Consider the following 56,300-nt stretch of genomic DNA (forward strand, 5'->3'; position numbering starts at 1 on the left):
ACGGAACGGCCCGACGATACTCGCTCTCGCTGTTACAAGGGTGGGCAAAGGCGCGTCGAAGGCGCGTCGTGCCCACGCGGTCGATGGCATCGACATTCGACGGCGTGGGCACGCTTCGCTTTGCCCACCCTACGATTTCCGCCACATCGAAAAAATCTTCCACACCCGCCCGTCGATCGCGGCAAGACCGGCCGCGATGCCGAGCATGCCGGCGATCTGGTGCGCGGCGAGGCGCTCGTCCATCAGCACGGTGCCGAGGAGCATGGCGCTGACCGGGATCAGGAAGGTGACGAGCAGCGTGTTGGTCGCCCCGGCCCGCGCCAAGACCCGAAAATACAGCACATAGGCGAGCGCGGTCGAGAAGGCGCCGAGCGCGAGGAGCGCCGCGACGGCCGGCCACGAGGGCAGGGACAGCGTCCACGGCCGGTCGAACACCAGCACGGGCGGCAGCATCAGGGCGATCGCCGCGACCGCCTGGCCACCGCCCATCTGGTTCGGCGACAGGTGCTTGTAGCGGCGCGCATAGATGGCGCCGACCGCGTACAGGAACGCGGCCGTCAGGCAGGCGATCTCGCCGGCGATGTGGCCGCCGATCCCGCCGAGCGCCGCCGGCCCGATCATCACGGCGACCCCGGCGAGCCCGAGCAGCAGGCCGACCGTGCGGGCCGGGGTGATGCGGTCGTCCCGGGTCGTGAGATGGGCGAGCACGATGGCGAACAGTGGTGTCGTCGCGTTGAGGATCGCCGCGAGGCCGCTGCCGATGTGCCGCTGGCTCCACGAGATCAGCGCGAAGGCGGCGGCGTTGCTGAGGAACCCCATCACCAGGAACGGCAGCCAGTGGCGCGTCATGCCGGCGAGCTCGCCGGCCCGCCAGCACAGCGCCAGCATGATCGGCGCCGCGACCGCGACGCGCACCAGCGAGATGGTCATCGGCGGCACCTCGGCCACCGCCACCTTGGCGAAGTAATAGGACGCCCCCCACAGGGTGGAGAGGGCGACGAGCAACAGCCAGTCGCCGGGCGACATGGTCAGAACGGAGCCTTGGCGCATGCGTCCCTTTTACGGGCGAAGGCCGGCCGGTGCGACAGCGAAACGCACCCTTTCCGCACTTGGTGAGAGCGCGGCAAGGACGGATGCCGACCGGCAACGTTTCGTTAACCGGGGCGGCCGGGAGAGCGTCGCGTCGGACCCGGACGTTCAGGACTCGTCAACCGATCGCGCGCCGCAATGGCACGGAGGGGTTGTGCCGCCCGGGAGAGTCCCATGGAGCTCACCACCGGACTGACCGCCGCCTGGCTCGACGCGGTGCGCCGCGCCCAGTCGGACATGACGCAGCGCTTCGCCAGGCAGGTGCCGCAGAGCCAGCCGTCCTACCAGGAGCGGACGCTCGGCGACGTGATCGAGCGCGCCATCAAGGCAGGCGGCGCCGCCCCGCCGGCGGAGAGCCGGGCGCCGCAGATCGCGGCGCAGACGCAGCAGGCGACGGGCGCGCAGCGGTCCGCGCCGACCGCCACCGTGCCGAAGGGCATCGTGGGCCGCATCCTCGACATCGAGGTGTGAGCGGCGCGCGTCGGTCGCGCCGCGTGAGTCTCACCCGCCCGTGCCGCCGACCGTGATGCGGTCCATGCGCAGCGTCGGCTGGCCGACGCCGACCGGCACGCCCTGGCCGTTCTTGCCGCAGGTGCCGATGCCGTGGTCGAGGGCGAGGTCGTTGCCCACCATGGTGACGCGGTGGAGGTCGGTCGGGCCGTTGCCGATCAGCATGGCGCCCTTCACGGGCGCGCCGACCTTGCCGTCCTCGATCCGGTACGCCTCGGTGCACTGGAACACGTACTTGCCCGAGGTGATGTCGACCTGGCCGCCGCCGAACGACACGGCGTAGATGCCGTTCTTCACCGAGGCGAGGATCTCGGCCGGGTCGTGATTGCCCGTCGTCATCACGGTGTTGGTCATGCGGGGCATCGGCACATGGGCGAAGCTCTCGCGGCGGCCGTTGCCGGTCGGCGCCATGCCCATCAGCCGGGCGTTCTGGCGGTCCTGCATGTAGCCGACCAGGATGCCGTCCTCGATCAGCACGGTGCGGTTGGTCGGCGTGCCCTCGTCGTCGATCGACAGCGAGCCGCGGCGTGACGCCATGGTGCCGTCGTCGATCACGGTGACGCCCTTGGCCGCCACCTGCTGGCCCAGGAGCCCGGCGAAAGCCGAGGTCTTCTTGCGGTTGAAGTCGCCTTCCAGCCCGTGGCCGACCGCCTCGTGCAGCATCACGCCGGGCCAACCGGGGCCGAGCACCACGTCCATCTCGCCGGCCGGGGCGGGAACCGATTCCAGGTTCACCAGCGCTTGGCGCACCGCGTCGTCGGCCGCGCCCTGCCAGGCCGCGTCGGTCACGAACTGGTCCATGGTGGCGCGCCCACCATAGCCGTGGCTGCCGGTTTCCTGGCGATCGCCGTCGCCGACGACGACCGAGACATTGACCCGCACCATCGGCCGCACGTCGCGGAAACTCTCGCCGTCCGGCCGCACGATCTCGACCACCTGCCAGGTCGCGGCGATCGATGCCGTCACCTGCCGCACCCGCGGATCCTTGGCGCGGGTGTAGGCGTCGATGGTCTCGAGCAGCCGCACCTTGTCGGCGAAGGCGATGCCGGCGAGCGGATTGGCGTCGGTGTAGAGCTTCGCGTTCGTGCGCGGCGGGGCCGCCGCCAGCGTACCCGAGTAGCCGCCCTTGACCGCCTTGACGGCGTCGGCGGCGCGGCCGATCGCCTCCTCCGAGAGGTCGGAGGCGTGGGCGTAGCCGACCGCCTCGTCCTTGACGGCGCGCAGCCCGAACCCTTGCGTGGTGTCGTAGGTCGCCTGCTTGAGGCGGCCGTTGTCGAACATCAGCATCTCGGACTGGCGGTATTCGAGGAAGAGCTCGCCGTCGTCGGCCCCGTCGAGCCCGCGTGCGATCAGGCGCGACACGTTGGTCCGGTCGAGCCCGGCGCGGTCGATCAGCGAGGTCGTGGCGGTCATGGCGGGTCTTTCGTTGCGGAAACGGCTGCCGGGAAGATAGGGGTTCGCGGGCTGCGGCGCGAGGGGGCGTCACTCCCCCAGCACATGCAACCGGTCGGTCGCGATGTCGATCGCGACCGCCGTGCCGGGCGCGAGCCCTTCCGGGGCGGTGCCGTGGCCGAGATCGACCGAGACCTCGGTCTCCCCCGCGGAGTCACCCGGGACGGCGATGCCGTAACGCTCGGTCGCTCCCAGGAACTCCTTGAACCGGATCGTTCCGGGAATACGCGCGCGGCCCTCCGCGAGGGGGGCGTCGGGGCGCGACAGGATCGCGTGATGCGGGCGGAAGACGAGCTTCGCGCCGGGCGGCGGGTCGCCGGCCCGCAGCGCGCCCGCCGGCAGCGGAATCGTTCCGGCCGCGGTCTCGAACGCCGCCGCGGCGCCGTCGCGCACCACGCGGCCGTCCAGGATGTTGGTGGTGCCGAGGAAGCCGGCGACGAACAGGTTCCTCGGTGCGTCGTAGAGCGCCGTCGGGGCGCCGACCTGCTGCACGGTGCCGTCCTTCATCACGGCGATCCGGTCGCAGATCGTGTTCGCCTCCTCCTGGTCGTGGGTGACGAAGATGGCGGTGAGGCCGAGGCGCTGCTGCAGCTCGCGCAGCTCGCGCCGCACGTCTCCGCGCAATTTCGCATCGAGGTTGGACAGCGGCTCGTCGAGCAGCAGCACCTTGGGCGCGACCACGATGGTGCGGGCGAGGGCGACGCGCTGCTGCTGGCCGCCGGAGAGCTGCCCCGGGCGGCGCTTCTCCAAGCCCCCGAGGCCGACGAGATCGAGCGCGGCGGCGACGCGCTTTTCGATCTCCTGGCGCGGCAGGCGGCGCTCCTCCAGGCCGAAGGCGACGTTCTGCTCGACCGTCATGTGCGGCCACAGCGCATAGGATTGGAACACCATGCCGACGTCGCGCTTCCACGGCGGCAGGCCGGAGACGTCGCGCCCGGCGATCAGGATGCGGCCGCGGTCCACCGGGTTGAAGCCGGCGATCAACCGAAGCAGCGTGGTCTTGCCGCAGCCCGACGGCCCGAGAAAGGCGAAGAACTCGCCCGGCTCGATGCGCAGGCTCACGTCGCGCAGCACGTGATTGGCGCCGTACCAGAGATCGACATGCTCGATCGCGATGTCGACCGAGGGCGTCGCGAGGGTGTCGACGGCGAGCGCGGTCATTGGGCTCCGTGTCGTTCGTGGCCCCTCCGCTTAGCGCTCGGCGGTCGTCTCGGCAAATCCCGCGGGCGGCGCCGGATCGGTCCCGGCGGCACGCGCCAAAACGAACGGGGCGGCCCGTGGGCCGCCCCGTCACATCCCGCCTGGCTCCGCGCCGGCCTAGCAGCAGCGGAACCGGCCGTTCTTGCCGAACCCGTAGCGGGCGTCCTGGCGGTCCCGGAAGAACTCCGCATAGGTCATGACGGGCTCGTCGGGGTGCGTTTCCTTGCGATGGGCCACATAAGTGTCGTAGTCGGGCACCCCGACCATCAGGCGGGCCGTGCGAACGGCCCACCCGGCGAGTCCGAGCGTTTGGGAGCCCTGCTCAGGCATGGGCCGCCCGCGCGCTGCCGTCGACGCCGCCGACCTCCGCGGTGGTGACCCGCGAGGTGGCGAGCGCCTTGCGGATGCTGACGAAGCCGAACACCAGGATGGTGAGGACCACGGCCACGAACGCCACCGAGAGCGCCGTGTTGATGTAGTCGTTGAAGACCACCCGGCTCATCTCCTCGAGATTCTTGGCCGGAGCCAGAACCTTGCCCTGGGCGAGCGCGTCGCCGAACACCTGGGCATGCGCCAGGAAGCCGACGCGGGGGCTCGGGTGGAAGATCTTCTGCAGGCCGGCCGTCAGGGTGCAGGCGAGCAGCCAGGTGGTGGGCAGCAGCGTGACCCAGGCGTACCGCTCCTGCTTCATCTTGAACAGCACGACCGTGCACAGGATCAGGGCCATACCGGCCAGCATCTGGTTGGAGATGCCGAACAGCGGCCACAGCGTGTTGATGCCGCCGAGCGGATCGATGACGCCCTGGTAGAGGAAGTAGCCCCAGCAGGTCACCGAGAGCGCCGAGCCGATCAGGTTGTTGACCCACGACTCGGTGTTCTTGAAGGGCGGGATCACGCTGCCGATCATGTCCTGGATCATGAAGCGAGCGACCCGAGTGCCGGCGTCGACCGTCGTCAGGATGAACAGGGCCTCGAACAGGATGGCGAAGTGATACCACACGCCCATCATGGTCTGGCCGCCGAACATGCCGGACAGGATGTGAGCCATGCCGACCGCCAGCGTCGGGGCGCCGCCGGCGCGCGACAGCACGGTCGATTCGCCGACGTCCTTCGCCATCTGGGTCAGCATCTCGGGCGTCACCACGAAGCCCCAGCCGGAGATGACCTGGGACGCCTGGGTGACCGTGGTGCCGATCAGCCCGGCCGGGCTGTTCATGGCGAAGTAGACGCCGGGCTCGATCACCGTGGCGGAGATCATCGCCATGATGGCCACGAACGATTCCATCAGCATCGCGCCGAAGCCGATCAGCCGGATCTGGCTCTCGTTCTCGATCATCTTGGGCGTGGTTCCGGACGAGATCAGGGCGTGGAAGCCCGAGACCGCGCCGCATGCGATGGTGATGAACAGGAACGGGAACAGGCTGCCCGACCACACCGGCCCGGTGCCGTCGATGAACTTCGTCACGGCCGGCATCTTGAGGTCCGGCTGGACGATCATGATGCCGATCGCCAGCAGGCAGATGGTGCCGATCTTGAGGAAGGTCGACAGATAGTCGCGCGGGGCGAGCAGCAGCCACACCGGCAGCACCGAGGCGACGAAGCCGTAGCCGATGATCGCGAGCGCGAGCGTCTCGCCCTTCCAGTTGAACAGCACGGCGAGCTCGGGTGTCTCCGAGACCGTCTTGCCGTAGATCAGTGCCGACATCAGAAGGACGAAACCGATCGCCGACATCTCGCCGATCCGCCCGGGCCGGATGAAGCGGGCATAGATGCCCATCAACATGGCGATCGGGATGGTCGCGACCACAGCGAAGGTGCCCCACGGGCTGCCGGCCAGCGCCTTGACCACCACCAGGGCCAGCACGGCGAGCAGGATGATCATGATCAGCAGCACGCCGACCAGCGCGATGCCGCCTGCCACCGGACCCATCTCGGCGCGGATCATGTCGCCGAGCGAGCGGCCGTCGCGCCGCGTCGACATGAACATGACGATCATGTCCTGCACGGCGCCGCAGAACACGACGCCGGCGAGGATCCACAACGTGCCGGGCAGGTAGCCCATCTGCGCCGCGAGCACCGGGCCGACCAGCGGCCCGGCGCCGGCGATGGCGGCGAAGTGATGCCCGAACAGCACGTATCTGTTGGTCGGGACGTAGTCGAGCCCGTCGTTGTGACGCTGCGCCGGGGTCGGTCGCGCCGGATCGACCTTCAGCACCTTCTCGGCGATGAACAGCGCGTAGAACCGATAGGCGATCAGGTAGACGCAGACGGCGGCCACCACCAGCCAAGCGGCATTGATGCTCTCGCCCCGGTTGAGAGCGACCATCCCGAGCGAGACGGTGCCTGCCAAGACGATCAAGACCCAGAGGGCCCAATGCCCTCTGGGGTTGCTGCGCACGAGTGCAGTCATTGGATTCTCCTGATCCGGATCCCGCCAGTGCAGTGACAAGTGCAGTGAGGTGCAGTGATCTGCGGCCGCAACGAGAGCTCGCGGCGCGCAATAAGCGTTCACTGCGGCTGGCGTATCAAGAAAGGGGAATGCCCTATAGTCGGACGAGTCCTTATCAGGGCGTGCAACTCTTTCGAAATTCAGGGTTCTCGCGAAATTTTCGGAGCGGCGCAACCGCAGCGTGCCCGCGGAAATCGATCATAACGGCAAGGTATAAGGGGTATTACGGCGCCATCGCCGCGTGCGCGACACGGCCGGCCCGCCGCCGGACCGGCGGCGGGCGAGCAGCGTGAACCGATCAGGACAAGCGGACCGTCACCTCGCCGATCGGCGCGAGCCGGTGCGTCAGTACGCGGTCCTCCATGGTCAGCATCAGGGGCGGCGTGATCGAGCCGGCGATGATCACGTCGCCGGTCCGCAGCGTTTCGCCGAGTGCCGCCAGCGTGTCGGCGACGTGGCGGACGATGCGCACGAGATCGCCCGTGTTGGCCGTCACGTCGGCCGGCGCCGGCACCGCCGTACCGTCGCGCAGGACGGTCGAGACGAGGCCCGTCGTGTCGCCGTGCTTCCGGGCCGACCGCGGGCCGAAGATCACGTGCCGGTGAAAGATGTTGCCGGACAGGATCGGCTCCGGGTCGTCGAGCGGCGAGAAGTCGGCGAGCTCGATGGCCGGACCGAGCGCGGCGATCGCGGCCGCGGCCGCCGCCTCGTCGCCGCCGCCGGGCAGATCGGTGCCGATCTCGACGGCGATCTCCGGCTCGGCGACCGGCATGGCGAAGCCCGAGATCGCCACCGTCCCGCCCGACGCGACGACGTTGCGGTCGAGCAGGAAGCCGACGATCGGTGCCGCGATCTTCAGCTTGGCGAGGCCGGCCGGCGCGCCGAAGCCGACCTTCCAGCCGATCGGCCTGGCGCCCTCGGCGAGTTTGCTGCGGCGCAGGTCCATCTGGGCCGCCATGCCGCGGGCGAGCCGGGGATCGTCGAGCGGACGGCTCATCGCTTGGCCTCCGCGACGCTCTCCGGCGTCTCGTAGCCCGAGTCGGCGATCGAGCCGGCGCCCATCCAGCCCCAGACCAGCACCACGTCCTTGTCGGACGTGTTGTTGAAGCCGTGCCAGCAGCCGCGCGGCGAGTAGACGACGTCGCCCTTCTGGGACGGCTCGAGGCCGTGCTCGGTGATGATGTGGCCCTTGCCCTCCAGCACGATGAAGAACTCGTCGCAGTTACGATGGCGGTGCGCCTCGTGGCTGGCGCCGGGCTTCAGCACGGTCCAGCCGACGACGTGGTCGGCGCCGGCCGATTTCTTGTCGATGAGGAACTGGACCTGCATGTCGATCCAGCCGTCGTCGCGCTTCAAGCCCTCGACCAGCGGCACCGCGTCCATGGTGGTGCGGAACATCTTGCTCATGACTGTCCTCCCAGCCGCCGATAGACCTCGTGGGCGGCGACGAAATCGCGGTGGTCGATGCCCAGCCCTCGGCAGGCGTTCATCATCTCGTTGGCGGCGGCGGCGAGCGGCACCGGGCTGCCGAGCCGGCGGCCGAGATCGAGCGCCAGCATCATGTCCTTCTGCTGCAGCGTCACGTCGGCGAGCGGCTTCGCCGGCATCTTGCCCTCCAGGATGAAGGGGCCGCGATAGCCCAGCACCGGCGAGGCGGCGACGCTCTTGAGGATCGCCTCGACCGCGACGGCGCGATCGACGCCGCCCTTCTCGGCGAGCGCCACCGATTCGCCGAAGCAGATCACCTCGACCATCAGGAGCAGGTTGACGGCGATCTTCATCTGGCAGGCGAGCCCGTTGCCGCCGACCCGCATCACCTTCGGCCCGATGGCGAGCAGCACCGGCGTGATCGTCTCGAACGCCGTCGCGTCGCCGCCGACCATCACCGAGGCCTGGCCGGCCTGGATGGTGACCGGGCTGCCGGAGATCGGTGCGTCGAGCATCACCCGGCCGGCGGCGGCGAACTTCTCCGCGACGGCGCGGCTGACATGCGGCGCGATGGTGCTCATGTCGGCGTAGATGCCGCCCTCGCGCAGGCCGGCGAGAATGCCGTCCGGCCCGAGCGCGACCTGCTCGACGGCGGCGCCGTCCGTCACGATCGAGAAGACGACATCGGCGTTGGTGGCCGCCTGGCGCGGCGTCTCGGCGAACGCCATTCCGGCCGCGATCAGCGGCTCGGCCTTCGATCTGGTGCGGTTCCAGCCGGTGACCCGGTGACCGGCCGCCATCAGGCGCGGCACGATCAGGGATCCCATGTCGCCGAGACCGACGAATCCGATCTCCACCGTTGTTCTCCTCGGGGGTTGGCGCCGTCCGGCGCGGCGGCGACCGCGCCGCCCGCGGGGCGGACCGGCGTCGTGTCGTGCCGCGAAACGGAGAGGCGCGGGGGAAGAAGGCGCCGCATGCTGCCGCGCCGCCGGCGCTCGCGCAAGCGGGACGGCGCGACGGTGAGCGGGACGAAACGTCTCGCGCCGGCATCGGGGTCGCCGTCCCCTGGAGCGATCGTCGCGCGGACATGTTGTGCGGTGCGAAAGGGGCGCCCGCTTGTCATACGAAGTCCGGTGTCGTGAAGTCACGCCGCCAGATACGGCGGAGCGGGCGCGTTCGAGATCCATGGTGTCATCCATGGTGTCGGCATGCGCAACCCGCTTCGCAGTGCCGCGGGTTTCGCAATTGACAAAGCGCCGAGCCCCCGTCGAAGCTCGCCTCAACAGGCGCGGCGACACGACCGCGACCCGACAACAAGAATCGACCAGGGAGAGGACGCATGAGCGAGCAGGTCGCGACGGAACCGCGCGTGAGCGGGTCGCGCGTGAGCGATCCCACCACGAACCAGACGGGCGCGGCGCGGACCCCGGGCGCCAAGCGAGCCGCCCCGGGCGAGTACGTGTTCGAACTCGCCAAGGTCAATCACATCCTCGGCGGCCCCGACTATTCGACCGCCAACGGCGCCTGCGTCGAGGGCGACCGCATGATCGTCGGGCTGATGCGCATGCCGGCCGGCACCGGCGCCGCGCCGCATTCGCATCCCAACGAGCAATGGATCTACATCCTCGAGGGCACGTTCCGGGCGACGATCGGCGGTGCGCCGGTCGAGGCCGGGCCCGGCTCGCTCGTCTACATCCCGGCCGGCACGATCCATTCGGGCGGCGCCACCGAGGCCGGCGACGTGCTGTTCTTCACCGTGAAGGACGCCTCGCACTCGCTGCACGGCATCAAGGCGTGACGGCGCCCGGCTCCGCACGGCGCGCGTGAGACGACGCGCATGCGCCTCGGACGCCCTGTCGATCGCTCCGCGTCAAGGCGTCGCGTGGTCGAGACGTTTCACAAGCGAAGCAACGATCCGTCAGACCCCAGAACAATCGACGGACGCATCCCGAGGAGGAGAGCATGAGGAAGAGCGTGCTGAGCCTGACCGCGGCCGTCTGCCTGGCCGTGACCGGCGGCGTGGCGGCGAGCCTCGTCGTCGCGACGAGCGCGGCCGCGCAGGACAAGTATCCGTCCAAGCCGGTGAAGATCATCGTTCCCTATGCGCCCGGCGGCGCCACCGACATCGTGGCGCGGCTGATCGGCGAGCACATGCGCCAGGATCTCGGCCAGTCCTTCGTGGTGGAGAACAAGCCCGGCGCCTTCGGCATCATCGCCATCGAGGAGATGGCGCGGGCGAAGCCCGACGGCTACACGCTGATGGTCGGCAACGTCTCGACGAACGCCATCACGCCGGTGCTGTTCCCGAAGAAGTTCAAGATCGACTACGTGAAGGACGTCGTGCCGGTCACGCGCCTCGTCGACATTCCGGAGTTCATGGTCGCCACCACCAAGGACTTCCCGCCGCAGAACCTCAAGGAGCTGGTCGACTACGCCAAGAAGAACCCCGGCAAGGTGCGCTACGGCTCGGTGGGCGTCGGCAGCTATCCACATTACGACGCGGCGCTGTTCGCCAAGCGCGCCGGCGATCTCGACATGGTCGCGATCCACAACAAGGCGGGCGCCTCGGGCGTGATCAACGACCTCGTGTCGGGCGACGCGCAATTCGCCTTCCTCAACGTCGCCTCGACGGCGCCGATGATCAAGGCCGGCAATCTGCGGCCCTTCGCCCTCGTCAATCACGCGCGGCTGCCGGACTATCCGGACGTGCCGACCATGGACGAGCTCGGCTACAAGGGCGTCGGCACCATCGCCTGGCAGGGCCTGTTCGCGCCCGCCGGCACGCCGCCCGAGGTGCTGGAGACGCTGTTCAAGGCCGCGGGCAAGGCCATGCAGGCGCCCGCCGTCCAGGAGGCGTTCAAGAAGCAGAACTTCAACGTCGTGCCGAGCCAGTCGGTCGCCGAGGCGAAGACCTGGCTGGCCGGCGAGATGAAGACCTGGAAGACGATCGCCGACGAGGTGAAGATCGAGCTCGCCGAGTGAGAGCCGGTCGCTCGGTTCCTGCTCGTTCTCTCCTCGCATTCGGCGGTTGCTCCCCCTCTCCCCGCACGGCGGGGAGAGTGGAAGGACAGACCCGCCACCAATCAACACGACACGGAGTGTCCTCGGTGCTGGACGTGAAGAGCGAGACACCCGGCGGCGCCGGGACGACCGCCGGTGGAGCGAGCAGCGGCATCCTGATCGAGCGGGACGTCGACGTGCCGACCCGCGACGGCTCGCGCCTGAAGGCCGACGTGCTACGGCCCGAAGCCGACACGCGGGTGCCCGCGCTGCTCAATCTCGGTCCTTATCAGAAGGACAAGGTGTGGATCCCGCCGGACAATCTGGAGGAGAAGCCGAACCCGCTGATGAACTGGGAGACGGTCAATCCCGAGTGGTGGGTGCCGCGCGGCTATGCCTGCGTGCGCATCGACGCACGCGGAACCGGCAAGTCGCCGGGCCGCACCGAGCCGTGGTCGCTGCAGGAATCGCTCGACTACTGCGACGCGATCGAATGGGCCGCGGCGCAGCCCTGGTGCAACGGCAAGGTCGGGCTGATCGGCATCTCCTACTTCGCCATCAACCAGTGGTTCGTCGCCAATCATCGGCCACCGTCGCTCGCCGCGATCGTGCCGTGGGAAGGCTTCGCCGATCTCTACCGCGACGCGCTGTTCCACGGCGGCATCCTCAACCAGTTCATGACCAACTGGTTCGTCACCCATCTCTGCCATCATCTGATCGGCCGCGCCTATCGCGACAATCCGGACACTTTCACGGCCGACACGCTGTGGCGTTGGGTGCGGCACAATCTCGACACCGGCGCCTTCGCGGGCGAGCAGGCGCAATGGGACAGGATCACGGTGCCGCTGTTCTCGGTCGGCAACTGGTCCGGAATGGGGCTGCATCTGCGCGGCAACACCGAAGGCTTCATGCGGGCCGCCTCCAAGCACAAGAAGCTGCGCATGCATTCCGGAACGCATGTGCATCCGTTCTACACGGAGGCCGCGCGACACGAGCAGCTCCGCTTCCTCGATCATTTCCTGAAGGGGATCGACAACGGCGTGATGGACGAGCCGCCGGTGCGGCTGTTCGTCCGCCACGGCAACGGCGAGGGCGTCTGGCGCGACGAGCACGAATGGCCGCTCGCCCGCACCCGGTGGACCAGGATGTATCTCGACCTCTCGGCCCCCGCGGCGGGAGCGCCCGCCAACAGCGGCGCGCTGGTGCCGGAGAATCCGCCCGTCACCTCCTCGCGCACCTACAATGCCAGCGGCCTCTCCAAGGGCGGCTCGGCCTCGGCGTCGTCGACGTTCCTGGCCTCCGGCGCCATGCAGGCCGGCATGGGCATCTCGCTCGACACCGCGCCGTTCGATCAGGACACCGAGATCACCGGGCCGGTCGCCGCGACCCTGTGGGTGTCGAGCGCGACCGAGGACATGGATCTGTTCCTCACCATCCGTGACATCGACCCCGAAGGCAACGACATGTGGGAGATCGGCCAGCAGGGCCAGCAGGTGCCGATCGCCAAGGGCTGGCTTCGCGTCTCGCATCGCGAGCTCGATCCGGAGCTGACGAGGCCGTGGCGGCCCTATCACCGGCACCGGCGGCGGCTCTATCTCGCACCCGGCGAGATCGTGAAGGTCGAGGTCGAGATCTGGCCGACCTCCATGGTGTTCCGCAAGGGCCACCGCCTGCGGCTCGACATCCAGCCGCGGGACGGCGTGGGAAGCGTGCACTACACGCATTATCACGCCGACTACAACACCGGCACCAACACCGTCTATTCCGGCGGTGACAGGGAGTCGTTCCTGCTGCTGCCGGTGATTCCGGCGCGATGAGCGGGGCGGCTCCGATCTCTGTCGTTGCGGGGCGCGGGCGCAGGCTCGCGAGCCCGCGATCCATATCCCCTGTGCCGCCTCGTGGAGTCCGGGCGGATGGAGGCCCGACATCCGAGCGTCCCCCGGCGTCCGGAACGACCGAGAGTCGGGTGGCCCGGGCCATGAGGTTCCGCCCATGACCGACTCGTCCGGCTTTCCGACCGCGCGGCCGTGGCGGCGGCTGATCCACCGCGACGTGCTGGCGGGCCTCCTGTTCGTCGCGATCGCCGGCTTCGGCCTGTGGCTGTCGCAGGACTATCCCGTCGGCACGGCGCGCCGCATGGGCACCGGCTACGTGCCGCGCCTGCTGTGCTGGACCCTGCTCGGGCTCGGCGCCGTCGTCGCGCTGCGCGGCTTCATCGCGGCGGGTGCGGAGCACAGCGAATTTCCGATCGGCCGCGAGGCGGCGCGCCCCGTCGTTCTCGTGTTCGTCGCGCTGGTCGTGTTCGGGCTCTCTCTCGAGCGGCTCGGGCTCGTCGTCTCGATCCTGCTCCTGGTCGCGATCGGGGCGGTCGCCGGGCGCGGGCTGCGCGTCGCCGAGGCGGTGCTGGCGGCCGTCTTCCTCGTCGGCCTCGCATGGGCCGTGTTCATCGCCGGGCTCGGGCTGACGATCCCGGTCTGGCCCGTCTGGTAGATCGCCATGGAGCTGCTCTCCAACCTGGCGCTCGGCTTCTCGGTGGCGCTGACGCCGTGGAACATGCTGTTCGCCTTCGTCGGCGCGATGATCGGCACGCTGATCGGCGTGCTGCCCGGCATCGGGCCGATCGCCACGATCGCGATGCTGCTGCCGCTCACCTTTCATCTCGAGCCGACCGCCGGGCTGATCATGCTGGCCGGCATCTTCTACGGCGCCCAGTATGGCGGCTCGACCTCGGCGATCCTGATCAACCTGCCGGGCGAGACCTCGTCGGTCGTCACCACGATCGACGGCCACCAGATGGCGATCCAGGGCCGCGCCGGCGCGGCGCTCGCCGCCGCCGCGCTCGCCTCGTTCTTCGCCGGCTGCGTCTCGACCGCGCTGATCGCCGGCTTCGCGCCGCCGCTCGCGCTGCTCGGCCAGTCCTTCGGATCGCCCGAGTACTTCTCGCTGATGCTGCTCGGGCTGATCGCCGCCGTGGTGCTGGCGCACGGGTCGGTCGTCAAGGCGATCGCCATGATCGTGCTCGGCCTGCTGCTCGGGCTGATCGGCACCGACGGCAACACCGGCGGGCAGCGCTTCACGTTCGGGCTGAACGAACTCGCCGACGGGCTCGACGTCGCCACCCTCGCGATCGGGCTGTTCGGCATCAGCGAGATCATGGCGAACCTCGCCCAGCACGACGACCGCGCGCGCGACGTGGTGACGAAGCGGATCACCCGCCTGTGGCCGACCCGTGACGACTTCGTCCGCGGCTGGCCGGCGGTGCTGCGCGGAACCTCGCTCGGCGCCGTGCTCGGCGTGCTGCCGGGCGGCGGCGCGACGCTGTCGGCCTTCGCGGCCTATGCGCTGGAGAAGCGTGTCTCCGACCGGCCCGCCATGTTCGGGCGCGGCGCCATCGAGGGCGTCGCGGCGCCCGAGGCCGCCAACAACGCCGGCGCGCAGAGCTCGTTCATCCCGATGCTGACGCTCGGCATCCCCGGCAATCCGGTGATGGCGCTGATGATCGGGGCGTTGATGATCCACGGCATCCAGCCGGGCCCGCAGATCATGACCGAGCGGCCGCAGATGTTCTGGGGCATGGTCGCCTCGATGTGGATCGGCAACCTGATGCTGGTGATCATCAACCTGCCGCTGATCGGCTTCTGGGTGCAGCTCCTCAAGGTGCCGTACCGGTTCCTCTATCTCGCGATCCTGCTGTTCTGCGCCATCGGCGTCTACACGGTGAGCAACAGCCCCGCGGCCGTGATCCTGGCGGCGATCTTCGGAGTCGCCGGCTTCGTGTTCCAGCGGCTCGCCTGCGAGCCGGCGCCGCTGATCCTCGGTTTCGTGCTCGGCCCGCTGATGGAGGAGAACCTGCGCCGCGCGCTGCGCGTCTCCGGCGGCGATCCGATGATCTTCGTCGAGCGGCCGATCTCGCTCGGACTCCTGATTTGCGCCGCGATCCTGCTGTTGATCGTCGCCTTGCCGGCGATCCGCTCGGGCCGCGAGCAGGCGTTTCAGGAGTAATTTGTTCCGGATGACCGGATCGGGCTTGTGCTCCGCTCGTCCCCGCGAAGGCGGGAACCAGGAGCGGCACGGCACGGGGCTCCGGATCCCCGCCGTCGCGGGGACGAGCGGAGGGTGGGGCGCGAGCGGAGCCCTCCGATGAAGTGACGAACGGCGTTCGGGGCGGATACCGCCGCAAGGAGAACCACCATGGCGATCCATTTCAACGAGAGCGAGGTTCCGGCCGTGCCGCTCGCCGACGGCGTGACGCGCCAGCGGCTGCTCGACAAGGCGCGGGTGCCGGGTGTGCTGTTCGAGCTCGACCGCATCGTGCTGGCGCCCGGTGCCGGCGTGACGTTCGACATCGCGGCCGATGCGCTCGGCTGGTTCCAGATGATCGACGGCACCGCGACCCTGCGGATGCCGGACGGTGACGCCGCGGTGCTGCCGACCCATATCGGTCTCCTGCCGCCCGGCCTGTCGGGCACGCTCGACAGCGAGGCCGGCGCGACGCTCCTGTTCGCCCTGGTGCCCGACGTCGGATCGCTCGACCCGGCCGTGCTGACGAGCCCGCCGCCGTTCCGACTGGTCGACTGGCGCGAGGAGCCGCTCCTCAAGTCCGAGCACGATGCCCGCAAGCGGATCTACATCGTGACGCCGAAGATGTTCGGCGTGCGGGCGATCCGCGGCGAGATGATCATCTATCCGCCGGGCACCACCTGCCCGGTGCACCATCACGAGGGTGGCGCGCATTTCATGTATTTTCTGGCCGGGCAGGGCACCTGCTACGCGGGCGAGGCCCAGGAGATGCGGGTGAAGACCGGCGACGTCGTCTTTTATCACGACCGCGAGCCGCACTGGGTGAAGGGCGGCGAGACCGACGACATGATCTTCTCGGAGTTCTTCGTGCCGAGCGCGGTGGCCACCGTCTGGGCCGACCCGTCCAAGGTCTGCACCTGGATCCCGATGGGTGTGAACCACCGCGGCGGCGCCCCCTCGCGCACGATCGAGAAGCACGCCCACGGCCCGATGGCGGAGGTGTGAGGTCTCGCCGTCGTACCGGGGCGCGGACCGAAAGGTCGGCGAGCCCGGAATTCACAGCCCCTGTATCGGTGGCTCACGAGAGGCAGGGCGTATGGGGCCCGGGCTCGGCGCTGCGCGCCGCCCCTGGACGACGGAGGCTCAGCGTCGTCCCTCTCTACGGCCCGGGCTTGGCGGGGCGCCGCACCTGTGGTCAATTGCGCACCCCGCCATCCCCGGACCCAGTTGATGAGCAACGTCAATCCCAACCCGTTCACCACCCGTCCCGAAATCGAAGGCTCGTTCGGCGTCGTCACCTCGACGCACTGGATCGCGACCGCGGTCGGCATGTCGATCCTGGAGAAGGGCGGCAACGCCTTCGACGCGGCGGTCGCCACCGCCTTCACGTTGCAGGTGGTGGAGCCGCATCTCAACGGGGCCGGCGGCGACGTGCCGATCGTGCTCTACGACGTGCGCAAGGGCCGGCCCGAGGTGATCTGCGGCCAGGGGCCGGCCCCGGCCGGCGCCACCATCGGCTACTATCGCGGGCTCGGCCTCGACTTGGTGCCCGGCACCGGGCTTCTGGCCGCCTGCGTGCCGGGCACGTTCGAGACCTGGATGATGCTGCTGCTCGAATACGGCACGCTGCGTCCGGCCGACGTGCTCGCCCCCGCGATCTATTACGCCCGGGAAGGCCACCCGCTGGTCGAGCGCGCCAACGCGACGATCCGCTCGGTGGAGACGCTGTTTCGCGAGCATTGGCCGACCTCCGCCGCGGTCTGGCTGCCCGGCGGCAAGGTGCCGGAGACCGGCAGCCTGTTCGTGAATCGCGGCCTCGCCGACACCTATACGCGCATCCTGCGCGAGGCCGAGAGCGGCGGCGGCGGGCGCGAGCAGGAGATCGCGCGGGCGCGGAAAGCGTGGTCGGAAGGATTCGTCGCCGACGCGATCGACCGCTTCTGCCGCACCCAGAAGGTGATGGACACCTCGGGCGAGGCCCATCGCGGCATCCTCACCGGCCACGACATGGCGGCCTGGAAGCCGCGCGTCGAGGCGCCGCTCACCTACGACTACGGGCGCTACACGGTCTGCAAGGCGGGACCGTGGTCGCAGGGGCCGGTGCTGCTGCAGCAGCTCGCGCTCTTGAAGGGCTTCGATCTCGACGGTCTCGACGTCGCGGGGGCCGAGTTCATCCACATCGTCGTCGAATGCGCCAAGCTCGCCTATGCGGATCGCGAGAAATTCTACGGCGATCCGGACGTCGTGAAGGTGCCGATGGATGTGCTGCTGTCGGACGCCTACAACGACGTCCGCCGCAAGCTGGTCACCGACGCGGCGTCGATGGAGCTGCGGCCCGGCTCGGTCGAGGGCTTCGGCGGCGACGTGACGCTGCGGCGTGCCGGCGAGGTGCCGGTCGCGGCCGGCGCCGGCGAGCCGACCGTCGGCAAGATCGCGGCGAAGCCCGGCGAGGTGCGCGGCGACACCGTGCATTTCGACATCGTCGATCGCGACGGCAACATGATCTCGGCGACGCCCTCCGGTGGCTGGCTGCAGTCGTCGCCGATCGTCCCGGAGCTCGGCTTCTGCCTCGGCACGCGGGCGCAGATGTTCTGGCTGGAGGAGGGGCACCCGGCGGCGCTCGCGCCCGGCAAGCGGCCCCGCACCACGCTGTCGCCGACGCTGGCGCTGCGCGACGGCGAGCCCTACCTCGCCTGGGGCACGCCGGGCGGCGACCAGCAGGACCAGTGGAACCTGCAGCTGTTCCTGCGTCACGTCCATGCCGGCATGAACCTGCAGGAGGCGATCGACGCGCCGGCCTGGCATTCCGAGCACTTCCCCATCTCGTTCTGGCCGCGCACCGCGCGCCCCGGCGTGCTGGTGGTCGAGGACCGAGTCTCCGAGGAGGCGCGGCGCGATCTTTCCGCCCGCGGCCATGTCGTCGAGGTCGGACCGGCTTGGTCCGAGGGGCGCCTCACCGCGGCGTCGCGCGACGGCTGGCGGCGCCGCGCCGCCGCCAATCCGCGCGGCATGCAGGGTTACGCGGCGGGCCGCTGATCCTCGTCATTCCGGGGCGCTCGCGGCCACGCGTCTTTCACCTCTCCCCTGCGGGGAGAGGGGCGACGCGCGAAGTGCGGCGGGTGAGGGGGTGCCGAGCCAACCAACCGGCGCCGTAAACCCTCACCCTGGTGCGCGCTGTCGCGCGCCCCGACCCTCTCCCTCAGGGAGAGGGCGAGTGCCCCGAGCCGATCCGGTGCGAGACCGGAGGCGTGTAAGAATCTCGACGCACCCGAAACAGTAGGATCCCCATGAGCAACGTGATCAGATCGTCGCGAGACGGCGCCGTCGTGACCCTGGTGATCGACCGGCCGGAGGAGAAGAACCTCCTCACCATCGCCCAGGTGCGCGAGCTCACCGCGGCGATCGGAGAGGCGGCCGCGAGCGACGCCAAGGCGATCGTGATCCGGGCGAACGGGCCGGACTTCTGCCGCGGCCGCGATCCGCGCGACGGGTCGGGCGCCCCCAACGCGCTGGCGCTGCGCACCTCGACGCTGGAGCCGATCCTCGCCGCCTATGCGGCGATCGAGGCGGCGCCGCAGCCCGTGATCGCGCTCGTCCACGGCGCCGCGCACGGCTTCGGCTCGGCCGTCACGTCGGCTTGCGACATCGCCGTCGCGGCCGACACGGCACGCTTCAAGCTGCCCGAGATGGAGCACAACCTGCCGCCGACGCTCGCCATGTCGGCCGTGGTGCCGAACGTGTCGAAGAAGGCGCTCGCCTGGATGGTGCTGGCACTGGAAGAGCTGTCCGCCGCGCAGGCGCTGCAGATCGGCCTCGTCAGCAAGGTGGTGCCGGAAGCCGATCTCGACGCGGCTCTGGAAAAAGTGCTGGCGACCGTCACGTCGCGAGCGGCGCCGTCGCTGGTCGCCGTGAAGGACTTTCTGCGCGTCGCTTATCACATGGAGCCGCGCGGGCTCGCCGACTACTCGGCCAACGCGCTCGCCACCGTGCTGTCGTCGCGCGAGCGGTGAGCGGCGCCCGTATGGACGCGCCGCAGGAGATCGGCTCGCCGTTCTGGCGGTTCTCGCTCGCGACCTATCGGAAGCCGGGGGTCGCCGAGACGTGCCTCGCCCTGCAGGACGGCCACGGCGTCGACGTCAACGTGCTGCTGTTCGTCATGTGGCTCGGCACCCAGGGGCGGTGTCTCGGCGGAGCCGCGATGCAGCGGGTGCGCGACGAAGCCGCCGGCTGGGCGCGCGACGTCGTCGTGCCGCTGCGCGCGGTGCGGCGGCGCCTGAAGGACGCGCCGCCGCTGGTCGAGGCCGCCGCCGCGCAGGCGTTCCGGAGCGAGGTGAAGCGGCTGGAGCTCGAGGCCGAGCGGCTGGAGCAGGAGGCGCTGTTCGGTCTCGCCGCGACGCTGCCGGCGGAAGACGGGAAGCCGCCGGAGACCGCGGTGCGGGCGAATATCGAGACGCTGGCGCAGACGATGGGGGCCGCGTTTCCGCCCGCCGCGGTCGAGCGGCTGGTCGGGGCGGCGCCGTCGCTCTGACACGAGATCGACGCTTGGATCGCCTCTCCCCAGCGGAGCGCGTCGCAGAATTGCTCCGTCGTCCCGGGGCGGCGCGCAAGCGCCGAGCCCGGGATGACGGGGTATTCACTTCAGGGAGGGCAAGAACCGCGGTCAGCGCGTGACGACGATCTTCTGGTACAGGCCGCCGAAATAGGACTTGCGCGGCCACTCGGTCTTCGACCAGGGCGCCGGCATCCAGGTGGTCAGCTTGTGGTTCCACAGGTCGAGCGCGAACGGCTCCAGCAAGCCGAGCACCGGCTTGAACCAGTAGCGCCACGGGTGCCACCAGTCGGGCTTGGCGTAGTCGACGATGACCACCTTGCCGCCCGGCTTCACCACCCGGAAGATCTCGGCGAGCGTCTTCTCGCGGTGCTCGACCGGCTGCTCGTGGAACAAGAGGTAGACGATGGCGCGGTCGTAGCTCGCGTCCGGGAAGTTCAGGTCGGCCGAATCCATGTTGAGGAGACGGACCGGCGCGTCGGCCTTCAGCTTGCGGCGCACGTTGCGCAGCTGCGCCGGCACGATGTCGATGACGTCGAGCCGGCCCCCGCCGGACGCGACGCGATCGGCGAGATGCGGCGTCAGATCACCATAGGCACAAGCCACCTGCAGGGTCTGGCCGGGAAGCGCGTCGCCCATCTCGGCGAGTGCGGCGTTCCGCAGCTTGGCGTAGTTGCCCCACAGGATGAAGTTGATGATCGGCTGGTGGTCGAAGAAACGGATCGCGTTCGGGTGAATATAGGCCCACCAGTAATGCTTCTCGAGATAAGAAGGAATGGAGACGACGGGAGCTTTCGCACTGTCCACCGGCGAGCCGGCCTCGATTCGCACCGAAGTCGACGATCGAACTGCAGCACTCTGCATGTGTAGTGACCTCGAAACGGGTGGGGGATCCCGCAAGAGTTCATGCCCCCTGGGATCGACCATCGCATTGGCCCCCGTGCAACACCTTGAGAAAACGCAAGACTGAAACTCCGGGCACGCCCGCCATGCGCGGGCGGCGCAGCGATGGTCATCGGCCGATGACGAGCGCCTGATAAAGTCCACCAAAATACGTGCGTCGCTCGATTTTCTGGCCGGGCGGGAGGGCCGGCATCCAGCCCGAGACGTCCTCGCGCCAGAGGTCGAGCGCAAACGGTTCGAGCGCCGCCAGCACGGGTGCGAATCCGTAGCGCAGCGGGTTCCACCAGTGCGGCTTCGCGTAATCGACGATGACGAGGCGGCCGCCGGGCTTCAGCACCCGCACGGCCTCGGCGAGCGTGCGGCGGCGCCAGCTCTCCGGCTGCTCGTGCAGCAGGAAGAACAGGAGCACGCGGTCGTAGCTCGCGTCCGGCAGCGGCAGGGCCGACGAATCGGTCTCGACGAGTCGCACCGGCGCGTCGGCGGCGAGCTTGCGGCGCAGATTGTCGAGCTGCACGGGCAGCACGTCGACGATGTCGACCGTGCCATCGCCGGCGCTCACCCGCTCGACCAGATGCGGCGTGAGGTCGCCGTAGGCGCAGGCGACCTGCAAGGTGCGGCCGGGCAGGACGGCGCCCAGAAGGTCGAGGGCGGCGTCGCGCAGGCGGGCGTAGTTGCCCCACAGGATCAGGTTGGCGAGCCACTGCCGCTCGAACACCTTGACGGCGTTCGGGTGCACGTAGGCCCACCAGTAGTGCACGTCGAGATAGGACGGAATCGCCGTCGCCGACGGTCCCTCGCGGTGCGGCATCCCGGCCTGGGCGCCGCCCGAAACCGCCTGTGTGGCGACCGCTGACTCCATGTCGTTCTCCCCCCGCTCCGGACCGAACAGCTGCTGATCTACCGCATAGCACACCCCCGCCGGGCGCAACATCCTTGGCTTTACAGAGCCCTTGTCATGTCCCGCTTACGCAGTGTTGCTTATCGGACATCAGTGTCGGCGCGGCGCGGCCGATTTCGATTGCCGCCCCCGGAGGGCGGGCCGATACTCGGCCCGCTCGGAGCACGGTGCGGTCGCGGAGCGCGGCAAGGCGCGCCGCCGAGGGGTGGGCGGTGCGGCACCGGAGCGATCCGAGCAGGAGATGCCGCGATGAAAGCCCGAGACGTGATGACGAGCCGGGTGCTGACGATTGCGCCCGAAGCCTCCATCGAGGAGGCGATCCGGCTGATGCTGGACAACCGCATCAGCGGGCTGCCGGTGGTCGATGCCACGGGCGCCCTGGTCGGGATCGTCACCGAAGGGGACTTCCTGCGCCGCGCCGAGACCGGCACGGCCCGCAAGCGGCCGCGCTGGCTCGAATTCCTGGTCGGTCCGCAGAACCTCGCCACCGACTATGTCCGCTCGCACGGCCGCCGCGTCGAGGAGGTGATGACCCGCACCCCCGTGACCGTGGACGAGGACGCCGGGCTCGACGCCGTCGTGTCGATCATGGAGCGCAAGCGGGTGAAGCGCGTGCCGGTGGTGCGTGGCCGTCAGGTCGTCGGGATCGTCAGCCGCGCCAACCTGCTGCACGCCCTGGCCTGCGTCAGCCGCGACCTGCCGGACGCCCCGGCCGGCGACGCCGAGATCCGCACGCGCGTGATGGCGGAGATCGCCCGCCAGCCCTGGGCGCCGGTCGCCCTCGTCGATGTCGTCGTCAAGGACGGCATCGTCGAATTGTGGGGCAGCATCACCGAGTCCAAGCAGGGCGAGGGCCTGACGGTGCTGGCCGAGAACGTTCCCGGCGTGAAGGGCGTGGTCAGCCACCTCGCCTGGATCGAGCCGATGTCCGGCCTGGTGATCAGCGAGCCCGACGCCCCGCCGACCCGCAAGGCGGGGTAGCCGAAGCCCGCCCCGGCTTCAGCCTCGTCACTCCGGGGCGCGGACCGTCAGGTCCGCGAGCCCGGAATCCATAACCCCGGTGTCGGGGGCTCACGAAAGGCAGGGCGTATGGGGTCCGGGCTCGCTGCTTCGCAGCGCCCCGGGACGACCGTTCGGTGCGATGCCCTGCGCGTCCTGCATCGGCACATGTCATACAAGGGGTGGTCCGTCCCTCCGGTAGCCGCTATGACAGGCGGCTCTCGGAGGAAACAAAAAATGCCCACAGCGAAGACGATCGACACGCACGCTCACATCCTGAGCGACGAGACCATGCGGATGATCGCCAGGGAGGCCCCCGCCGTCGCGCCGAAGATCACGCCGATCGACGACGCCTTCTCGGTGCTCGAGGTCGCCGGCGTGCCCTACCGTCCGTTTCCGCGCGGCGGCTGGAACCTGGAGACGCGGCTGAAGGACATGGACGCGGCCGAGGTCGACATGCAGGTGCTGTCGAACACGCCGCAGACCTTCCTCTACAATATCGACGCGTCGCTCAACGCCACCCTCGCTGCGCTGCAGAACGACCAGATCGCCGCCACCGTGAAGGCGCATCCGGACCGCTTCATGGGCATCGCGACGCTGCCCATGCAGGCGCCGGCGGCGGCTGCCGCCGAGCTGACGCGGGCGATGCGCACGCTCGGGCTCAAGGGCGCTCAGATCGGGTCCAACGTCAACGGCCGCAATCTCGACGATCCGGCGCTCGAGCCGCTGTGGGAGGCCGCGAACGCGCTGTCCGCGTTCGTCATGATCCACCCGACCCAGGTGGTCGGCAGCGACCGGCTGAAGTCGTATTATCTCGCCAACCTGATCGGCAATCCGCTCGACTCGACCATCGCGGCGGCGTCGCTCGTGTTCGGCGGCGTGATCTCGCGCTTCCCGAAGATCAGGTTCCTGTTCGTCCACGGCGGCGGCTTCGTGCCGTATCAGTTCGGCCGCTGGATCCACGGCTGGCAGGTGCGCTCCGAGCCGCAGGTGCATCTGAAGGTCTCGCCCGAGGCCGCGCTGAAGACCTTGTGGTTCGACAGCATCCTGCATGCGAAGGAGCCGCTCGAGTATCTGGTCGCCTCGGCGGGCGTCCACCGCGTGGTGCTCGGCAGCGACTACCCCTACGACATGGGCACGCTCGAATGCGTCCGTCAGGTGCGAGCGCTGTCGATCCCGGATGCCGACAAGGACCGCATCCTGCGCGGCGGGCCGCTGGCCCTCGCCGGCGTGGCCGAGCAGCGGAGCGCCGCATGACCGCGCCGCAGAAGACCACGGCCACCGTCCGGCGCGCCCCCGCGATCGCGGTCAAGAGCCTGATCGCCGACTGCCTCGCCGCGGCCGGCGCGCCGCGCGAGGATGCCGAGACCGTCGCGGCGCTGATGACCGAGGCGGATCTCACCGGTGCCGATGCGCACGGCGTCTTCCGTCTGCCGCAATACGCCCGCCGCCTGAAGGCGGGCGGCTTCAATCGCACGCCGACCATCCGGGTCGAGCGCACCGCGCCGGCGACCGCGCTGGTCGACGGCGACAACGGCATGGGCCATCTGGTGGTGAAGCGCGCCGCCGCGACGGCGATCGCGCTGGCTCGCGAGACCGGCGTCGCGTGGGTCGGCGTGCGCGGCTCCAACCATGCGGGCTCGGCCGGGCTCTATGCCGAGATGCCGGTCGCGCACGGCATGGTCGGCCTCTACTCGGCGGTGGCGAGTGCCAACCACATGGCCGTGTGGGGCGGCAACGAGCTCTTGCTCGGCACCAACCCGCTCGCCGTCGCCGTGCCGACCGGGGCGGGGCCGATGGTGCTCGACATGGCGACCACGGTGGTCTCCTACGGCACCATCAAGAAGCACGTCCTGCAGGGCCTGCCGATGCCGGAGGGCTGGCTGATCGACCGCGAGACCGGCGAGCCGATCACGGATCCGGCGCAGAGCGGCCGCGGCCTTCTGCTGCCGATCGGCGGCTACAAGGGCTCGGGCCTCGCGCTGATGCTCGGCGTGCTGGCCGGCGTGCTCAACGGCGCCGCCTTCGGGCGCGACTGCGTCGACTTCAACGCCGACGACACGAGCGTCACCAACACGGGCCAGTTCGTGGTGGCGATCGACGTCGCCCGCTTCGTCGGGCTCGACCGCTTCGTCGCCGAGGTCGATCGTCACGTCGCCGATCTGCGCGCCACCGGCCGGATGCAGGGCGTCGACGCGATCCGGCTGCCCGGCGACCGCCGGCGCGAATGCCGGGCCGAGCGCGAGGCCTCCGGCATCCCGCTGCCCGAGGCCTTGATCGTCCAGCTCGACAAGGTCGCGGCGGAGTTTTCCGTGACGCCGGTGTTCTCACGCTGAAGCGCCGTTCGAGCCTTCTCCCTGAGGGAGAGCCTTGCGGAGTTCGTCATTCCGGGCGCGCCGAAGGCGCGAACCCGGAATCCAGCGGCGAACTCGATATTCTGGGTTGGATTCCGGGTTCGCCGCAATGCGGCGCCCCGGAAAGACCGAGATGCGCCAAGCGTCCCGCCGGGGAGAGGTGAAGAACCGCGGCACAGCGCGTCCGGGACACGGAGACTGTGCGACGTCGCGGCGTCTATCTCACCAGCATCGGGAACGTGACGGCGATCGCCCAGGCGAAGGCGAGCGCGTTGGCGAGCCCGCCGACCCACGGGTGGCCGGTGCGTCCGAACGTCCAGCGGCTGAACAGGCCGTAGACGACGAAGAAGGCGAGGATCACGGGCACGATCAGGATCAGAAAGAACAGTGCCCGCAGGTTCAGCGCGACCGCGCCGGCGAGCGACAGCAGGAACAGAAGCTTGGTCGCCGCATAGGCACCGCGCCCGGTGTCCGGGCCGCGCGTCGCCCACTCGTCGGCGAGGAAGTACGGAACGGTGCCGGCGGCGAGCGCCAGCACCAGGAGCCAGCGCGGCCCGACCGGCACGAAGGACGTGACGAACCCGTCGATCGCCCCGCCGAGCGCCCCGATCGCATAGGCCGTGACGAGTGCGGCGGCGAGCCCGAAGGCGGCGACGGCGCGGACCGACCAGTGAAAGCCCCCGTCATTCGGGGGCGCGGGCGACAGCCCGGGAACCCGGAATCCAGCGACGGGTTCCGAGGTCTCGGCTGGAGTCCGGGTTCGCGCCTGCAGCGCGCCGCGGACCGCCCCCTGCCTGACAGCGATCAGCATCAGCGCCGTCAGCAACCCGTACACGCCGAAATGGACGGCGAGATAGTCCCCGACCAGCACCGGCAGGAAGCTGGTCGGCGCCTTCCACAGGAGCAGGGGCGTCGCGATCGCCGGCACCACGGCGACGGGCCACAGCCGCCGCCACGGCAGGCCGGCCCCCTGCGGCGTCGCCGCGACGCGCGGCAACAGTCCGGCGAGCGGCTTCGCCAGCAGCACGATGCCGAGGATCAGAAGGCCGATCCAGGCGCCGCGATCGTCGACATAGCCGGAGCCCTTGTGCGCGAACACCTGATCGAGCCAAGCGAGCGCCTCGCGGCTGCTCGCCGGGCTGTAGAGGACCGCGATGTGCTCGACGCGCGGCGAGAAGGCGGCGCGCCGCGCCGTCCCGTCGGAAAAGCTCCCATAGGTGACGCCGGCCTCGACCGGTCCGCCGACCGCGAGGCCTACGGCGCGCAGCGCCTCCTCCTTCAGCCGGCGCTCCCAGTCGCCGACCACGACGAGAAGGTTCTTCGGGCTGTCGGAACGCACCGCCGGCGAGAACATCGACACGGCGACGACCGCGGCGATCTCGGGGTTCTCCTGCGCGGCCCGCACGATGATGTCGGAGGCCATCGAGTGCCCGAGCAGCGCGATGCGCCCGTCGCCGCCGGGAAGCCCCTTCGCGAAGGCGACGACGCGGGCGACCTCCTCGACCAGCAGGATGGTCGTGCCGCTCACCTTGGTGATGTCGCCGCCGAGCTTCTCGGCGTTGCGGCCGTGGCCGGCGAAGTCGAACGTCACGGCGACGTAGCCGTTGCGCGCCAGCGTCACGGCGAAGGGCTGCATCAGCTGCTGCGAGCCGGCGAAGCCGTGTGCGATCACGATCACGGGCGCGGGCGGCGCGCCGCCCTGGCGATAGATCGTCACCGGCGTCGCGCCGACTTGCGTGCGCTCGATCGTCAGCCCGGTCGTGGTGGCGACGAGCTGCCACAGCGCCACCGCCACGGCGAGCGCGCCCGCGATCCCGAGGACGACGGCGAGAAGGGGGCCGAGAGCGAACGCGCGAAACCGGGACACGGAACCTCTGCGGAGCGTTTTGCGGAGCCCCGTGGGTATGGCGGCGCGATGCCGGCCGCGCAAGCGGTGCCGTGTCGCAACCCGTTGTGAGCCACGTCCCTAACGGTTCGTCATGCCCGCACGCAGACGCCTTCGCAGCATTTCTCCGTCGTCCCGGGGGCGGCGCGCAGCGCTGAGCCCGGGATCCATACCCCCGGTCTGTCGTGAATCACTGTCACCGGGCGTATGGATCCGGGTCTCGCGGACCTGCGGTCCGCGCCCCGGGATGACGAGTGACGCAATGCCCGGCCATGACGAGGAAGGAGGCGTGTCACACCGCGGAGGGCACCTCACAAGCTCCCGTCCACCATCAGCTCGATCAGGAACGGGGCATCGTCGGCCAACGCGCGGTCGAGGGCCGGGACGATCTGGTCGGGGCGCTCGACCCGCACGGCCGGCACGCCGAGCCCCTGCGCCAGAACGTCGAAGCGCAGGTTGTGGGCGGCGAGGTCGAAGCTGTCCGGGAACGGATCGGTCTCGGGCAGGCCGAGGGTTCGCCGATAGTCCTGCAGATTGTATTCGAGGATGCGGTACTTGCGATTGTTCAACACGACGAACTTGGCGCCGATGCGGTAGCGCGCCGCGGTCGCCAGCGCCTGCACGGTCGAGATGCCGCCGCCGTCGCCGGCGAAGCCGAAGACGAGCCGACCGGGATGCGCGAGCGTCAGTCCGACGGCACCCGGCAGGCCGGTGCCGAGCATGCCGCAGCGGGTCTGGAACCAGGTGCCGGGAATGTCGGGGGGCAAGTGACGCAACAGCTCGGGCGCATGGGTCAGCGCCTCGTCGAAGATCAGGGCGGGCGCGGAGAGCGCCTTCAACCGCGCGGCGAGGGCGGCGAAGAATTTCGGCGCGCGCAGCGGCACCGTGTCGGGCAGCGCGGCGTCGGCGGCCAGTGCCGCTTTGAGAGCCTCGGCCTTCGTGACGGCGAGGCGCGCCGTGCGCGCCTTCGCCCGCTCGTGCTCGGCCGGCGTCATGGTCTCGCGCAGCGCTGCGGCGAGCCGGCCGAGGGCGACTTTCGGGTCGGCCAGCATCCCGATTTCGACGCCCTCGTTCTTGCCGATCTCGGAGACGCCGAGATCGATCTGCACGAGCCGTGCGTCTTCCGCGAACACGCCGGAGGTGAGCGGGAACACCTCTGGCAGCACCGTGGTGCCGACGATCAGCACCACGTCGGCGGCCGCCGTGACGGGCCGGCTCGCGGCGCCGAACATGTGACCCAGAAACCCGCCGAACAGCGGGTGCGAGGCCGGCATGTTCACCTCGGAGCAATTGCCGCCCCACACGATGGCGCCGAGCCGCTCGGCGACCTCGGTCAGTTCCGCCTGTGCCTCGGACGCGGCGACGCCGTCGCCCATCAGGATCAGCGGTCGCGTGCCGGCGCGCAGGAGCGTGGCCGCCGCCGCGATGGTCGCGTCGTCCGGCGCGACGCGGGTCTCGACCAGGCGGGTCGGCTCCACGGTCTCGGGGCAGGGCTGGTCGAGCACGTCCATGGGCAGGGTGAGGAACACCGGCCCGCAGGGCGGCGTCGCCGCCGTCTTGATGGCGCGGCGGGTGAGGCGCAGCAGCGAGCCCGGATCGACCACCCGCCAGGCGCACGGGCCGGCATGGTCCGACTTCACGAAGGGTTTGGCGATGGTCGGCAGATCGGCAGCCATCTGGCCGTCGAGCGCGTCGTACCGAAGCCCCGCCTCGCCGGCGAACACCACCATGGGCGTATAGCCGCGGCGCGCGTAGTACATCATGCCGAGGCCGTTCGCGAGGCCCGCATAGGAGTGGAGCTGCACCAGCGCCGGCCGCCGCCACGGCCGCGGATCGCCGTCGCGCTGCACCGGCGGCGCGGCGCGCGCATAGGCGTCGGCGATCGCCACGGCCGGCCCCTCGTGCAGGGCGAGGATGTATGTCAGGCCGGCGAACTCCTCGGCCCGCAGCGCGTCGAGGAGGTTCTCCTCCGAGCTGCCCGGGTTGCCGAACAGATACGGGATGCCATCGGCGACGAGCTGGCGCAGGAACGCGAACCGCCCGGTGGTCGGGCGCGTCGAGACAGGTGCGGCCGGTGTCGTTCCGGGCCGGGGGTCGGTGTCGGACTTCGCCATGCGGCCTCCCCTGGCGCGAGGGATCCGGAGCTTCAGGGGGGCTCTCTCTCGCGCACTGGTTGTAGTTATGACAAAAACTCTCTAAAGATGTAAGACGAGGCAGGCGCAATTTCCGGTGAGCGGTCGGGCCTCGCGCCGCGGCGCCTCGTGGGCTCGCGATACAGCGGCGGTGAAAACGTTTTCACCGAGCTTGGCGGTGCGTGTCCGGATGGGCGCGACGTGCATCCCCGAGATGTCGCACCGGGGCCGTCCGGACCGGTCCTCGACGGGCTCCGGCGAAGCAATCCGGCGGGTTGGTGGCGCATCCGATGCGGGGACCGCGATTGTTGGACCGCGATTGTTGGACCGCGATTGTCGCGTTTACGACAACGATGGCTTCGTGCACCGCACCCGTTCCGCTGTCGCGAAGTCGACAGCACGTCCGGCCGCCTTCACGACGATCACAGAAATGTGCCCACAATTCATGCGCCTAATCCGCGATCCCCCGGAGGGCGGAGGTGGCCTGCTTCCTGCTAAGGTCGCGGCAGGGCGCGCTACGACCATCCGGTCGGCGTGTGCCGTGCGGCGGCGGCCGACCGTGTGACCGACCGTGTGATCGGCCGGGCGATCGGCCGCGGGAGCGGTGTGGGGGCCTCGATGACCGACAGCACGACCCTGGACGAGAGGCCGGGCGGGCCGGTGGTCGATGCGCCGGTCCCGGACGCGGGCGCGGGCGCCCCGCCGGCCGAGGCGCGCTGCCCCTTCCACAGCGGCGCGATGGGCGCCGCCGGGATGCCGGGCGCCATCCCGGTGCCGCGGCCGGGCGCCGTCGCCGACGACGGCCCGAAGGTGATGGTGCTGACCGGCGCGTCGCGCGGCATCGGGCATGCGACCGTGCGGTTGTTCGCCGAGAACGGCTGGCGAATCATCACCTGCTCGCGCCAGCCCTTCGATCGCGCCCGCTGCCCGTGGGAGGAGGGGCCGGACGATCACGTCCAGGTCGACCTCAACGATCTTCGCGCTCTCAATCTGGCGATCGTCGACATCAAGGCGCGGCTCGCCGGCCGGCCCCTGCATGCGTTGATCAACAATGCCGGCATCTCGCCGAAGGCGCCCGACGGCAGCCGGCTGTCGTCGCTCACCACGCCGGTCGCGACCTGGACCGAGGTCTTCAACGTCAACTTCCTGGCGCCGGTGCTGTTGGCCCGCGGCCTGTTCGACGAGCTGAAGGCCGGACGCGGCACGGTCGTCAATGTCACGTCGATCGTCGGCTCGCGGGTGCATCCCTTCGCCGGGACGGCCTACGCCACGTCGAAGGCGGCGCTCGCCTGCCTGACCCGTGAGATGGCGCATGATTTCGCGCCGCATGGCATTCGCGTCAACGCGATCGCGCCCGGCGAGATCAAGACCGACATCCTGTCGCCCGAGACCGAGGAGCGGCTCGCGCCGCTGATCCCGATGCGCCGGGTCGGCTCGCCCATGGAGGTCGCCTCGGTACTCCAGTTCCTCTGCTCGGACGCGGCCAGCTACGTGACGGGCGAGGAGATTCACATCAACGGTGGTCAGACGCTCTGAACGGCGTGACGGCCTTTCTCATTGTTGCGGCGAATTGAATGATCGGGTCTGTTTTATTGCTTTCGTCCCCGAAAAGTCGTGCGCTGATGGACAACGACGTCGGCTGTGCCAAAGATCCGTCGCACGGCCGGCGCGGCGGATGATGCGCACCGAATGGGCTTTTCGAGCGTGTCGCGGCACCAAATATAGGCGCGACAGCCTTCCGATTCCCACGCATACTTATGATTGAAAAACACTGCAGTGGGATGGAGCACCGAGGACGATGGAGCGCAGCGCATGCTTCATGCTGATCCTGAGCGCCCGATCCGAGCGGTAAGCACGACGCCGTCGGCCGCGCGCAGCGAGATCGCCCTGACGGGCGTCTATGAAATCTCGAAGATCCTGACCTCGGCGAGCCGGCTCGAGACGATGCTGGCGAACGTGGTCAATCTGCTCGCCTCGTTCATGCAGATGCGCCACGGCGTCATCTCGCTGCTCGACGACGACGGCATCCCGGCCATCGCGGTCGGCGCCGGCTGGACCGAGGAGGCGGCCGACCGTTTTCACGCCAGCCTGCCGCAGAAGGCGGTCGGCCAGGTGATCGTCACCGGCATGCCGCTCGTGGTGCCGAACATCGCGTCGCATCCGCTGTTCGAGGCGGACGACGTCGACAAGCTGACTCGCGACACGACCGAGGTGGTCTCCTTCGTCGGCGTCCCGATCCGCATCGGCCAGAAGGTCGTCGGCACGCTGACGATCGACCGGGTGTTCGACGCCCAGTCGGCACAGCGGCTCGACTTCGACGTCCGTTTCCTGGTCATGGTGGCGAACCTGATCGGCCAGACCGTGCAACTGCATCGCGTGCTGCTGCGCGACCGCGAGCGCCTGCTCACCGAGAGCCATCGGCTGCAGAAGGAGCTCGACGAGTACAAGCCGCGCCATGTCGGCACCGCCGCCATCGCCGGCATCGTCGGCGAGAGCCCGGCGATCCGCGCGCTGCTCGACAAGATCGCCGTGGTGGCGCGGTCGCGCTCGACCGTGCTGCTGCGCGGCGAGTCCGGCACCGGCAAGGAGCTGTTCGCCCGCGCCATCCACGACCTGTCGCCCTGCGCCAGTGGGCCGTTCATCAAGGTCAACTGCGCGGCGCTGCCCGAGTCCGTGCTGGAGTCGGAGCTGTTCGGCCACGAGAAGGGGGCCTTCACGGGCGCCGTCCAGGCCCGCAAGGGGCGTTTCGAGCTCGCCCATGGCGGCACATTGTTTCTCGACGAGATCGGCGAGATGTCGCTGGTCTTCCAGGCCAAGCTGCTGCGCGTCCTGCAGGAGGGCGAGTTCGAGCGGGTCGGCGGCACCAAGACCATCAAGGTCGCGGTGCGTCTCGTCACCGCGACCAACCGCAATCTCGAGGACGCGGTGGCGAAGGGCGAGTTCCGCGCCGACCTCTACTACCGCATCAACGTCGTGCCGGTGATCCTGCCGCCGCTGCGCGACCGCAAGAGCGACATCCCGCTGTTGAGCCGCGAGTTCCTGGCCCGCTTCAATCACGAGAACGGCCGCACCCTGGAGCTCGACGCCGGTGCCGTGGAGGTGCTGTCGAGCTGCCTGTTCCCGGGCAATGTCCGCGAGCTGGAGAATTGCGTGCGCCGCGCCGCGACGCTCGCCGCCGGCCCGACGCTCGCCGCCGACGACTTCGCCTGCCGCAACGACCAGTGCGTCTCCGCCATGCTGTGGCGGGGCCGCGATCCGCAGGCCTTCGTCCCGCCCTCGGTGCCGATGCCGGCGGCCGCACCGATGCCGTCGGGCGCCCCGGCGCCGAACGGCGGCGGTTCGCGCCCGATGCCGGCCGAACCGCCGCCGCAACCCGAATCGGCCGCCTCGCTGCACGACGGCGACGATTACCGCGGCGGCCGAGGGTCGGAGCGCGAGCGCCTCGTCGAGGCGATGGAGCGGGCCGGCTGGGTGCAGGCCAAGGCCGCCCGCATCCTCGGCCTCACCCCGCGCCAGATCGGCTACGCGCTCAAGAAGCACGGCGTCGAGCTGAAGCGGTTCTGATCACGCCGGCAATCTCTCGGCGTCGTCATGGCCGGGCTCGTCCCGGCCATCCACGTTTTCGGGTCGCGGTTTCGAGCGTGGATGGCCGCGACGAGCGCGGCCATGACGGCGTTGCGAAGGAGTGGCGGCGCGCGAGCCGGCACTCCGCTTCAGCACCGACACCCCTGTCGGGGATGCGACACGATCGCGTCGGGTCGGCGGCCGGGTTGTCGGACGCGCGACAGGCCGGAACGTCGGCGAAACGGGCAAGTAACTGAGAATACGCGCGTTCCTCCCGTGGCACAGGTCTTGAAACACGACCTCGCGTCACCCCCGCCCGTGAGGACCACCGATGGCCAACTTCGTGTCGCTCGACAGCCTCTCCGGAACGACCACGGCCGACGCCATGCGTCAGGCCCTCGGCGCCTCGGGCTGCCAGTCCTCCTCGTGCGGGTCGAGCGGCGGGCCGGGCGACATGCCGGCCGATCTGTGGGCGCGGATCAAGGATCATCCGTGCTACTCGGAGGAGGCACATCACTATTTCGCCCGCATGCATGTGGCGGTGGCGCCGGCCTGCAACATCCAGTGCAACTACTGTAACCGCAAGTACGACTGCGCCAACGAGAGCCGCCCCGGCGTCGTCTCCGAGAAGCTCACCCCCGACCAGGCCTTCCGCAAGGTCGTGACGGTCGCCAACGAGGTGCCGCAGCTCTCGGTGCTCGGCATCGCCGGCCCCGGCGACGCGCTCTACGACTGGCGCAAGACCAAGGCGACGTTCGAGCTGGTGGCGCGCGAGATCCCCGACATCAAGCTGTGCATCTCGACCAACGGGCTGGCGCTGCCCGACCATGTCGACGAGCTGGTCGACATGAACATCGACCACGTCACCATCACGATCAACATGATCGACCCGCTGATCGGCACGAAGATCTATCCGTGGATCTTCTACGACCACAAGCGTTACACCGGCCTCGTCGCATCGCAGATCCTGCACGAGCGGCAGATGCTCGGCCTGGAGATGCTGGCCGAGCGCGGCATCCTCGTGAAGGTCAACTCGGTGATGATCCCCGGGATCAACGACGAGCACCTGAAGGAGGTCAACGCCGCCGTGAAGGCGCGCGGCGCCTTCCTGCACAACATCATGCCGCTGATCTCCGATCCGGCGCACGGCACCCATTTCGGCCTCACCGGCCAGCGCGGGCCGAAGCATGCCGAGCTGATGGCGCTGCAGGAGGCCTGCGCGGGCGGCGCCAACCTGATGCGCCACTGCCGCCAGTGCCGCGCCGACGCGGTCGGCCTGCTGGGCGAGGATCGCGGCCAGGAGTTCACGCTCGACCAGATCCCGGAACAGGTCGCCTACGACCCCTCGGTGCGTTCGACCTATCGCGAGGTGGTGGCGCGCGAGCGCCAGGATCACGTCGCCGCCAAGCACGAGGCGACCGCCGTGCTCGACGAGACCGACAGCACGGCCCGCATCCTGATCGCGGTGGCGACCAAGGGTGGCGGGCGCGTCAACCAGCATTTCGGCCACGCCAAGGAGTTCCAGGTCTACGAGGCCTCGGCGGCGGGCGTGCGCTTCATCGGCCACCGCAAGGTCGAGGACGCCTACTGCCAGGGCGGCTTCGGCGAGGACGCGACCCTCGACAGCGTGCTGAAGACCCTCGAAGGCATCGACACGGTGCTGTGCGCCAAGATCGGCGACTGTCCGCAGGGGCAATTGAAGGGCGCCGGCATCGCGGCGACCGACGCCTACGCCTTCGAGTACATCGAGACCGCCATCTCGGCCTGCTACGCCGATCGTTACGGACGGCCCGTCCAGGCCCAGGTCGCCTGACGCACCGTCGTCAAGAAGGAGAGACTGCCATGGCCCTCAAGATCGTCGCGTCGCAGTGCACCGTGTGCGGAGCCTGCGAGTTCGAGTGCCCGAACAGCGCCATCAAGATGAAGCGCGACGTCTACGTGATCGATCCGGCGAAGTGCACCGAGTGCGAGGGGCATTTCGACGCGCCGCAATGCGCGGCCGTGTGCCCGGTCCCCAACACCTGCATCGCCGCCTGAGCGCCGCGCCATGGTCGCCGCGGGCAGCCAGGCCGCCGCACCGGAGCCGACCGACTGGCTCGGTCATCCGGTGTCCTGTGCCGACTGCCCGCACGAGGAGATCCGGGCCGAGGGCCGCTGCGATCGCGGGCGCATCTGCGTCCGCGACCGCCGCGCTCGCCGCATCGACCGCTTCTTCGCCGGCAATCCCGGCGAGGCGGAGAAGTATCTGACGCATCCCTATTTCGAGATTCGGGCGCTGGCGGCGCGCCGCGCCAGCCTCTTCCTCCTGCCGGCGCTGATCGACGACCCGGAGCCCGACGTCCGCGCCGCGGTGGCGCAGCGGCTTCCTCTCACCCGGGTCATCAAGCTGCGCGAGGATCCCGACCGGAAGGTCCGCATGGTGATGGCGCAGCGCCTCGAGGGCGCGGCGCTGGTCGCCATGCTGGGCGATCCCGATTACGCCGTGCGGCTCGTCGCGGTGCGCCACGTGCCGCCGGACGTTCTGCCGGGCGCCATGCAGGATCCCGACCCGCAGGTGCGCTGCGAGGTGGCGCGGCGGGTGAAGCCGGATGTGTTGCCGGCCATGCTCTACGATCACGATCCGCTGGTGCGGATCGCCGTCGCCGAGCGTTTGGAGCCGTCGCAGCTCGTCGCGCTCGCCGCCGACGACGATCTGCGGGTGCGCTTCATCGTCGCCGAGCGTGGGGCGCCCGCGGCGCTGCCGATGCTGCGCGACGATCCCGATCCCGAGGTGCGGCAGCGGGCGCGCGACCGGCTCGCCGGTCTCGCCCCGCCCACCCTCGTCGTGTCCGCCCCCGTCGTGTCATCCGTCGTCGAACCCAAGGAGGGGCGCGATGGGCCTCGGCCGTGAGGAGGAGGTCGAGATCCGCGCCGCCCCGCGCTTCATGCCGGGCGAGAAGGTGCAGTCGACCAAGCACATCAAGAACGACGGCACCTATCCGCGCCGCGAGATCGGCGACATTCTCGTGCGCAAGGGCGATGTCGGCTATGTGCGCGACATCGGTACCTTCCTGCAGCAGTTCTACGTCTACGCCGTCGAATTCGTCGATCGCGCCGTCATCGTCGGGATGCGCGGCCGCGAGCTCGTCAGCCTCGATCATCCGGTCGTTTCGACCGGCCCGGCAGATCGTCGTGCATCCGAGATCGTCACGCCGGCGGCCGACGCCGTCGCGCTTCCCACGTCCGAAACCGTCGCCTCCTAGGCGGTCGATGGTCCGACACTCGCATCTCCGAGAACGCGCATCTCCGAGAACGAACATTTCGAAGCCTTCGCATCTCCAAGCCCGGGAACCCACGCCGTGAAGATCATGATCCGAAAGACCGAGAAGGGTCTGTCCGCCTACGTCCCCAAGAAGGATCTCGAACAGCCCATCGTGGAGCTGGAGAAGGACGCGATGTGGGGCGGCTGGGTGAAGCTGAAGAACGGCTGGGTGCTGGTCCTGCCCGAAATGCCGGCCGAGACGCGCCTGCCCATCACGGTCGAGGCGAAGCGGATCAGCGAGGACGCATGAGCACGCCCGAGGTTCTGACCGAGACGTCCACGCCGCCGGAGACCGACACGGCGCTCGCCGCCGCGCTCGCGACGCTGCCGCCGGTCGGCGGATCCGAGTGCCTGCCGGCGTTGGTCGATGCGCTGAAGGCCGGCCGCATGGTGCCCTATCTCGGCCCCGATCTCCTGCCCGACGACACCGACGGCGTGCCGCGCACGCCCGAGGCGCTGGCGCTCGCGCTCAACGCGCGCGCCGCCGTGTCGGCCCGCATCCGCGGCAATCTGTGGGCGACGGCGCAGTCGATCGAGAGCCGCCGTCATCGCAAGACTCTGACCGGCCTGATGACGGAGATCTTCCGCAAGCCCGTGGTGCCGACCCCGCTGCAGCGGGCGCTCGCGGCGCTGCCGCTGCCGATGGTCGTCGACACCTGGTACGACGGCGCCATGCGGCGCGCCTTCGTCGAGAGTGGCCGCGCCGACTGGGGCGAGATCCAGGGTGTCACGCGGGCGCACGCGACCGGCGACATCTGGTGGCGGGCCTACGACGCGCAGGGCCGCGAGGTCGCTCCGGAGACCGCCGTCGATTGGACCACGATCCTCTACAAGCCGCACGGCAGCGTCGTCCCGGCGGAGAACTTCCTCGTGTCGGATTCCGACTATGTCGAGGTTCTGACCGAGATCGACATCCAGACCCCGATTCCCGTGCCGGTGCAGGAGCGCCGCGTCGGCCGCGCCTTCCTGTTCGTCGGCACCCGCTTCCACGATCAGACGCTGCGGATCTTCGCCCGCCAGATCGCCAAGCGTTCCGGCGACGGCCATGTCGCCCTGGTCGATCCCGCGGTCCTGACCCGCAACGAGGCGCGCTTCCTCGCGGCGGCCGGCGTCGCCCCGATCGCCGCCGGCCCGGCCGACCTCGCCGCCGCGCTCGGCTGAGCACCGGCATGCCGGCTGGGTAGGGTGGGCATAGGCGCGAGAGCGCCGTGCCCACGCCGACCATCGCTGCCGGATCGTCCTCGGCGGACAGTGCGCCGCGAGACGGCGGCCGCACGCTTCGCTCTGCCCACCCTACGTCGGCGTCTGCGAACTCCCCTCACATCCGCTGTGTTCCTGGGCTCCCCCCCTCCCTGACCCTCCCCCACAAGGGGGGAGGGAACGGGGTGTTGCACTGTCGGCTCCTGGTCATGTGCGACGCAGCCAGCGGCTCGCCTCCTGATCCACTGCTGATCACGACGGCGCATGCCGTCGTCGTTCCCTCCCCCTTGCGAGGCAGGGACGGGGAGGGGGGTGCTCGCCGCCCACTGCACTCCGCGATTCGACCCCGCCGGCTCCCGTCGTCTCCCCGCCGAGCCCCGACAGGCTTGTCACCTTTGTCGGTTTCCAAACAGCCCGACAGGCCCCGACAGCGGCGTCGACGCGATCCGACAAACCGTTGTGAGACAGTCACTTCTCCGATGTCGCGAGGGGCCGCGGAGCGGTTGGCACGGGGGTTGCTGAACAAGGGTGCGGAACGGGCGCCGATGTCACCAGCGACGCAAGGCGCGAGACGAAAGGAACCGGTATGAGCTCTCTTCGGCAGATCGCCTTCTACGGCAAAGGTGGCATCGGCAAGTCCACCACCTCGCAGAACACCCTCGCGGCCCTCGTGGAGATGGGCCAGAAGATCCTGATCGTCGGCTGCGATCCCAAGGCCGACTCGACCCGCCTCATCCTCAACACCAAGCTGCAGGACACCGTGCTCAGCCTCGCCGCCGAGGCCGGCTCGGTCGAGGATCTGGAGCTCGACGACGTTCTGAAGATCGGCTTCAAGGGCATCAAGTGCGTCGAGTCCGGCGGTCCGGAGCCGGGCGTCGGCTGCGCCGGCCGCGGCGTCATCACCTCGATCAACTTCCTCGAGGAGAACGGCGCCTACGACGACGTCGACTACGTCTCCTACGACGTGCTCGGCGACGTGGTGTGCGGCGGCTTCGCCATGCCGATCCGCGAGAACAAGGCGCAGGAGATCTACATCGTCATGTCCGGCGAGATGATGGCGCTCTACGCCGCCAACAACATCTCCAAGGGCATTCTGAAGTACGCCCATTCGGGCGGCGTGCGGCTCGGCGGGCTCATCTGCAACGAGCGCCAGACCGACCGCGAGATCGACCTCTCCGAGGCGCTCGCCAAGAAGCTCAACACCCAGCTCATCCACTTCGTGCCGCGCGACAACATCGTCCAGCACGCCGAGCTGCGCCGCCAGACCGTGATCCAGTACGCGCCCGACTCGCAGCAGGCGAAGGAGTACCGGATGCTGGCCGAGAAGATTCACGCCAACTGCGGCAAGGGCACCATCCCGACCCCGGTGTCCATGGACGAGCTCGAGCAGATGCTGCTCGACTTCGGCATCATGAAGACCGAGGAGCAGCAGCTCGCCGAGCTCGCGGCCAAGGAAGCCGCCAAGGCGGCCGCCGCGGTCTGACCCGGTCTCGTCCGACATCAGCGCGGCGACCGCCGGTCGCCGCCTTCGACATCCGAACGAGGAACGAGCCATGAGCCTCGATTACGAGAACGATGGCGCCTTCAACGAGAAGGTCATCGAGGAAGTCCTGTCCGCCTATCCGGACAAGTTCGCCAAGCGGCGCAAGAAGCACCTCAGCGTCGCCAAAGGAGCCGAGGAGGGCGCCACCGGAGCGGAAGGCGAGGAAGGCCGGCTTCTCTCCGAGTGCGACGTCAAGTCGAACATCAAGTCCATCCCGGGCGTGATGACCATCCGGGGCTGCGCCTATGCCGGCTCCAAGGGCGTGGTCTGGGGCCCCGTGAAGGACATGGTGCACATCAGCCACGGCCCGGTCGGCTGCGGCCAGTATTCGTGGTCGCAGCGCCGCAACTACTACATCGGCTCGACCGGCATCGACTCGTTCGTCACGATGCAGATCACCTCCGACTTCCAGGAGCGTGACATCGTGTTCGGCGGCGACAAGAAGCTCGCGAAGGTGATCGACGAGATCGAGGAGATGTTCCCGCTCAACCACGGGATCTCGATCCAGTCCGAGTGCCCGATCGGCCTGATCGGCGACGACATCGAGGCGGTGTCGAAGAAGAAGGGCAAGGAGATCGGCAAGATCATCGTGCCGGTTCGTTGCGAGGGATTCCGCGGTGTCTCGCAGTCGCTCGGCCATCACATCGCCAACGACACGATCCGCGACTGGGTGCTCGACAAGAAGGAGAACACCTTCGAGGCCGGCCCCTACGACGTCAACGTGATCGGCGACTACAACATCGGCGGCGACGCCTGGGCCTCGCGCATGCTGCTCGAGGAGATGGGGCTCCGGGTGGTCGGAAACTGGTCCGGCGACGCGACGCTCGCCGAGATCGAGCGTTCCCCCAAGGCGAAGCTCAACCTCATCCACTGCTACCGGTCGATGAACTACATCTGCCGGCACATGGAGGAGAAGTACGGCATCGCCTGGATGGAGTACAACTTCTTCGGCCCCAGCCAGATCGCCGCGAGCCTGCGCAAGATCGCCAAGCACTTCGGTCCGGAGATCGAGGAGAAGGCCGAGGCGGTCATCGCCAAGTACCAGCCCCTCGTCGACGCCGTCGTCGCCAAGTACCGGCCGCGGCTCGAGGGCAAGAGCGTGATGCTCTATGTCGGCGGCCTGCGTCCGCGCCACGTGATCACGGCCTACGAAGATCTCGGCATGCAGATCGCCGGCACCGGCTACGAGTTCGCCCACAACGACGACTACCAGCGGACCGGTCACTACGTCCGCAAGGGCACGCTGATCTACGACGACGTGACCGGCTACGAGCTCGAGAAGTTCATCGAGAAGATCCGCCCGGACCTGGTCGGCTCCGGCATCAAGGAGAAGTACCCGGTCCAGAAGATGGGCATCCCGTTCCGGCAGATGCATTCGTGGGACTATTCCGGCCCGTATCACGGCTACGACGGTTTCGCGATCTTCGCCCGCGACATGGACCTCGCCATCAACAATCCGGTGTGGGGCCTGTTCGACGCCCCCTGGAAGAAGAAGGGCGAGGCGCCCGTCCTGCAAGCCGCCGAATAGACGGTTCGCGCGGGTTCCCGGCACTCGCGTGAAGGGGAGCCCGCGACGGCGGCCTTGGTCGTTCGTCGCGGGACACCCCGCCCGGGCCGGTCTCGCGGATCGTCGTCCCCTCGTGTCCGAGCGCGTTCGGACGCCGTGAACGGGGAAGAGCTTTCGCCGAACGCGCTCTATGCCGCGTGTCGCCGTATGGCGCGGCCGCGCAGAGAAGACAGGAGCTACCCATGCCGCAGTCGGCCGAGAACGTCCTCGATCACGCCAAGCTCTTCCAGGAGCCCGAGTACCAGGAGCTGTTCAAGCGCAAGCGCGAGGTCTTCGAGTGCCCGTCCGCGCAGGAGGCGATCGACGCCCAGCGCGAATACGCCAAGACCTGGGAGTATCGCGAGAAGAATCTCGCCCGCGACTCGCTGGTGATCAACCCGGCCAAGGCCTGCCAGCCGCTCGGCGCCGTGTTCGCCGCGGCCGGCTTCGAGAAGACGATGTCGTTCGTGCACGGCTCGCAGGGCTGCGTCGCCTACTACCGGTCGCACCTGTCGCGTCACTTCAAGGAGCCCGCCTCGGCCGTCTCCTCGTCGATGACCGAGGACGCCGCGGTGTTCGGCGGTCTCAACAACATGATCGACGGGCTCGCCAACACCTACTCGCTCTACGAGCCGAAGATGATCGCGGTCTCGACCACGTGCATGGCCGAGGTCATCGGCGACGACCTGAAGTCCTTCATCACCAATGCCAAGAACAAGGGCTCGGTGCCGCAGGAGTATGACGTCCCGCACGCCCACACGCCCGCCTTCGTCGGCAGCCATGTCGACGGCTACGACAACATGATGAAAGGCATCCTGGAGCACTTCTGGGAGGGCAAGGAGCGTAACCCCGGGGCCTCGATCAACATCATCCCGGGCTTCGACGGGTTCTGCGTCGGCAACAACCGTGAGCTCAAGCGCATCCTCGACCTGATGGGCGTGAGCTACAAGATCCTCTCGGACGCCTCCGATCAGTTCGACACGCCCTCCGACGGCCACTTCCGCATGTATTCGGGCGGCACCACGCTGGCCGACACGGCCGACGCGCTGAACGCCAAGGCGACCGTGTCGCTGCAGACCTACTGCACCCGCAAGACGCTCGACTACGTGGCGGACAAGGGTCAGGAGACGGCGAGCTTCCACTATCCGCTCGGCGTCGCCGGCACCGACGAGCTGCTGATGAAGCTGTCCGAGCTGGCCGGGGTCGAGATCCCCGAGCAGCTGACGCTGGAGCGCGGCCGTCTGGTCGACGCCATGGCCGACAGCCAGGCCTATCTGCACGGCAAGAAGTACGCGATCTTCGGCGATCCGGACTTCGTCTACGCCATGGCGCGCTTCGTCCTGGAGACGGGCGGCGAGCCGACCCACTGCCTCGCCACCAACGGCGGCAAGGCGTGGGAGGAGGAGATGAACACGTTGCTCGCCTCCTCGCCGTTCGGCAAGGACGCCAAGGTGTGGGCCGGCAAGGATCTGTGGGCGCTGCGCTCGCTGATGCTGACCGAGCCGGTCGATTTCGTGATCGGCAGCTCCTACGGCAAGTATCTCGAGCGCGACACCGGCACGCCGCTGATCCGGTTGACCTTCCCGATCTTCGATCGGCATCACCATCACCGCTTCCCGCTGATGGGCTATCAGGGCGGCCTGCAGCTCCTGCGGACCATCCTCGACAAGGTGTTCGACAAGCTCGACCGCGAGAGCGAGATCCCGGCCAAGACCGACATCTCGTTCGACCTGACGCGCTGAGGCCTCCGGCACGGCGCTTGCTCTCCCTCTCTCCGTTCGGCTTCGAACGGGGAGAGGGTCGGGGTGAGGGGCTCGGGAGCCAGTTACTGACGTCGGCTCCCCCTCACCCGCCCGAGCTTCGCTCGGTCGACCCTCCCCACCGGGGAGAGGTGAACAAACCACCGAGGCGGTTGCCGCGGCCGCTCGGTCCGGGAGGTGAGACGGATGCTGAAGGACAAGGTCAAGGCGCTGTTCGAGGAACCGGCCTGCGGGAAGAACCAGGCCAAGTCCGAGAAGGACCGCAAGGCCGGCTGCTCCAAGCCGCTCACGCCCGGGGCCGCCGCCGGCGGCTGTGCCTTCGACGGGGCGAAGATCGCCCTCCAGCCCGTCACCGACGCGGCGCATCTGATCCACGGCCCGCTCGCCTGCGAAGGCAACTCCTGGGACAATCGCGGCTCCGGCTCGTCGGGCTCCGATCTGTGGCGGCGTTCCTTCACCACCGATCTCACCGAGCTCGACATCGTCACTGGCACGGGCGAGAAGAAGCTCTACAAGGCGATCCGCGAGATCACCCAGCGGTTCTCGCCGGCCGCCGTGTTCGTCTACGCGACCTGCGTCACGGCGCTGATCGGCGACGACATCGACGCGGTGTGCAAGGCGGCCGCCGCCAAGTACGGCGTGCCCGTCATCCCGGTGCAGAGCGCCGGCTTCGTCGGCTCGAAGAATCTCGGCAACAAGATCGCCGGCCAGGCGCTGCTCGACCATGTGATCGGCACGGTCGAGCCGGACGACGTCGGTCCGACCGATGTGGTGATCCTCGGCGAGTTCAATCTCGCCGGCGAGTTCTGGCAGGTGAAGCCGCTGCTCGACCGGCTCGGCATCAAGGTCCGTGCCTGCGTGCCGGGCGACGCCCGCTACGCCGAGATCGCCGCCGCCCACACGGCGCGCGCCACCATGGTGGTGTGCTCGACCGCGCTGGTCGGCCTCGCCCGTCAGATGCAGGAGCGCTGGGGCATCCCGTATTTCGAGGGCTCGTTCTACGGCGTGCTCGACACCTCCGAGTCGCTGCGCCAGATGGCGAAGCTCCTGGTCGCGCGCGGCGCACCGGCCGATCTGATCGATCGCACCGAAGCGCTGGTGGCCGAGGAGGAGGCGCGCGCCTTCGCGCGGCTCGAGCCCTACAAGGCGCGGCTCGCCGGCAAGCGCGTGCTGCTCAACACCGGCGGCGTCAAGTCGTGGTCGGTGGTGGCCGCGCTGATGGAGGTCGGCATGGACATCGTCGGCACCTCGGTGAAGAAGTCCACGGCGGAAGACCGCGAGCGCATCAAAATCCTGATGCGGGAAGACCCGCACATGTTCGAGTCGATGGCGCCGCGCGACCTCTACAGGATGCTGGCCGACGGCGAGGCCGACATCATGCTGTCGGGCGGCCGTACCCAGTTCATCGCGCTGAAGGCCCGCACGCCCTGGCTCGACATCAACCAGGAGCGCGTCCACCCCTACGGCGGCTACGACGGCATGGTCGAGCTGGTGAAGCAGATCGACATCGCCCTCCACAATCCGATCTGGACGCAGGTCCGTACCCCGGCCCCGTGGGACGCCGACGGCTATTTGATCGAGACCGTGGTGAGCTTCCCCGCGACGGACGCGCCTTCACCTCTCCCCGGCGGGGAGAGGTCGCGCCCGCAGCGCGCGGGTGAGGGGGTGCCGACGCTGGAGAGAGATGTACCCCCTCACCCGGCGCCTTCGGCGCCGACCTCTCCCCACAGGGGAGAGGTGATGGAGGTCGGCGCGACCGCCACGGTTCATCAGCTCCCCTCCACCGCCGAGCCCGACGTCTCCTTCGCGGCCCGGCACCGGAAAAAATTCGCCGAGAGCCGGGTCGAGAACTCCGATCCCGACTACCTCGCGCGGCATCGCAAGAAGTTCAAGACCACCGACGCCGACGACATGGGCGAGTGCTGACAGGAGAGATGCCGACATGGCCGTGGTCACCGCCACCCAGAAGGCCGCCAGCGTCAATCCGCTGAAGTCGTCGCAGCCGCTCGGCGCGGCGCTCGCCTTCCTCGGCGTCGCCGAGGCGATGCCGCTGTTCCACGGCAGCCAGGGCTGCACGTCGTTCGCGCTGGTGCTGTTCGTGCGCCACTTCAAGGAGACGATCCCGCTCCAGACCACCGCCATGGACGAGGTGGCGACGATTCTCGGCGGTGCCGATCATCTCGAGGAGGCGCTGCTCAACCTCAAGAACCGCACCAAGCCGAGGCTGATCGGCGTCTGCACCACGGCGCTGGTGGAGACCCGTGGGGAAGACTTCTGGGGCGACATCAAGCAGATCAGGCAGAAGCGGGCGCAGGAGCTCGCCGGCACGGATGTTCTGCTGGTCCACACGCCGGACTTCGAAGGGGCGATCGAGGAGGGCTACGGCAAGGCCGTGACGGCGCTGATCGACGGCCTCGTCCAGCCGGTCGCCGTCGAGACGGCCCGCTCGGCCACCAAGGTTGCGATCGTTCCGGGCTGGCACCACACGGTGGCCGACATCGACCACATCCGCGACACGGTCGAGAGTTTCGGGCTCGAGCCGGTTATCGTGCCGGACATCTCGGGCTCGCTCGACGGCACCGTGCCGGGCCGCTGGATCCCGACCACCTATGGCGGCACGACCGTCGAGGCGATCCGCGGCCTCGGCGACGCCGCCCACTGCATCGCGATCGGCCGCCACGTGCGCCGCGCGGCGGAGCGCCTCGCGGCGATCGGCGGCGTGCCGTTCACGGTGCTCGACACGCTCGGCGCGCTGGAGGCAGCCGATCGGTTCGTCGCGTTGCTGGCGAAGATCTCCGGCCGGCCCGTGCCGGCCAAGCTGCGCCGCGCCCGCAGCCGGCTGCAGGACGCGATGCTCGACGGCCACTTCCACTTCGGCGGGAAGCGGGTCGCCGTCGCGGCCGAGCCCGATCATCTCTATCAGCTCGCCACGTTCTTCACCGGGATGGGGGCCGAGGTCGTCACCGCCGTCACCACCACGGGGCACTCGTCGATCCTCGAGACCGTGCCGGCCGAGACCGTCACGGTCGGCGATCTCGACGACTTCGAGCAGCTCGCCGGGACGGCGGGCTGTGACCTCCTCGTCACCCACAGCCACGGCCGCCAGGCCGAGGAGCGGCTCGGCGTGCCGCTGATGCGGGTCGGCTTTCCGATCTTCGATCGGCTCGGCAGCCAGCATCGCCGCACCGTTCTCTACGACGGCGTTCGCGACCAGATCATCGAGGCCGCGAACATCTTCCAGGCGCATCAGCGCATCAACACCCCCGAGAGTCTCGACCCGTTCCGGGATCGTGGAGAGACCCATGTCGGCCATTCGCAAGCTGCGCATCATTGATCAGGACGAAATCGCACCGGCCGGATCGGCCGGCGCCGTGCGGGTGGCGATCGCCACCCAGGACCGGAAGGGGCTCAACGCCCATTTCGGTTCGGCCCGCTGCTTCACGGTCTACGACGTGACCGCGAAGGGCTGGACTCACGTCGAGACGATCACGTGCGACGACGTGTCGGACGAGCAGGGCAAGCACCAGACCGACGGCGAGGATCGCATCACCCCGAAGGTCGACGCCCTGAAGGGCTGCCACCTGCTGTTCTGCGTCGCCATCGGCGGACCGTCCGCGGCGAAGGTTGTGGCCGCCAAGATCCACCCCGTCAAGATGCCGGCGCAGCCGATCGACGCGGTGCTGGAGCGCACCCGCGTGATGCTGGACGGCGCACCGCCCCCCTGGCTGCGCAAGGTGCTGGCGAACGCCGGCCTCGCCACCGACAAGCCGTCCTTCGTCGACGACGACGAGTGAGCCCGGAGCCCGCACGATGACCGACACCACCACGGCCCGCGACCCGGCCGTCGCCGACCTCGAGGCGCTGGCCACGCCGTTCCTGCAGAGCCTGGTCCGGCTGATCCGGGCGCAGGACTCGTACGGCGCCTGGGACGGCAAGACCGACGCGCAGATCCTCGCCGCCTACATCGTCACCAAGGAGCAGCGTCGCGCCATGCCGATCATGGGCGACCCCGATCCCGACGTGCTGTGGCGGATCGAGCAGTTCTACGGCGCGATCGGGCTCGCCATCGAGCAGGGCACCGGCCTCGTCGCCAGCCCCATGATGAAGATGCATCACGAGGGTTTCGGCCGCATCATCCTCACCACCGGCCGGCTCGTCGTGCTCACCAAGCATCTGCGCGACGTGCACCGCTTCGGCTTCGACAGCCTCGCGGCGCTCGCCGCCGAGGGCACCAAGCAGGTCGCCGCCTGCACGGCCGTCATCGAGAAGTTCCCCGAGGTCGCGCGCGCCTGAGGCGCCGCGTCGTCAGCGCGGCTCCGCCGCGAAGGAGACAGCGACATGTTCACGACCCGTGACGGCTCCCCCTGGGAGCCCGCCTACATCACCGCCATCGACGGCAACAAGTGCATCGGCTGCGGCCGTTGCTACAAGGTCTGCTCGCGCGACGTGATGCACCTGATGGGCGTCAACGACGAGGACGAGCTGGTCGCCTGCTCGGGCGACGACGACGACGACGACGAGGAGTTCGTCCGCAAGGTGATGGTGCTGCACCAGGCCGGCAACTGCATCGGCTGCGGCGCCTGCGCCCGGGTGTGCCCGAAGGCCTGCCAGACCCACGTTCCGGCCGGCGCGCTCGCGGCGGCCTGACGCCATGGCACCCGCGGCCTCGCCCGTCCTCGCCGGCCCGGTTCCGCCCGGGTTCTGCCGCGACGCAGCCTGCGGCGCCCGCAGCGCTGCCGCCGTTTATCGGGGGCTCACCGGCTGGTGGCCGGCCGAGGTCAGCATCCACGACGACGACGACTTCGATGCGCATGTGTTCGCGTCGCTGATCGCCGTCGCCGTGGCGGAAGGCGGCGCCGTGCATCTGCGGCTCGGCCTCTCGGCGGCCGAGCTGAAGCGGCTCGTCGAGCGTCGCTTCCCCGGCGCCACGATCCTGCTGCGTCCCGACGACGGCGAGACGGTGCCGCACGACGAGGAGGTCGCGATGGTGCACGACCTCCTGCGCGCCTATGCGAGCCGGGACGACGAGGATGCGCGCTGGCTCGCCGCCATGGTGGCCCGCCGGGCCGTCGAGCCCAATCACCTGTGGGAGGATCTCGGCCTGCGCGACCGCAGCGAGCTGACCCGGCTGCTGCAACGGCATTTCGGTGCGCTCGCCGCCAAGAACACCCGCAACATGCGCTGGAAGCGGTTCTTCTATCGCACCATGTGCGAGACCGACGGTTTCGTGATGTGCGCGACACCGGTCTGCTCGTGCTGTGCCGACTTCGACGCCTGCTTCGGCGAGGAGACCGGCGAGAGCCGCCTCGCCCGCGCCCGCCGCGACGCGGTGCCGCCGCTGTCCTGATCCACCCACAGAAGACTTGCGCCGTCGTCGTGAGGTGCCCGGCGAAGCCGGGCCTCGAAGGACGTCGGGCACGGTCCGGGCCGTCGCCCACCGATCTCGGGTTTCCCCGAGATCAGAATGATGAGTTGGCAAGTCGGACATAGCCGACTTGCTCGGTTCGACCTTGCGGTCGCGCGCCTCAGGGTGACGGTTCTCGCGCATCGCCAACCGATTTCGGACGATCGACGGAGCTTGCGACAAACCCGACATGCGCCGGCCGCAGGGGGTGTCGGCTTTACGACGGCGGGCCGACGCGAGTTCTCCCGCGGGTCCGGAGCGATCGCAAAGGTCGTTGAATCATCGGCATTTCTCGTGCCTTCGCGGCGCTGGCACGGCAGTTGCTGATCGGTCCTTCAGCCGGAGCTGGAAGGAGCCCCCCGAGATGATCACCTTGTCGACCGAAGCCGCCGCCGCCGTGAAGACCGCGATGTCGCGTGCCGGCAAGCCCGACGCGGGCTTGCGGGTGATGATCGAGACGGGCGGATGCGCGGGCAACAAGTACATGATCGGCCTCGACGCCGCGCCGCGCCCCGACGACGCCGTGATCGAGTCGGGCGGCGTGAAGCTGTTCGTCGATCCGCAGTCGCAGCCGCTCGTCGCCGGCCTCACCATCGGCTTCACCGAGACGCTCGCCGGCAAGGGCTTCACGTTCGAGAACCCGAACGCGGCGTCGAGCTGCTCCTGCGGCAAGTCGTTCGGCTGAGGAGAGCGGATCATGCACGGAACGCTTCCCGCCGCCGCGCCGCCCGTCCTCGATCCGGCGGCCGCCGCGGCCTTGCGCGAAAAGCTGATCACGCAAGCGGTCGCCGAGCTGCGCCCCAACATCCAGAAGCATGGCGGCGACTGCGAGCTCGTCAAGATCGAGGGCACGACCGTTCATGTGAAGCTGACCGGCAACTGCGTCGGCTGCGTCCTCGCCTCGGTGACGATCCAGGGCGTGCAGGGCCGGCTGATGTCGAAGCTCGGCTTCCCGATCCGCGTCGTCCCGGCCGCATAGATCCTCGCAGAGCAGGGCGACCGATGACCCCCGTCTACCTCGACAACAACGCCACCACGCGGGTCGATCCCCGCGTGCTCGGGGCGATGCTGCCGATGTTCACCGAGGTCTTCGGCAACCCGTCCTCGGCGCATTCCTTCGGCGCGGCCGCCAAGACGGCCGTGACCACGGCGCGCGATCAGGTCCGGGCGCTCGTCGGTGCCGCCCATGCGGACGAGATCGTGTTCACGTCGGGCGGCACCGAGAGCGACACGCTGGCGATCCTCGGCGCCCTCGCCGCGACCGCCGGGGCAGGGGGCGCGACGACCGGTCGCAGCGAGGTCGTGATCAGCGCGGTCGAGCACCCGGCCGTCAGAAAGCTCTGTGCCTCGCTGGCGACGACCCGCGGCCTCGTCGTGCACGAGATTCCGGTCGACGGCCGCGGCCGCATCGATCGCGACGCCTATGCGGCAGCCCTTTCTCCGCGCACCGCGCTGGTCTCGATCATGTGGGCCAACAACGAGACCGGCACGATCTTTCCGGTCGCCGATCTGGCCGCGCAGGCCAAGGCCGCGGGCGCACTCTTTCACACCGACGCCGTCCAGGCGGTCGGCCGGCTGCCGCTGGGGGTCGCCGAAAGGATGATTGATCTTCTCTCGCTGTCCGGACACAAGCTCGGCGCGCCGAAGGGTGTCGGTGCGCTCTACGTCCGTCGTGGCGTGAGGCTCGGCGCCCAGACGATCGGCGGAGCACAGGAGCGGGGCCGGCGCGCCGGCACCGAGAACGTGCCCGGCATCGTCGCGCTCGGCGCCGCCTGTGCGCTGGCGGCCGAGCGGCTCCCGTCCGACACCCCCCGGATCGCGGCGTTGCGTGACTCTCTGGAGGCCGGGCTTTTCGCCCGGATCGCCGAGACAAGAGTGCTCGGCGATCCCGAGTCTCGCGTCGCCAACACGACCAGCATCGCTTTCGCCGACGTCGAGAGCGAGGCGGTCGTGCGCCTGCTCGATCGCCGCGGCATCGCGGTGTCGTCGGGCTCCGCCTGTGCGGCCGGCTCGGTCGAGCCCTCGCATGTGGTGCGGGCCATGGGCGTGCCGGACGAGTTCGCCCGGGGCGTCGTGCGCTTCTCGCTGTCGCGCGACACCACGGCGGACGAGATCGCGCGCACCATCGATTGCGTGAGCGACGTGATTGCCGATCTGCGGGCCGATGCCCTCGATCCCGCGGCCTGAGGAGTGAACCGATGACCCGACCCGTCGCCGCCCCCACGACGCCCGACAGTCGCGCGCCCCGCGTCGTCCTCAACGACACGACGCTGCGCGACGGTGAGCAGGCGCCGGGCGTCGCCTTCACGGCCGACGAGAAGGTCGCGATCGCGCGGGCACTGGCCGAGGCGGGCGTCACCGAGATCGAGGCCGGCACGCCGGCGATGGGCCCGCAGGAGATCGCGGCGATCCGCGCCATCGTCGAGGCGGGTCTGCCGCTCACCGCCATCGCCTGGTGCCGCATGCGCCGCGAGGACGTCGACGCCGCGCTCGCCGCCGGCGTCTCGATGGTCAACGTGTCGCTGCCCGTGTCGGACGTGCAGATCGCCGCCAAGATCAAGGGCGGCCGCGAGGCCGGGCTCGCCATGCTGGCCGATGTGGTCGGCTACGCCCGCTCCCATGGTCTCGACGTGGCGGTCGGCGGCGAGGATTCGTCACGCGCCGACGTCGGCTTCCTGGCGCAGGTGGTGGCGGCCGCGAAGTCGGCCGGCGCCCGGCGCTTCCGCATCGCCGACACGCTGAGCGTCCTCGATCCCTTCACGACGCGCGAACTCGTCTCGGCCGTGCGGGCCGCGACCGATCTCGAGATCGAGTTCCACGGTCACGACGATCTCGGCCTCGCCACCGCCAACACGCTCGCCGCCGTCCAGGCCGGCGCGACGCACGCCTCCGTCACCGTGATGGGCCTCGGCGAGCGCGCCGGCAATGCGCCGCTCGAAGAGGTCGCGGTGGCGCTGAAGCAGCTCCACGGTCGCGACACGGGCGCCGTGTTCGAGAAGCTCGCCGCCGTCGCCGCCGTGGTGGCGGCCGCCGCGGCCCGGCCGATCCCGGTCGACAAGGCGATCGTCGGCGACCACATCTTCACCCACGAGTCCGGCATCCATGTCGACGGGCTGCTGAAGGATCATCGCACCTACCAGGCGCTCGATCCCGGCCTTCTCGGCCGCGCCCATCGCATCACCATCGGCAAGCATTCCGGCCTCGCGGCGATCGCCATGTCGCTCGCCGAGCTGAGGCTGCCGGCCGAGGAGCACGAGCTGCCGGCCATCTTGGCGCGGGTGCGCGAACGGGCCGTCGCGGTCAAGGGACCGGTGGGCGAGGACGCGCTGCGCGCCATCTGGCGCGAGGTCAGGAACCCGATCCGGCGTGTCGAGGAGGCGCTGCAATGAGCTCTTGTGGAAACCACGGTGTCGTCGCCCCGGACGCGATGGCGAAGCTGCGGAAGGCCGACTCGGCCGAGGCGTTCTTCCAGATCCTCGGCGTCGCCTACGACCCGCAGGTCGTCAACGTCGCGCGCCTGCACATCCTCAAGCGGATGGGCGAGTATCTGGGCGGCGACGAGCTCGACGGCATCCCGGACATGGTCGCGGTCGCCCGCTGCAAGAGCGTGCTCGAGCGCGCCTACGAGGAGTTCGCTGCCGCCTCGCCGCTGGAGAAGCGCGTGTTCAAGGTGCTGAAGGACGCGGTCGAGCCGAAGGCGCCGAAGAACTTCGTGCCGCTCGACGAGCTGAAGTGAGCCGCGCCGACACGCGACGACCCGAACCGGAGCGAGACGAAGCGAGCCGAGCCGGGCCGGACGTGATCGCGACCGCCACGGTCGCCGGCCCCGACCCACACGTGAGCGAGACCGCCATGCACATCGTCGTCTGCATCAAGCAGGTTCCGGACTCGGCGCAGATCCGCGTCCATCCGGTCACCAACACCATCATGCGGCAGGGCGTGCCGACCATCATCAACCCTTACGACCTGTTCGCGGTCGAGGAGGCGCTGCGGCTGCGCGACCGTCACGGCGGCACCGTGACGATCCTCACCATGGGCCCGCCCATGGCCGAGGAGAGCCTGCGCAAGGCGCTGACCTTCGGGGCCGACCGCGCCGTGCTCTTGACCGACCGCTTCTTCGCCGGCTCGGACACGCTCGCGACCTCGTTCGCGCTCGCCACCGCGATCAAGAAGATCGGCGAGACCTTCGAGCCGGTCGACATCGTGTTCACGGGCAAGCAGACCATCGACGGCGACACCGCCCAGGTCGGCCCCGGCATCGCCAAGCGGCTCGGGCTCAACCAGCTCACCTACGTGTCGAAGGTCTCGGCCCTCGACCTCGCCGGCCGCAGCATCGACGTCGAGCGCCGCGCCGAAGGCGGCGTGCAGGCGCTCAAGACCGCGCTGCCCTGCCTGATCACCATGCTGGAAGGCACCAACGAAATCCGCCGCGGCTCGCTGCCCGACGCGCTGCGCGCCGCCCGCGCCGAGATCGTCACCTGGAGCGCCAAGGACGCCGGCATCGAGGACGTGACGCGCTGCGGCCTGCGCGGCTCGCCGACCGTGGTGAAGCGCGTGTTCGCGCCGACGCCGCGCTCCGAGAAGGCGAAGATCATCGAGGTGTCGCAGGCCCAGCTCAAGGCGACGCCGAAGGATCAGCACAAGACGCTTCTGCCCGAGGCGCTGATCGACGCGCTGTTCGCGCATCGCCCGACCCTCGAGGGCGAGCTGACCACGCTCGCCCGCGGCTACTGACCAGCGGCACCCGAAACCCGATCCGGAGACGACGATGGCCGAGCAAAAACCCGCCCCCGCCGCCGGTGGCCGCGCTTCGATGAAGAAGGAGCTGCCCGAGCGGTTCAGGAATCACAAGCACGTCTGGGTGTTCATCGAGCAGGAGCGCGGGCACGTCCATCCGGTCTCCTGGGAGCTGATGGGCGCCGGCCGGATTCTCGCCGACAAGCTCAAGGTCGAGCTCGCCGGCGTGATCATCGGGCCGCCCGGCGAGGCGACGCTCGCGGCCGCCCAGGAGGCCGCCTGCTACGGCGCCGACCTCGTCTACACGGTGACGAATCCGATCTTCGCGGACTATCGCAACGATCCCTACACCAAGGCGCTCACCGACGCGGTCGAGACCTTCAAGCCGGAGATCCTGCTGCTCGGCGCGACGACGCTCGGCCGCGACCTCGCCGGCTCGGTGGCGACCACGCTGGCCACCGGCCTCACGGCCGACTGCACGGCCCTCGACGTCGATCCGGACGGCTCGCTCGCCGCGACCCGCCCGACCTTCGGCGGCTCGCTCCTGTGCACCATCTACACGCTGAACTTCCGTCCCCAGATGGCGACGATCCGGCCGCGCGTGATGCCGATGCCGGAGCGCGTCGAGCGCCCGCTCGGCCGCCTCGTCGAGCATCCGCTCGCGATGGCCGAGGAGGACATCGTCACCAAGGTGCTGAAGTTCATCCCCGACCGCGACCAGGCGAAGTCGAACCTCGCCTATGCGGACGTCGTGGTGGCGGGCGGCCTCGGGCTCGGCTCGCCGGAGAACTTCCAGCTCGTCACCCAGCTCGCTTCCGTGCTCGGCGCCGAATACGGCTGCTCGCGCCCGCTGGTGCAGAAGGGCTGGCAGCCGGCCGAGCGGCAGATCGGTCAGACCGGCAAGACCATCCGGCCGAAGCTCTACATCGCGGCCGGCATCTCGGGCGCGATCCAGCACCGCGTCGGCGTCGAGGGGGCCGACCTGATCGTCGCCGTCAACACCGACAAGAACGCGCCGATCTTCGACTTCGCCCATATCGGCGTCGTCACCGACGCGCTTCATCTCTTGCCGCAGCTCACCGAGGCGTTCCGCCGCCGCCTGTCGGCGCACATCCGCGACCGCATCGCGAGCTGACAAGGAGACGGGCCATGACCGAGAAGTTCGACGCGATCGTCGTGGGGGCCGGGATGGCCGGCAACGCCGCGGCCTACACGATGGCCAAGCGCGGCCTGAAGGTGCTGCAGCTCGAGCGCGGCGAGTATGCCGGCTCGAAGAACGTGCAGGGCGCCATCCTCTACGCGGCCCAGGTGGAGAAGCTGATCCCCGAGTTCCGCGAGGACGCGCCGCTGGAGCGGCACCTGATCGAGCAGCGCTTCTGGATGATGAGCGAGACGTCTCACACCGGCCTGCATTACCGCAACGACGAGTTCAACGAGGAGCGGCCGAACCGCTACACCATCATCCGCTCGCAGTTCGACCGCTGGTTCTCGCGTCATGTTCGGGACGCCGGCGCCGTCGTGCTCACCGAGACCACGGCGCTCGAGCTTCTGAAGGACGCCAAGGGCCGGGTGGTCGGCGTGTCGACCGACCGGCGCGACGGCGAGGTTTTGGCCGACGTCGTGGTGCTGGCCGAGGGCGTGAACGGCCTGCTCGGCACCCGCGCCGGCCTGCGCGAGCGTCCGAGGCGCGAGAACGTCGCGCTCGCCGTCAAGGAGATGCACTTCCTGCCGCGCGAGACCATCGAGGCGCGCTTCAACCTGAAGGGCGACGAGGGCGTCGTCATCGAGGCCGCCGGCACCATCTCCAAGGGGATGGCCGGGATGGGCTTCATCTACACCAATCGGGAAAGCATCTCGATCGGCATCGGCTGCCTGGTGTCGGACTTCGCCAAGACCAACGTCGCGCCCTACGAGCTGCTCGAGAGCTTCGGGAAGCACCCGTCGGTGGCGCCGCTCCTGGAAGGCTCCGAGGTGAAGGAGTACGCCGCCCACCTGATTCCGGAAGGCGGTTATCGCGCGATCCCGGAGCTCGCCGGCGACGGCTGGGTGGTGTGCGGCGACGCGGCCCAGCTCAACAACGCCGTGCACCGCGAGGGGTCGAACCTCGCGCTCGCCTCCGGCCAGATGGCCGGCGAGGCGATCGCCGATCTCAAGGCGCAGGGGGCCGAGCCTTCGAAGCGCAACCTGGCGCTCTACCGCAGCCGGCTGAGCGACTCGTTCGTGGTCAAGGATCTGAAGAAGTACAAGGACTTTCCCGGGCTCCTGCATCACAACACCCAGAACTTCTTCCTCACCTACCCGCAGCTCGTCGCCAAGGCGATGGAGAACTTCGTGCGGGTCGACGGCACGCCCAAGATCGAGAACGAGAAGCGGACCTTCAAGTCCGTGCTCGCGGCGCGCTCGCTCACCGGGCTGGTGGGCGACGTCGTCAAGATCGCGCGGGCGTGGCGATGACGGGTTCGATCATCGCGATCACCGACGCGACCACGTTCGTTCCCCTCTTTGCACCCGGAGGCGCCCGATGACGACCGAGCCCGAAGTCAAGGTGGAAGACAAGCTCTACCAGAATCGCTACCGGGTCGATTCCGGCAACGCGCACATCACCATCAAGCCGCACGAGACGCCGTCACCAGAGCTCCTGGCGTTGGTGAAGGTCTGCCCGGCGCACTGCTACACGCAGAACGACAAGGGCCAGGTCGAGGTGGCGCACGACGGCTGCATGGAATGCGGCACCTGCCGGGTGCTGGCCGAGGGCAACGGCGACATCACCTGGAGCTATCCGCGCGGCGGCTACGGCGTGCTGTTCAAGTTCGGCTGAGGGCCGGCGCCGTCTCGACGGGGGGCGCGAATCCGGGTGAGGCGGTCGCCGGGCATCCGAAGGGACGATTCGGGCGGCGCGGTCATCGGGCCGAGCGATGGGGTGCGTGGCGAGGGTCTGCGGGCCCTCGCCGTGTCGGATGCCGATCGGACCGGATGCGATCGGCGCCGGGCGCGCCGCCCGCACGGCGCGCCCGATCGGCTCCCGAAGCGGATCCATAATCCTGCCCCGATCGGGGGGTAGGAGCATCGCAACATCCGATCACGACGATGATCTGGCGCGGCCCGGCTTCCGGGCCGTGCCCATCGTCGCCTCGTCCGTCACCTCCCACGCATCGCAGGGTGGACGCGCCTGGTTCCGGCCGGGCGGCGGTCGCATCCGAGCGAGGCCCCGCCCGAACGAGTCATGGTTACCGAGTTGTTACCGTCCGCCCCCCGTCGTTCCTCCGATGCCGTCGCGCCGGCGCGGTCGACCGCGAGCTCGGCACGCCGTCGCCTGTTCGCCCGACGCCCGCTGGTGCACGCGATGCGCGCGGCGCGCGATCTCTCCCGGCGGGCCGTGCCCGACACGGCCGGCCTGCGGCGCTCGTGGCAGTTTCTCGTCTCCATCGGAGTTCCGTTCGCGGCCGGCACGCTGATGAACGCGCCCGGCGGCGCCCTGCTCGGCGCGCTGATCGGCATGATGGCGTGCTTCGCCGACGAGGAGGAGCGCGGCCTCGGTGCGCGGTTGCTCGCCCTCGTGCAGATCGGCGTCGGCATGGCGGCCGGTGTCGGGTTCGGCACAGCGCTGCACGGCTACGAGTTTCCGTTCTGGCCGCTGTTCTGCGTCGCGCTGGTCGCCGCCGGCTGGGCGACCCGGATCGGCAAGGGGCCGCATCTCGGCGCCCGCTTCGGCGCCATCTCGCTCGGCCTCGCCGCCGGCATGCCGGCCTTCGCGCCGGGCGACTACTGGTTCGCGGGCCTCGCCTTCGCGGTCGCCGCGGTCGTGCGCACCGTCGATCATCTGCGCTTCGGCGCGATGCCGGTGCCGGTCGGCCTCGTGGTGCCGCGGCTCGCGCGTCATGCCGAATGGCTGCGTTACGCGCTCGCCTATGGCGCCGTCGCGGCGCTCGGCCTGTGGATCGGCGTCGCGCTCGGCATGACGCGGGCGATCTGGATCACGGTCGCGCCACTGGTCGTCATGCAGCCCGGCGCCGAGGCGACCTATCGGCGCATCGTCGAATTCATGTTCGGCACCACGGTCGGCGTCGTCGTCGCCTGGGTGGTGATCCACACGATCGCGACGCCGCTCGTCTCGATCGTGCTGATCTTCGTGATCGCGCCGCTGATCCCGTTGCAGATGCCGAGCCGGTTCTGGCTGCAGACCGCGCTGATCGCCGTGATGCTGCTGATCGCGTTCCGCCTCGCGCTGCCCGATCCGCGCTCGGTCTCGGCCCTGATCGTCGAGCGGCTGGAGGACATCCTGATCGGCTGCGGGCTCGCGCTGGTCGGCGCCGTGCTGGCCTTCTGGCGGCCGGGCGGTGCCGAGGCGGCCGCGCGGACGCCGCCGCGACAGCTCCC

Annotated in this window: 52 protein-coding genes (1 of these 52 running past the window's edge); 40 read left to right on the forward strand and 12 right to left on the reverse strand. The window is 69.5% G+C overall.

Going from position 1 to position 56,300, the window contains the following annotated elements; all coding sequences use genetic code 11:
* Positions 1-129 precede the first annotated feature (129 nt).
* Positions 130-1,050 (reverse strand): DMT family transporter, encoded by a 921-nt coding sequence (locus ACFSOX_RS07320; protein ID WP_378477142.1) that lies wholly within the window; start codon positions 1,048-1,050, stop codon positions 130-132.
* A gap of 213 nt (positions 1,051-1,263) precedes the next feature.
* Between ACFSOX_RS07320 and ACFSOX_RS07325 the strand changes: the two genes are divergently transcribed.
* Complete coding sequence (locus ACFSOX_RS07325; protein WP_378477143.1) at positions 1,264-1,560, forward strand: hypothetical protein; 297 nt, start codon at positions 1,264-1,266, stop codon at positions 1,558-1,560.
* A 30-nt stretch (positions 1,561-1,590) separates the two neighbouring features.
* Here ACFSOX_RS07325 and tldD read toward each other — a convergent pair whose 3' ends face one another.
* The 7 genes from tldD to ACFSOX_RS07360 all read right to left on the reverse strand — a co-directional run bounded on the left by tldD (position 1,591) and on the right by ACFSOX_RS07360 (position 8,985).
* Entirely contained in the window at positions 1,591-3,012 is a 1,422-nt protein-coding gene (gene tldD / locus ACFSOX_RS07330; protein WP_378477144.1) for a metalloprotease TldD, read from the reverse strand.
* Positions 3,013-3,081: 69 nt separating this feature from the next.
* Entirely contained in the window at positions 3,082-4,212 is a 1,131-nt protein-coding gene (locus ACFSOX_RS07335) for an ABC transporter ATP-binding protein (protein WP_378477145.1), read from the reverse strand.
* 156 nt (positions 4,213-4,368) lie between these two features.
* On the reverse strand, positions 4,369-4,581 hold the full coding sequence (locus ACFSOX_RS07340; protein ID WP_378477146.1) for a YbdD/YjiX family protein: 213 nt from the start codon (positions 4,579-4,581) through the stop codon (positions 4,369-4,371).
* The gene (locus tag ACFSOX_RS07345; protein ID WP_378477147.1) at positions 4,574-6,661 is read right to left on the reverse strand and encodes a carbon starvation CstA family protein; all 2,088 of its coding nucleotides are present in this window, start codon (positions 6,659-6,661) and stop codon (positions 4,574-4,576) included. The genes ACFSOX_RS07340 and ACFSOX_RS07345 overlap by 8 nt, the downstream gene beginning before the upstream one ends.
* Positions 6,662-6,998: 337 nt before the next feature.
* A complete protein-coding gene (locus tag ACFSOX_RS07350) occupies positions 6,999-7,697 on the reverse strand; it encodes a fumarylacetoacetate hydrolase family protein (protein WP_378477148.1) in 699 nt (232 codons plus the stop codon).
* Positions 7,694-8,107 (reverse strand): cupin domain-containing protein, encoded by a 414-nt coding sequence (locus ACFSOX_RS07355; protein ID WP_378477149.1) that lies wholly within the window; start codon positions 8,105-8,107, stop codon positions 7,694-7,696. Before ACFSOX_RS07355 ends, ACFSOX_RS07350 begins: the two co-directional genes overlap by 4 nt.
* Positions 8,104-8,985, reverse strand: coding sequence for an NAD(P)-dependent oxidoreductase (locus tag ACFSOX_RS07360; RefSeq protein ID WP_378477150.1), 882 nt, complete (start codon positions 8,983-8,985; stop codon positions 8,104-8,106). Before ACFSOX_RS07360 ends, ACFSOX_RS07355 begins: the two co-directional genes overlap by 4 nt.
* A 482-nt stretch (positions 8,986-9,467) precedes the next feature.
* On the opposite strand from ACFSOX_RS07360, the gene ACFSOX_RS07365 reads away from it, so the two are divergent.
* The 9 genes from ACFSOX_RS07365 to ACFSOX_RS07405 all read left to right on the forward strand — a co-directional run bounded on the left by ACFSOX_RS07365 (position 9,468) and on the right by ACFSOX_RS07405 (position 19,676).
* Positions 9,468-9,926: a cupin domain-containing protein gene (locus ACFSOX_RS07365; RefSeq protein ID WP_378477151.1), complete on the forward strand. Its 459-nt coding sequence runs from the start codon at positions 9,468-9,470 to the stop codon at positions 9,924-9,926.
* A 164-nt stretch (positions 9,927-10,090) separates the two neighbouring features.
* Positions 10,091-11,110: a Bug family tripartite tricarboxylate transporter substrate binding protein gene (locus ACFSOX_RS07370; RefSeq protein ID WP_378477152.1), complete on the forward strand. Its 1,020-nt coding sequence runs from the start codon at positions 10,091-10,093 to the stop codon at positions 11,108-11,110.
* A gap of 116 nt (positions 11,111-11,226) precedes the next feature.
* A complete protein-coding gene (locus tag ACFSOX_RS07375) occupies positions 11,227-12,945 on the forward strand; it encodes a CocE/NonD family hydrolase (RefSeq protein ID WP_378477153.1) in 1,719 nt (572 codons plus the stop codon).
* Positions 12,946-13,120: 175 nt separating this feature from the next.
* Positions 13,121-13,618 (forward strand): tripartite tricarboxylate transporter TctB family protein, encoded by a 498-nt coding sequence (locus ACFSOX_RS07380; RefSeq protein WP_378477154.1) that lies wholly within the window; start codon positions 13,121-13,123, stop codon positions 13,616-13,618.
* Between the two features lie 6 nt (positions 13,619-13,624).
* Positions 13,625-15,130 carry a tripartite tricarboxylate transporter permease gene (locus tag ACFSOX_RS07385; RefSeq protein ID WP_378477155.1) on the forward strand — a complete coding sequence of 502 codons (1,506 nt, stop codon included), beginning with the start codon at positions 13,625-13,627 and terminating at the stop codon, positions 15,128-15,130.
* Positions 15,131-15,319: 189 nt separating this feature from the next.
* The gene (locus ACFSOX_RS07390) at positions 15,320-16,153 is read left to right on the forward strand and encodes a cupin domain-containing protein (RefSeq protein ID WP_378477156.1); all 834 of its coding nucleotides are present in this window, start codon (positions 15,320-15,322) and stop codon (positions 16,151-16,153) included.
* Between the two features lie 225 nt (positions 16,154-16,378).
* Positions 16,379-18,184 (forward strand): gamma-glutamyltransferase family protein, encoded by a 1,806-nt coding sequence (locus ACFSOX_RS07395; RefSeq protein ID WP_378477157.1) that lies wholly within the window; start codon positions 16,379-16,381, stop codon positions 18,182-18,184.
* 251 nt (positions 18,185-18,435) lie between these two features.
* The gene (locus ACFSOX_RS07400) at positions 18,436-19,158 is read left to right on the forward strand and encodes an enoyl-CoA hydratase/isomerase family protein (RefSeq protein ID WP_378477158.1); all 723 of its coding nucleotides are present in this window, start codon (positions 18,436-18,438) and stop codon (positions 19,156-19,158) included.
* A gap of 11 nt (positions 19,159-19,169) precedes the next feature.
* On the forward strand, positions 19,170-19,676 hold the full coding sequence (locus ACFSOX_RS07405; protein ID WP_378477159.1) for a TIGR02444 family protein: 507 nt from the start codon (positions 19,170-19,172) through the stop codon (positions 19,674-19,676).
* Positions 19,677-19,808: 132 nt separating this feature from the next.
* On the opposite strand, the gene rquA (ACFSOX_RS07410) is transcribed toward ACFSOX_RS07405, so the two are convergent.
* Positions 19,809-20,504 carry a rhodoquinone biosynthesis methyltransferase RquA gene (gene rquA, locus ACFSOX_RS07410; RefSeq protein WP_378477160.1) on the reverse strand — a complete coding sequence of 232 codons (696 nt, stop codon included), beginning with the start codon at positions 20,502-20,504 and terminating at the stop codon, positions 19,809-19,811.
* Between the two features lie 205 nt (positions 20,505-20,709).
* Positions 20,710-21,459 carry a rhodoquinone biosynthesis methyltransferase RquA gene (gene rquA / locus ACFSOX_RS07415; protein WP_378477161.1) on the reverse strand — a complete coding sequence of 250 codons (750 nt, stop codon included), beginning with the start codon at positions 21,457-21,459 and terminating at the stop codon, positions 20,710-20,712.
* Positions 21,460-21,747: 288 nt separating this feature from the next.
* On the opposite strand from rquA (ACFSOX_RS07415), the gene ACFSOX_RS07420 reads away from it, so the two are divergent.
* The 3 genes from ACFSOX_RS07420 (at position 21,748) to ACFSOX_RS07430 (ending at position 24,833) form a co-directional block, all read left to right on the forward strand.
* A complete protein-coding gene (locus ACFSOX_RS07420; RefSeq protein ID WP_378477162.1) occupies positions 21,748-22,479 on the forward strand; it encodes a CBS domain-containing protein in 732 nt (243 codons plus the stop codon).
* 255 nt (positions 22,480-22,734) lie between these two features.
* Positions 22,735-23,754 (forward strand): amidohydrolase family protein, encoded by a 1,020-nt coding sequence (locus ACFSOX_RS07425; protein WP_378477163.1) that lies wholly within the window; start codon positions 22,735-22,737, stop codon positions 23,752-23,754.
* Complete coding sequence (locus tag ACFSOX_RS07430; protein ID WP_378477164.1) at positions 23,751-24,833, forward strand: Ldh family oxidoreductase; 1,083 nt, start codon at positions 23,751-23,753, stop codon at positions 24,831-24,833. Before ACFSOX_RS07425 ends, ACFSOX_RS07430 begins: the two co-directional genes overlap by 4 nt.
* Before the next feature lie 235 nt (positions 24,834-25,068).
* On the opposite strand, the gene ACFSOX_RS07435 is transcribed toward ACFSOX_RS07430, so the two are convergent.
* Together ACFSOX_RS07435 and ACFSOX_RS07440 are read right to left on the reverse strand one after the other, a co-directional pair.
* Positions 25,069-26,718, reverse strand: a complete 1,650-nt coding sequence (locus ACFSOX_RS07435) for an alpha/beta hydrolase (protein WP_378477165.1) — start codon at positions 26,716-26,718, stop codon at positions 25,069-25,071.
* Positions 26,719-27,047: 329 nt separating this feature from the next.
* The gene (locus ACFSOX_RS07440) at positions 27,048-28,850 is read right to left on the reverse strand and encodes a thiamine pyrophosphate-binding protein (RefSeq protein WP_378477166.1); all 1,803 of its coding nucleotides are present in this window, start codon (positions 28,848-28,850) and stop codon (positions 27,048-27,050) included.
* 771 nt (positions 28,851-29,621) lie between these two features.
* Here ACFSOX_RS07440 and ACFSOX_RS07445 point away from each other — a divergent pair.
* From ACFSOX_RS07445 to ACFSOX_RS07575, 27 genes are all read left to right on the forward strand, one after another.
* Positions 29,622-30,404: an SDR family NAD(P)-dependent oxidoreductase gene (locus ACFSOX_RS07445; RefSeq protein WP_378477291.1), complete on the forward strand. Its 783-nt coding sequence runs from the start codon at positions 29,622-29,624 to the stop codon at positions 30,402-30,404.
* Positions 30,405-30,680: 276 nt separating this feature from the next.
* Positions 30,681-32,432 (forward strand): nif-specific transcriptional activator NifA, encoded by a 1,752-nt coding sequence (gene nifA / locus ACFSOX_RS07450; RefSeq protein ID WP_378477167.1) that lies wholly within the window; start codon positions 30,681-30,683, stop codon positions 32,430-32,432.
* Between the two features lie 331 nt (positions 32,433-32,763).
* Positions 32,764-34,245, forward strand: a complete 1,482-nt coding sequence (gene nifB / locus ACFSOX_RS07455) for a nitrogenase cofactor biosynthesis protein NifB (protein WP_378477168.1) — start codon at positions 32,764-32,766, stop codon at positions 34,243-34,245.
* A 29-nt stretch (positions 34,246-34,274) separates the two neighbouring features.
* Positions 34,275-34,469, forward strand: coding sequence for a 4Fe-4S dicluster domain-containing protein (locus ACFSOX_RS07460; RefSeq protein ID WP_378477169.1), 195 nt, complete (start codon positions 34,275-34,277; stop codon positions 34,467-34,469).
* 10 nt (positions 34,470-34,479) lie between these two features.
* Complete coding sequence (locus ACFSOX_RS07465) at positions 34,480-35,322, forward strand: 4Fe4S-binding leucine-rich repeat protein (protein WP_378477170.1); 843 nt, start codon at positions 34,480-34,482, stop codon at positions 35,320-35,322.
* Entirely contained in the window at positions 35,306-35,674 is a 369-nt protein-coding gene (locus ACFSOX_RS07470; protein WP_378477171.1) for a nitrogen fixation protein NifZ, read from the forward strand. Before ACFSOX_RS07465 ends, ACFSOX_RS07470 begins: the two co-directional genes overlap by 17 nt.
* 96 nt (positions 35,675-35,770) lie before the next feature.
* A complete protein-coding gene (gene nifT, locus ACFSOX_RS07475) occupies positions 35,771-35,983 on the forward strand; it encodes a putative nitrogen fixation protein NifT (protein WP_111358172.1) in 213 nt (70 codons plus the stop codon).
* Positions 35,980-36,894 carry an SIR2 family NAD-dependent protein deacylase gene (locus ACFSOX_RS07480; protein ID WP_378477172.1) on the forward strand — a complete coding sequence of 305 codons (915 nt, stop codon included), beginning with the start codon at positions 35,980-35,982 and terminating at the stop codon, positions 36,892-36,894. The genes nifT and ACFSOX_RS07480 overlap by 4 nt, the downstream gene beginning before the upstream one ends.
* A gap of 625 nt (positions 36,895-37,519) precedes the next feature.
* Positions 37,520-38,416, forward strand: a complete 897-nt coding sequence (nifH, locus tag ACFSOX_RS07485) for a nitrogenase iron protein (RefSeq protein WP_378477173.1) — start codon at positions 37,520-37,522, stop codon at positions 38,414-38,416.
* A gap of 70 nt (positions 38,417-38,486) precedes the next feature.
* Positions 38,487-40,004, forward strand: a complete 1,518-nt coding sequence (gene nifD, locus ACFSOX_RS07490; protein ID WP_378477174.1) for a nitrogenase molybdenum-iron protein alpha chain — start codon at positions 38,487-38,489, stop codon at positions 40,002-40,004.
* A 221-nt stretch (positions 40,005-40,225) separates the two neighbouring features.
* A complete protein-coding gene (gene nifK, locus ACFSOX_RS07495) occupies positions 40,226-41,764 on the forward strand; it encodes a nitrogenase molybdenum-iron protein subunit beta (RefSeq protein WP_378477175.1) in 1,539 nt (512 codons plus the stop codon).
* 204 nt (positions 41,765-41,968) lie between these two features.
* Complete coding sequence (nifE, locus tag ACFSOX_RS07500) at positions 41,969-43,708, forward strand: nitrogenase iron-molybdenum cofactor biosynthesis protein NifE (protein WP_378477176.1); 1,740 nt, start codon at positions 41,969-41,971, stop codon at positions 43,706-43,708.
* Positions 43,709-43,724: 16 nt separating this feature from the next.
* Positions 43,725-45,116: a nitrogenase iron-molybdenum cofactor biosynthesis protein NifN gene (gene nifN / locus ACFSOX_RS07505; RefSeq protein ID WP_378477177.1), complete on the forward strand. Its 1,392-nt coding sequence runs from the start codon at positions 43,725-43,727 to the stop codon at positions 45,114-45,116.
* Positions 45,085-45,576: a nitrogen fixation protein NifX gene (gene nifX, locus ACFSOX_RS07510; protein WP_378477178.1), complete on the forward strand. Its 492-nt coding sequence runs from the start codon at positions 45,085-45,087 to the stop codon at positions 45,574-45,576. Before nifN ends, nifX begins: the two co-directional genes overlap by 32 nt.
* A 16-nt stretch (positions 45,577-45,592) precedes the next feature.
* A complete protein-coding gene (locus ACFSOX_RS07515; RefSeq protein ID WP_378477179.1) occupies positions 45,593-46,075 on the forward strand; it encodes a NifX-associated nitrogen fixation protein in 483 nt (160 codons plus the stop codon).
* Between the two features lie 45 nt (positions 46,076-46,120).
* The gene (fdxB, locus tag ACFSOX_RS07520) at positions 46,121-46,429 is read left to right on the forward strand and encodes a ferredoxin III, nif-specific (RefSeq protein WP_378477180.1); all 309 of its coding nucleotides are present in this window, start codon (positions 46,121-46,123) and stop codon (positions 46,427-46,429) included.
* Between the two features lie 4 nt (positions 46,430-46,433).
* Positions 46,434-47,129 carry a nitrogen fixation protein NifQ gene (locus ACFSOX_RS07525; protein ID WP_378477181.1) on the forward strand — a complete coding sequence of 232 codons (696 nt, stop codon included), beginning with the start codon at positions 46,434-46,436 and terminating at the stop codon, positions 47,127-47,129.
* A gap of 421 nt (positions 47,130-47,550) precedes the next feature.
* Complete coding sequence (locus tag ACFSOX_RS07530) at positions 47,551-47,871, forward strand: HesB/IscA family protein (RefSeq protein ID WP_378477182.1); 321 nt, start codon at positions 47,551-47,553, stop codon at positions 47,869-47,871.
* A gap of 12 nt (positions 47,872-47,883) precedes the next feature.
* On the forward strand, positions 47,884-48,165 hold the full coding sequence (locus ACFSOX_RS07535) for a NifU family protein (protein WP_378477183.1): 282 nt from the start codon (positions 47,884-47,886) through the stop codon (positions 48,163-48,165).
* 23 nt (positions 48,166-48,188) lie between these two features.
* Positions 48,189-49,373, forward strand: coding sequence for an aminotransferase class V-fold PLP-dependent enzyme (locus tag ACFSOX_RS07540; protein WP_378477184.1), 1,185 nt, complete (start codon positions 48,189-48,191; stop codon positions 49,371-49,373).
* Between the two features lie 11 nt (positions 49,374-49,384).
* The gene (nifV, locus tag ACFSOX_RS07545; RefSeq protein ID WP_378477185.1) at positions 49,385-50,575 is read left to right on the forward strand and encodes a homocitrate synthase; all 1,191 of its coding nucleotides are present in this window, start codon (positions 49,385-49,387) and stop codon (positions 50,573-50,575) included.
* Positions 50,572-50,922 carry a nitrogenase stabilizing/protective protein NifW gene (gene nifW, locus ACFSOX_RS07550; RefSeq protein WP_378477186.1) on the forward strand — a complete coding sequence of 117 codons (351 nt, stop codon included), beginning with the start codon at positions 50,572-50,574 and terminating at the stop codon, positions 50,920-50,922. Before nifV ends, nifW begins: the two co-directional genes overlap by 4 nt.
* A 116-nt stretch (positions 50,923-51,038) precedes the next feature.
* Complete coding sequence (locus tag ACFSOX_RS07555; RefSeq protein ID WP_378477292.1) at positions 51,039-51,920, forward strand: electron transfer flavoprotein subunit beta/FixA family protein; 882 nt, start codon at positions 51,039-51,041, stop codon at positions 51,918-51,920.
* A gap of 34 nt (positions 51,921-51,954) precedes the next feature.
* Positions 51,955-53,058, forward strand: coding sequence for an electron transfer flavoprotein subunit alpha/FixB family protein (locus ACFSOX_RS07560; RefSeq protein ID WP_378477187.1), 1,104 nt, complete (start codon positions 51,955-51,957; stop codon positions 53,056-53,058).
* Between the two features lie 14 nt (positions 53,059-53,072).
* Positions 53,073-54,377 (forward strand): FAD-dependent oxidoreductase, encoded by a 1,305-nt coding sequence (locus ACFSOX_RS07565; protein WP_378477188.1) that lies wholly within the window; start codon positions 53,073-53,075, stop codon positions 54,375-54,377.
* 67 nt (positions 54,378-54,444) lie between these two features.
* Entirely contained in the window at positions 54,445-54,741 is a 297-nt protein-coding gene (locus ACFSOX_RS07570; protein ID WP_378477189.1) for a ferredoxin family protein, read from the forward strand.
* Positions 54,742-55,266: 525 nt separating this feature from the next.
* Positions 55,267-56,300, forward strand: partial view of an FUSC family protein gene (locus tag ACFSOX_RS07575; RefSeq protein ID WP_378477190.1) — the 5' portion only. Its footprint extends 16 nt past the window's final position; the window shows 1,034 of its 1,050 coding nt (coding positions 1-1,034); its start codon is at positions 55,267-55,269; its stop codon lies off the right edge, out of view.

The sequence above is a fragment of the Rhodoplanes azumiensis genome (assembly GCF_042682915.1).
GTDB lineage: Bacteria > Pseudomonadota > Alphaproteobacteria > Rhizobiales > Xanthobacteraceae > Rhodoplanes > Rhodoplanes azumiensis.

What these genes read in the sequence shown, in the direction of transcription:
- ACFSOX_RS07355 (WP_378477149.1), bottom strand. Translation starts at nt 8,107, where the DNA reads ATGAGCAAGATGTTCCGCACCACCATGGACGCGGTGCCGCTGGTCGAG.
- ACFSOX_RS07335 (WP_378477145.1), bottom strand. Translation starts at nt 4,212, where the DNA reads ATGACCGCGCTCGCCGTCGACACCCTCGCGACGCCCTCGGTCGACATC.
- ACFSOX_RS07395 (WP_378477157.1), top strand. Translation starts at nt 16,379, where the DNA reads ATGAGCAACGTCAATCCCAACCCGTTCACCACCCGTCCCGAAATCGAA.
- nifX (WP_378477178.1), top strand. Translation starts at nt 45,085, where the DNA reads ATGTCGGCCATTCGCAAGCTGCGCATCATTGATCAGGACGAAATCGCA.
- nifD (WP_378477174.1), top strand. Translation starts at nt 38,487, where the DNA reads ATGAGCCTCGATTACGAGAACGATGGCGCCTTCAACGAGAAGGTCATC.
- nifA (WP_378477167.1), top strand. Translation starts at nt 30,681, where the DNA reads ATGCTTCATGCTGATCCTGAGCGCCCGATCCGAGCGGTAAGCACGACG.
- ACFSOX_RS07370 (WP_378477152.1), top strand. Translation starts at nt 10,091, where the DNA reads ATGAGGAAGAGCGTGCTGAGCCTGACCGCGGCCGTCTGCCTGGCCGTG.
- nifN (WP_378477177.1), top strand. Translation starts at nt 43,725, where the DNA reads ATGGCCGTGGTCACCGCCACCCAGAAGGCCGCCAGCGTCAATCCGCTG.
- ACFSOX_RS07345 (WP_378477147.1), bottom strand. Translation starts at nt 6,661, where the DNA reads ATGACTGCACTCGTGCGCAGCAACCCCAGAGGGCATTGGGCCCTCTGG.
- ACFSOX_RS07385 (WP_378477155.1), top strand. Translation starts at nt 13,625, where the DNA reads ATGGAGCTGCTCTCCAACCTGGCGCTCGGCTTCTCGGTGGCGCTGACG.
- ACFSOX_RS07565 (WP_378477188.1), top strand. Translation starts at nt 53,073, where the DNA reads ATGACCGAGAAGTTCGACGCGATCGTCGTGGGGGCCGGGATGGCCGGC.
- ACFSOX_RS07425 (WP_378477163.1), top strand. Translation starts at nt 22,735, where the DNA reads ATGCCCACAGCGAAGACGATCGACACGCACGCTCACATCCTGAGCGAC.
- nifB (WP_378477168.1), top strand. Translation starts at nt 32,764, where the DNA reads ATGGCCAACTTCGTGTCGCTCGACAGCCTCTCCGGAACGACCACGGCC.
- ACFSOX_RS07390 (WP_378477156.1), top strand. Translation starts at nt 15,320, where the DNA reads ATGGCGATCCATTTCAACGAGAGCGAGGTTCCGGCCGTGCCGCTCGCC.
- ACFSOX_RS07445 (WP_378477291.1), top strand. Translation starts at nt 29,622, where the DNA reads ATGCCGGGCGCCATCCCGGTGCCGCGGCCGGGCGCCGTCGCCGACGAC.
- nifW (WP_378477186.1), top strand. Translation starts at nt 50,572, where the DNA reads ATGAGCTCTTGTGGAAACCACGGTGTCGTCGCCCCGGACGCGATGGCG.
- ACFSOX_RS07560 (WP_378477187.1), top strand. Translation starts at nt 51,955, where the DNA reads ATGGCCGAGCAAAAACCCGCCCCCGCCGCCGGTGGCCGCGCTTCGATG.
- ACFSOX_RS07530 (WP_378477182.1), top strand. Translation starts at nt 47,551, where the DNA reads ATGATCACCTTGTCGACCGAAGCCGCCGCCGCCGTGAAGACCGCGATG.
- fdxB (WP_378477180.1), top strand. Translation starts at nt 46,121, where the DNA reads ATGTTCACGACCCGTGACGGCTCCCCCTGGGAGCCCGCCTACATCACC.
- ACFSOX_RS07460 (WP_378477169.1), top strand. Translation starts at nt 34,275, where the DNA reads ATGGCCCTCAAGATCGTCGCGTCGCAGTGCACCGTGTGCGGAGCCTGC.
- ACFSOX_RS07555 (WP_378477292.1), top strand. Translation starts at nt 51,039, where the DNA reads ATGCACATCGTCGTCTGCATCAAGCAGGTTCCGGACTCGGCGCAGATC.
- ACFSOX_RS07365 (WP_378477151.1), top strand. Translation starts at nt 9,468, where the DNA reads ATGAGCGAGCAGGTCGCGACGGAACCGCGCGTGAGCGGGTCGCGCGTG.
- ACFSOX_RS07535 (WP_378477183.1), top strand. Translation starts at nt 47,884, where the DNA reads ATGCACGGAACGCTTCCCGCCGCCGCGCCGCCCGTCCTCGATCCGGCG.
- ACFSOX_RS07340 (WP_378477146.1), bottom strand. Translation starts at nt 4,581, where the DNA reads ATGCCTGAGCAGGGCTCCCAAACGCTCGGACTCGCCGGGTGGGCCGTT.
- ACFSOX_RS07320 (WP_378477142.1), bottom strand. Translation starts at nt 1,050, where the DNA reads ATGCGCCAAGGCTCCGTTCTGACCATGTCGCCCGGCGACTGGCTGTTG.
- ACFSOX_RS07430 (WP_378477164.1), top strand. Translation starts at nt 23,751, where the DNA reads ATGACCGCGCCGCAGAAGACCACGGCCACCGTCCGGCGCGCCCCCGCG.
- ACFSOX_RS07470 (WP_378477171.1), top strand. Translation starts at nt 35,306, where the DNA reads ATGGGCCTCGGCCGTGAGGAGGAGGTCGAGATCCGCGCCGCCCCGCGC.
- nifK (WP_378477175.1), top strand. Translation starts at nt 40,226, where the DNA reads ATGCCGCAGTCGGCCGAGAACGTCCTCGATCACGCCAAGCTCTTCCAG.
- tldD (WP_378477144.1), bottom strand. Translation starts at nt 3,012, where the DNA reads ATGACCGCCACGACCTCGCTGATCGACCGCGCCGGGCTCGACCGGACC.
- ACFSOX_RS07525 (WP_378477181.1), top strand. Translation starts at nt 46,434, where the DNA reads ATGGCACCCGCGGCCTCGCCCGTCCTCGCCGGCCCGGTTCCGCCCGGG.
- ACFSOX_RS07350 (WP_378477148.1), bottom strand. Translation starts at nt 7,697, where the DNA reads ATGAGCCGTCCGCTCGACGATCCCCGGCTCGCCCGCGGCATGGCGGCC.
- nifE (WP_378477176.1), top strand. Translation starts at nt 41,969, where the DNA reads ATGCTGAAGGACAAGGTCAAGGCGCTGTTCGAGGAACCGGCCTGCGGG.
- ACFSOX_RS07440 (WP_378477166.1), bottom strand. Translation starts at nt 28,850, where the DNA reads ATGGCGAAGTCCGACACCGACCCCCGGCCCGGAACGACACCGGCCGCA.
- ACFSOX_RS07540 (WP_378477184.1), top strand. Translation starts at nt 48,189, where the DNA reads ATGACCCCCGTCTACCTCGACAACAACGCCACCACGCGGGTCGATCCC.
- ACFSOX_RS07325 (WP_378477143.1), top strand. Translation starts at nt 1,264, where the DNA reads ATGGAGCTCACCACCGGACTGACCGCCGCCTGGCTCGACGCGGTGCGC.
- ACFSOX_RS07420 (WP_378477162.1), top strand. Translation starts at nt 21,748, where the DNA reads ATGAAAGCCCGAGACGTGATGACGAGCCGGGTGCTGACGATTGCGCCC.
- nifV (WP_378477185.1), top strand. Translation starts at nt 49,385, where the DNA reads ATGACCCGACCCGTCGCCGCCCCCACGACGCCCGACAGTCGCGCGCCC.
- ACFSOX_RS07380 (WP_378477154.1), top strand. Translation starts at nt 13,121, where the DNA reads ATGACCGACTCGTCCGGCTTTCCGACCGCGCGGCCGTGGCGGCGGCTG.
- nifH (WP_378477173.1), top strand. Translation starts at nt 37,520, where the DNA reads ATGAGCTCTCTTCGGCAGATCGCCTTCTACGGCAAAGGTGGCATCGGC.
- ACFSOX_RS07465 (WP_378477170.1), top strand. Translation starts at nt 34,480, where the DNA reads ATGGTCGCCGCGGGCAGCCAGGCCGCCGCACCGGAGCCGACCGACTGG.
- ACFSOX_RS07400 (WP_378477158.1), top strand. Translation starts at nt 18,436, where the DNA reads ATGAGCAACGTGATCAGATCGTCGCGAGACGGCGCCGTCGTGACCCTG.
- ACFSOX_RS07515 (WP_378477179.1), top strand. Translation starts at nt 45,593, where the DNA reads ATGACCGACACCACCACGGCCCGCGACCCGGCCGTCGCCGACCTCGAG.
- rquA (WP_378477161.1), bottom strand. Translation starts at nt 21,459, where the DNA reads ATGGAGTCAGCGGTCGCCACACAGGCGGTTTCGGGCGGCGCCCAGGCC.
- ACFSOX_RS07570 (WP_378477189.1), top strand. Translation starts at nt 54,445, where the DNA reads ATGACGACCGAGCCCGAAGTCAAGGTGGAAGACAAGCTCTACCAGAAT.
- ACFSOX_RS07405 (WP_378477159.1), top strand. Translation starts at nt 19,170, where the DNA reads ATGGACGCGCCGCAGGAGATCGGCTCGCCGTTCTGGCGGTTCTCGCTC.
- ACFSOX_RS07480 (WP_378477172.1), top strand. Translation starts at nt 35,980, where the DNA reads ATGAGCACGCCCGAGGTTCTGACCGAGACGTCCACGCCGCCGGAGACC.